This is a genomic window from Microcystis sp. LE19-84.1B (assembly GCF_027531875.1).
GTDB classification, from domain to species: domain Bacteria; phylum Cyanobacteriota; class Cyanobacteriia; order Cyanobacteriales; family Microcystaceae; genus Microcystis; species Microcystis panniformis.
The window spans coordinates 1-44,658 of sequence record NZ_JAPZSR010000317.1 but is presented as its reverse complement, the minus strand read 5'-3'; the positions used below and the strand labels follow the sequence as shown (position 1 = coordinate 44,658).

38 protein-coding genes, 1 tRNA gene and 2 pseudogenes are annotated in these 44,658 nt (G+C 44.5%); 26 read left to right on the top strand and 15 right to left on the bottom strand.

Features of this window, described 5'->3' with window-relative positions; genetic code table 11:
• Positions 1-864: RNA-guided endonuclease InsQ/TnpB family protein (locus O9324_RS18175; RefSeq protein ID WP_288140921.1), on the bottom strand; the 864-nt coding region annotated here is incomplete at its 3' end.
• A gap of 547 nt (positions 865-1,411) precedes the next feature.
• Between O9324_RS18175 and O9324_RS18170 the strand changes: the two genes are divergently transcribed.
• The 5 genes from O9324_RS18170 to O9324_RS18150 all read left to right on the top strand — a co-directional run bounded on the left by O9324_RS18170 (position 1,412) and on the right by O9324_RS18150 (position 5,549).
• Positions 1,412-1,669, top strand: a complete 258-nt coding sequence (locus tag O9324_RS18170) for a hypothetical protein (RefSeq protein WP_288140920.1) — start codon at positions 1,412-1,414, stop codon at positions 1,667-1,669.
• 211 nt (positions 1,670-1,880) lie between these two features.
• Positions 1,881-2,195, top strand: a complete 315-nt coding sequence (locus O9324_RS18165) for a DUF5132 domain-containing protein (RefSeq protein ID WP_002756751.1) — start codon at positions 1,881-1,883, stop codon at positions 2,193-2,195.
• Between the two features lie 42 nt (positions 2,196-2,237).
• Positions 2,238-3,287, top strand: a complete 1,050-nt coding sequence (locus O9324_RS18160; RefSeq protein ID WP_287628628.1) for a cell envelope biogenesis protein OmpA — start codon at positions 2,238-2,240, stop codon at positions 3,285-3,287.
• Entirely contained in the window at positions 3,277-4,386 is a 1,110-nt protein-coding gene (cax, locus tag O9324_RS18155) for a calcium/proton exchanger (RefSeq protein WP_002767886.1), read from the top strand. The genes O9324_RS18160 and cax overlap by 11 nt, the downstream gene beginning before the upstream one ends.
• 14 nt (positions 4,387-4,400) lie before the next feature.
• Positions 4,401-5,549 (top strand): transporter substrate-binding domain-containing protein, encoded by a 1,149-nt coding sequence (locus O9324_RS18150; protein ID WP_288140919.1) that lies wholly within the window; start codon positions 4,401-4,403, stop codon positions 5,547-5,549.
• 22 nt (positions 5,550-5,571) lie between these two features.
• On the opposite strand, the gene O9324_RS18145 is transcribed toward O9324_RS18150, so the two are convergent.
• Positions 5,572-7,731, bottom strand: coding sequence for an FUSC family protein (locus tag O9324_RS18145; protein WP_288140918.1), 2,160 nt, complete (start codon positions 7,729-7,731; stop codon positions 5,572-5,574).
• A gap of 581 nt (positions 7,732-8,312) precedes the next feature.
• Positions 8,313-8,714, bottom strand: coding sequence for a fasciclin domain-containing protein (locus O9324_RS18140; RefSeq protein WP_002762406.1), 402 nt, complete (start codon positions 8,712-8,714; stop codon positions 8,313-8,315).
• A gap of 86 nt (positions 8,715-8,800) precedes the next feature.
• Here O9324_RS18140 and O9324_RS18135 point away from each other — a divergent pair, with 86 nt between their 5' ends.
• The 5 genes from O9324_RS18135 to O9324_RS18115 all read left to right on the top strand — a co-directional run bounded on the left by O9324_RS18135 (position 8,801) and on the right by O9324_RS18115 (position 15,533).
• Positions 8,801-8,926, top strand: a complete 126-nt coding sequence (locus O9324_RS18135; RefSeq protein WP_288140917.1) for a hypothetical protein — start codon at positions 8,801-8,803, stop codon at positions 8,924-8,926.
• A gap of 560 nt (positions 8,927-9,486) precedes the next feature.
• Positions 9,487-10,443 carry a ribonuclease Z gene (locus tag O9324_RS18130; protein ID WP_288140916.1) on the top strand — a complete coding sequence of 319 codons (957 nt, stop codon included), beginning with the start codon at positions 9,487-9,489 and terminating at the stop codon, positions 10,441-10,443.
• A 2-nt stretch (positions 10,444-10,445) separates the two neighbouring features.
• Positions 10,446-13,682 (top strand): tubulin-like doman-containing protein, encoded by a 3,237-nt coding sequence (locus O9324_RS18125; RefSeq protein WP_288140915.1) that lies wholly within the window; start codon positions 10,446-10,448, stop codon positions 13,680-13,682.
• A gap of 366 nt (positions 13,683-14,048) precedes the next feature.
• Complete coding sequence (gene argF, locus O9324_RS18120) at positions 14,049-14,975, top strand: ornithine carbamoyltransferase (protein ID WP_288140914.1); 927 nt, start codon at positions 14,049-14,051, stop codon at positions 14,973-14,975.
• A 132-nt stretch (positions 14,976-15,107) separates the two neighbouring features.
• Positions 15,108-15,533 carry a hypothetical protein gene (locus O9324_RS18115; protein WP_288140913.1) on the top strand — a complete coding sequence of 142 codons (426 nt, stop codon included), beginning with the start codon at positions 15,108-15,110 and terminating at the stop codon, positions 15,531-15,533.
• Between the two features lie 50 nt (positions 15,534-15,583).
• Here the strand turns inward: O9324_RS18115 and malQ are convergent, their stop codons facing one another.
• Both malQ and O9324_RS18105 read right to left on the bottom strand, forming a co-directional pair.
• Positions 15,584-17,086 (bottom strand): 4-alpha-glucanotransferase, encoded by a 1,503-nt coding sequence (gene malQ, locus O9324_RS18110; protein ID WP_288140912.1) that lies wholly within the window; start codon positions 17,084-17,086, stop codon positions 15,584-15,586.
• A gap of 145 nt (positions 17,087-17,231) precedes the next feature.
• On the bottom strand, positions 17,232-17,429 hold the full coding sequence (locus O9324_RS18105; RefSeq protein ID WP_288140911.1) for a hypothetical protein: 198 nt from the start codon (positions 17,427-17,429) through the stop codon (positions 17,232-17,234).
• Between the two features lie 461 nt (positions 17,430-17,890).
• Between O9324_RS18105 and O9324_RS18100 the strand changes: the two genes are divergently transcribed.
• The 4 genes from O9324_RS18100 to O9324_RS18085 all read left to right on the top strand — a co-directional run bounded on the left by O9324_RS18100 (position 17,891) and on the right by O9324_RS18085 (position 20,985).
• Positions 17,891-18,781: a hypothetical protein gene (locus O9324_RS18100; RefSeq protein ID WP_287628796.1), complete on the top strand. Its 891-nt coding sequence runs from the start codon at positions 17,891-17,893 to the stop codon at positions 18,779-18,781.
• A gap of 576 nt (positions 18,782-19,357) precedes the next feature.
• A complete protein-coding gene (locus tag O9324_RS18095; protein ID WP_287628798.1) occupies positions 19,358-19,684 on the top strand; it encodes a DUF433 domain-containing protein in 327 nt (108 codons plus the stop codon).
• Entirely contained in the window at positions 19,681-20,040 is a 360-nt protein-coding gene (locus O9324_RS18090) for a DUF5615 family PIN-like protein (RefSeq protein ID WP_287628799.1), read from the top strand. Before O9324_RS18095 ends, O9324_RS18090 begins: the two co-directional genes overlap by 4 nt.
• Before the next feature lie 54 nt (positions 20,041-20,094).
• The gene (locus O9324_RS18085; RefSeq protein WP_288140910.1) at positions 20,095-20,985 is read left to right on the top strand and encodes a hypothetical protein; all 891 of its coding nucleotides are present in this window, start codon (positions 20,095-20,097) and stop codon (positions 20,983-20,985) included.
• A 29-nt stretch (positions 20,986-21,014) separates the two neighbouring features.
• Here the strand turns inward: O9324_RS18085 and O9324_RS18080 are convergent, their stop codons facing one another.
• On the bottom strand, positions 21,015-21,515 hold the full coding sequence (locus tag O9324_RS18080) for a sigma factor-like helix-turn-helix DNA-binding protein (protein WP_288140909.1): 501 nt from the start codon (positions 21,513-21,515) through the stop codon (positions 21,015-21,017).
• A gap of 184 nt (positions 21,516-21,699) precedes the next feature.
• Here O9324_RS18080 and O9324_RS18075 point away from each other — a divergent pair, with 184 nt between their 5' ends.
• Both O9324_RS18075 and O9324_RS18070 read left to right on the top strand, forming a co-directional pair.
• Complete coding sequence (locus O9324_RS18075) at positions 21,700-23,937, top strand: FdhF/YdeP family oxidoreductase (protein ID WP_288140908.1); 2,238 nt, start codon at positions 21,700-21,702, stop codon at positions 23,935-23,937.
• Between the two features lie 145 nt (positions 23,938-24,082).
• The gene (locus O9324_RS18070) at positions 24,083-24,508 is read left to right on the top strand and encodes a lysozyme inhibitor LprI family protein (protein WP_193960749.1); all 426 of its coding nucleotides are present in this window, start codon (positions 24,083-24,085) and stop codon (positions 24,506-24,508) included.
• Between the two features lie 59 nt (positions 24,509-24,567).
• On the opposite strand, the gene O9324_RS18065 is transcribed toward O9324_RS18070, so the two are convergent.
• The 3 genes from O9324_RS18065 to O9324_RS18055 form a co-directional block, all read right to left on the bottom strand.
• A tRNA-Gly gene (locus O9324_RS18065) sits at positions 24,568-24,638 on the bottom strand.
• A gap of 85 nt (positions 24,639-24,723) precedes the next feature.
• Positions 24,724-25,461 carry an HAD family hydrolase gene (locus O9324_RS18060; protein WP_193960750.1) on the bottom strand — a complete coding sequence of 246 codons (738 nt, stop codon included), beginning with the start codon at positions 25,459-25,461 and terminating at the stop codon, positions 24,724-24,726.
• 265 nt (positions 25,462-25,726) lie between these two features.
• Positions 25,727-27,811: a hypothetical protein gene (locus O9324_RS18055; protein ID WP_288140907.1), complete on the bottom strand. Its 2,085-nt coding sequence runs from the start codon at positions 27,809-27,811 to the stop codon at positions 25,727-25,729.
• A 361-nt stretch (positions 27,812-28,172) separates the two neighbouring features.
• Here O9324_RS18055 and O9324_RS27550 point away from each other — a divergent pair.
• A pseudogene (locus O9324_RS27550) lies at positions 28,173-28,404 on the top strand (hypothetical protein).
• On the opposite strand, the gene O9324_RS18050 reads toward O9324_RS27550, so the two are convergent.
• On the bottom strand, positions 28,319-28,570 hold the full coding sequence (locus O9324_RS18050; RefSeq protein WP_190356946.1) for a DUF4926 domain-containing protein: 252 nt from the start codon (positions 28,568-28,570) through the stop codon (positions 28,319-28,321). The pseudogene O9324_RS27550 and the gene O9324_RS18050 overlap by 86 nt on opposite strands.
• Positions 28,571-28,573: 3 nt before the next feature.
• A pseudogene (locus tag O9324_RS27545) lies at positions 28,574-28,714 on the bottom strand (DUF6883 domain-containing protein); the annotation flags it as partial.
• A gap of 656 nt (positions 28,715-29,370) precedes the next feature.
• Here O9324_RS27545 and O9324_RS18045 point away from each other — a divergent pair.
• From O9324_RS18045 to O9324_RS18025, 5 genes are read left to right on the top strand one after another with little or no spacing between them, the layout of a single operon-like run.
• Positions 29,371-30,918 (top strand): bifunctional pantoate--beta-alanine ligase/(d)CMP kinase, encoded by a 1,548-nt coding sequence (locus O9324_RS18045; RefSeq protein WP_288140906.1) that lies wholly within the window; start codon positions 29,371-29,373, stop codon positions 30,916-30,918.
• Positions 30,903-31,403, top strand: coding sequence for a type II toxin-antitoxin system VapC family toxin (locus O9324_RS18040; protein ID WP_002786961.1), 501 nt, complete (start codon positions 30,903-30,905; stop codon positions 31,401-31,403). The genes O9324_RS18045 and O9324_RS18040 overlap by 16 nt, the downstream gene beginning before the upstream one ends.
• Before the next feature lie 10 nt (positions 31,404-31,413).
• Complete coding sequence (locus O9324_RS18035) at positions 31,414-33,237, top strand: phosphodiester glycosidase family protein (protein ID WP_288140905.1); 1,824 nt, start codon at positions 31,414-31,416, stop codon at positions 33,235-33,237.
• A gap of 14 nt (positions 33,238-33,251) precedes the next feature.
• Positions 33,252-33,575, top strand: a complete 324-nt coding sequence (locus O9324_RS18030; RefSeq protein ID WP_002765298.1) for a phasin family protein — start codon at positions 33,252-33,254, stop codon at positions 33,573-33,575.
• Between the two features lie 6 nt (positions 33,576-33,581).
• Entirely contained in the window at positions 33,582-34,100 is a 519-nt protein-coding gene (locus O9324_RS18025; protein WP_002765299.1) for an FKBP-type peptidyl-prolyl cis-trans isomerase, read from the top strand.
• 87 nt (positions 34,101-34,187) lie between these two features.
• On the opposite strand, the gene psb28 is transcribed toward O9324_RS18025, so the two are convergent.
• Positions 34,188-34,526, bottom strand: a complete 339-nt coding sequence (gene psb28, locus O9324_RS18020; protein ID WP_002746239.1) for a photosystem II reaction center protein Psb28 — start codon at positions 34,524-34,526, stop codon at positions 34,188-34,190.
• Between the two features lie 1,300 nt (positions 34,527-35,826).
• Here psb28 and O9324_RS18015 point away from each other — a divergent pair.
• Together O9324_RS18015 and O9324_RS18010 are read left to right on the top strand one after the other, a co-directional pair.
• On the top strand, positions 35,827-36,870 hold the full coding sequence (locus O9324_RS18015; protein ID WP_288140904.1) for a PEP-CTERM sorting domain-containing protein: 1,044 nt from the start codon (positions 35,827-35,829) through the stop codon (positions 36,868-36,870).
• 223 nt (positions 36,871-37,093) lie between these two features.
• Positions 37,094-38,602, top strand: a complete 1,509-nt coding sequence (locus tag O9324_RS18010; RefSeq protein ID WP_288140903.1) for a helicase C-terminal domain-containing protein — start codon at positions 37,094-37,096, stop codon at positions 38,600-38,602.
• Between the two features lie 27 nt (positions 38,603-38,629).
• Here the strand turns inward: O9324_RS18010 and O9324_RS18005 are convergent, their stop codons facing one another.
• Both O9324_RS18005 and O9324_RS18000 read right to left on the bottom strand, forming a co-directional pair.
• Entirely contained in the window at positions 38,630-40,177 is a 1,548-nt protein-coding gene (locus O9324_RS18005) for an FAD-dependent oxidoreductase (RefSeq protein ID WP_288140902.1), read from the bottom strand.
• 129 nt (positions 40,178-40,306) lie between these two features.
• Complete coding sequence (locus tag O9324_RS18000; protein WP_288140901.1) at positions 40,307-40,642, bottom strand: hypothetical protein; 336 nt, start codon at positions 40,640-40,642, stop codon at positions 40,307-40,309.
• 175 nt (positions 40,643-40,817) lie between these two features.
• On the opposite strand from O9324_RS18000, the gene O9324_RS17995 reads away from it, so the two are divergent.
• Positions 40,818-42,419 carry a 2-isopropylmalate synthase gene (locus tag O9324_RS17995; protein ID WP_002765307.1) on the top strand — a complete coding sequence of 534 codons (1,602 nt, stop codon included), beginning with the start codon at positions 40,818-40,820 and terminating at the stop codon, positions 42,417-42,419.
• Positions 42,420-42,475: 56 nt separating this feature from the next.
• Here the strand turns inward: O9324_RS17995 and O9324_RS17990 are convergent, their stop codons facing one another.
• Complete coding sequence (locus O9324_RS17990; RefSeq protein WP_288140900.1) at positions 42,476-42,619, bottom strand: hypothetical protein; 144 nt, start codon at positions 42,617-42,619, stop codon at positions 42,476-42,478.
• Between the two features lie 594 nt (positions 42,620-43,213).
• Here O9324_RS17990 and rpoD point away from each other — a divergent pair.
• On the top strand, positions 43,214-44,464 hold the full coding sequence (gene rpoD / locus O9324_RS17985) for an RNA polymerase sigma factor RpoD (protein ID WP_002755984.1): 1,251 nt from the start codon (positions 43,214-43,216) through the stop codon (positions 44,462-44,464).
• The last annotated feature ends 194 nt before the right edge of the window (positions 44,465-44,658 follow it).

Here is a 44,658-nt window from a genome sequence, read left to right as displayed (position 1 = left end):
TATTGCCTGAGATAATTTCGGGTTTTTGACCATATTCTTAACGGCTAAATTCTCAACAACAATCGTTTGGTTTTCACGAACTAATTGAGTGGTTAGCTTATGTAAATGGTTTTTTCTGCTATCGGTGATTTGAGCGTGAATTCTGGCTACTTTGATTTTTGCCTTTTCTCGATTCTTTGAGCCTTTCTGTTTTCTATAAAGATTTTTTTGTGCCTTTCGCAGTCTCCGATAATGCTTTTTAAAATACTTGGGATTAGATACCTTGTCTCCATCGCTGGTAATCACAAGACTACTAATTCCTAAGTCAATTCCGATGGCTTTATCTGTTACTGGTAAAGGCTTAATCGTTGGGTCATCAAATCTTATTGAAATATGCCAGCGTCCTGAGGGATGTAATCTGACTGTTACTGTGCTTGGTTCACATCCGTCTGGTATTTGTCTTGACCACCGAATAGGTAAAGGTTCTGTGCATTTAGCTAAATAGATTTGTCTGTCTTTGAACTTAAAAGCAGATTTGGTAAATTCGGCACTTCCTCCTTGATGTTTTTTCTTAAAGTTAGGATACTTAGTACGACCAGCAAAGAAATTAGTGAAAGCTGTTTGTAAATGTCTTAACCCTTGTTGTAAGGGTACACAGCTAACTTCGTTTAAAAACTCTAATTCTTCTTGTTTTTTCCAATCGGTTAGCATTGAAGAAGTTTCAGTATATCCTACTCTTTCTTGTCTTTCGTACCATGCTTGTGTTCTGAGATGGAGAGCTTTGTTGTAAACCAATCTTACACAGCCCAAAGTGCGCCGCAATAGCGACTCTTGTTCGGGTGTTGGGTAAAATCGAAACGAATAAGCTTTTTCCCTGTCTCGCATTCTAGCATATATCGTGTAAATGCGCTAATATTTAACAGTAAAGCCAACCTAGAACGACGGGGTTTCAGACCGAAAATTTTCGATGATTAACGTTGAACAAGTGGGGGGGCAGTGCAACTCGCCCGTTCGAGATAACGCTCTCCAAATCGTCCATTCCACCCTGGGCCGCCTGCGGGTGCGCTTGGCTTGGCTGAGATGTTATCCCTCCTTGCACGAACGCCTGTCCACCTCGATTTTGTCCTTGGCCGCCGTCAGGGAAGTTCGCTTGACTCCGGCGATCAACTCGATCGTCGTCTGCTACGATCCCCAGGGCATAACCGAAAAAGCCTTTCAAGAAAAGTTCTGTCATCTCCTCCAACAACTCACTCCCGTCCACTGGCTGACTGCCGTGAGGCCGATAACTGATGACACGACTTCGCCCGGGGAAGGAATCTTCTCGGAAGCAGCGGTTACTGGAAAAATCCAGGAAGTTGGCGGCAAGCTCATCGGCTCCTCCGTCGGCCGGGTAATGGGATTCGGCGTGGGGGCGGTCGCTGGCGGGGTGCTGTTGGGTCCTCTGGGGTTAATTCCGGGTGCGGGGGTAGGCAGTGCCGTCGGGCGAACAGTTGGCAGTCAGCTAGGGGGCGAAACCGTGCGCTATCTGTCCGGCACAGGAGCGGCAGCGCAACGCTGGCCAGTGCCAGCAAAGAACCCCGCCGAGTCCCTGCAAGCCACTCTAGAGCGGGGTGCCACTGAATTGATTGGCGAAACCTTCAACAGGCATGGCCGGCTTTGTGGTGGGTGGCTCTCTGCAAGGGACCGCTAGGCTCTCTTTTTGGCGGAGTCATCGGCGGTGCTATCGGCGGACAAGTCGGAGAGGAATGGTGGTCTTGGCAGCGGGCAGACCTGGAAAAAATCACCCCCCAGGCAGGGGCGTAGTCAACTTGAACGAGTTTTGGACAATTAGTCAATAATGCAGGTTAAACTGTTAGTGAAAATAGCCGATCGAGCGGTATAGAGATAGTAAATTAGTGATTATGGATTTAGAAGCTTTGTTGTTAGGCATCGAGCCAGTGGCGGCACTGGGCGTTGGGGCAGCAGCTCTGGCTCTCGCCCCTCTCATTGGTGCTTTGGGTAATCCAGAGGTAGGAAAGTCTCTAGCAGACTCCGGCCGCGACCTCACCAAAAGTGGCATTAAATGGGGACTAGAAACGTTTGAGAAGGTGCAAGAGACTGTGGCTGAAGCCAGTGAGTCCTGGAATGATCTGGTAGCAGAAGCCGAGGCAGAAATTAGGACTGCCAAGAGTTCAGCCAAGCCCGAGGCACCCACAGAAGTGGAAATTGCCGAATAATCAACCGGGTAGCTCCGGGGTAATCTCAGGAAGACAGAGGTAATGGCCAATCCAGATTCATCAGCCTCAGCAGGGGAACAATTTACTCACAATCCCGCCAGTCTCTTGGCCGCTGCCAGCGAAGTGGCGAACCAGATAGCGAAGACGGCAAAAACCGCAGGGGAAGCAGCCGCCCAGCAATGGCAGACAGCAAGCGACTCCGTTCTCGAAGCCGCTAACCCCCTCCTCAAAGCCGCCCAAGATGCAGGCCAAGCTTTCGTGGAAACGGCAGGGTCGGCGGTCAAACCCTTGGCTGAACAAGCCAATCAAGTCGGACAGACCGCCCTGCAAACGGCAACGGCAACCGCAGAGTCCGTCGTCTCAGCTACCGGGCAAATCGCTGGCCAGATCAGCCAAGCAGTGCATCCGGCAGCCGTGGGTGGTGCTTTTCTAGGGATGTCGGCGGGACAAGTGGCCGGTGGAATGATCGGCGGGGCGATTGGTTCGGCACTCGGACCGGGCGGGGCGGTTTTAGGCGCCCAAGTGGGTGCTTTTGCCGGCAGCACCACCGGAGCAAAGTTAGGCTATGATGTCACCCACGAAATTTTCCGCCCCGAGCCGGACAAGGCTCAGGCGGGAGCAAATCCGATCGAGATCGCAGAACACCTCAGCAAGAAAAGCGGCGAGAAGCTCGGTGAAACCCTGGGGACTGCGGGGGGCGCAATTCTGGGTACGGTAATCGCTGGGCCTGCGGGCGGCATGGTAGGCGCTCTGGCTGGAGAGGTTTTGGGGGGACAGTTAGGGACAGATGCAGCAGTTGCCTTAAATCAACAAGTCGAGCGGCAAGGAAAGCCGTCTCAGGAAGCCTCGCCCGCACAGACAGACGTGAGAGATTGGACGATCAAGACAGGGAGTAGTTTTGTCGGGGAAACAGGAAGTGCTTTGGTCGGAGGGGCGATCGGCAAGTTAGTCGCCGGTGCAGCGGGGGCAGAGATCGGTCGGAGCTTAGGATCGCTCGCTGGCAAGAAAATCGACTGGACATCTCCGCCTCAACCGAGTTCGCCTCCTCAGCTACCCCAAGACGGTCAAGAGAACCCTCCCCATGTCAGCTAAAAACAAATTTTTGCTCTTGCTGCTGATCTTCGTACCGATCACTCTTGCTGCTGAGTGGCTGAAGTTATCACCCGTCCTCGTCTTTGTTCTCTCCGCTTTGGCGATCATTCCCCTAGCGGCCTTCATTGCTGAAGCAACAGAAGTCATTGCCGCCATTATTGGCCCGACCCTAGGCGGTCTGCTCAATGCCACCTTTGGCAATTTAACGGAAATGGTCGTCTCAGTAGTGGCGCTTAGGGCAGGATTAGTCGAGGTGGTCAAGGCGAGTATTTTAGGGGCGATTATTGCCAATTTACTCTTAGGATTGGGGTTGGCAATGTTGTTAGGAGGCTTGCGCTTCCAACAACAAAATTTTGCACCGGAAATTGCTCGCCTCAATGCCTCTTCCTTGCTGCTTTCTGTGTTAGTTTTGCTGACTCCCAGTGCCATTCACTTTACTTCCGACGGTTTGCCGAAAGCTGCCATCCAAAACTTTTCCTATGCGGCTGCCATTTTGTTGCTAATTTTTTATGGATTGAGCCTCATTTTCTCCCTTAAGTCTCAGCAAGATGTGGAAAGATTAAATACGCTAGAAGCGAGAGAAAATCAGTCTCAGCCAGTCAGCGGTCGCAACGCGCTCGCTACGCGAGACCGCCGAATGTCCAAATTTGGAAAACCCGTCACAATTCTGCTCATCTGCACCGTTGCTCTAGTGGTCATTTCAGAAATTCTGGTGGGGAGTCTAGAAGAGACGGTAAAAGTATTAGGCTGGACTGAGCTATTTACAGGTATTATTTTACTACCCCTATTTGGCGGAGTCGTGGAATACATTACTTGCGTGACAACCGCCCTCAAAAATAAGATGGATTTGACGGTGGCGGTATCTATTGGCTCGACTTTGCAGGTGGTTTTATTTGTGGCTCCACTTTTAGTTCTAGTGAGCCTATTCTTCCCGACTCCTCTCTCCCTAGAATTCAACGTTTTTGGTATGTTTGCGGCTACGGCGGCAGTTCTCATCACCAGTTCTATCAGTTCTGATGGCCAGTCTAATTGGCTAGAAGGAGTTTTATTGTTAATTTTATATGCCGTTTTAGGTACAGCTTTTTATTTGCATCCTTAGATTTCATCCCTGTTATGATTAATTCTTTAATTGGTTCGGTGATAGGGGGATTACTCTTGATTGCTCTTCCCGTTCAAGCCTCGCCTAAGTTAAGAGTCGGTGTCTATGTTTCACCGCCTTATGTCATAGAAAGTCAAGTGTTAACTATCAATGATATTTACTCCCCAAAGAAACCTTCGCCTTCTCCAAAATCTTCGGCCCACCAACCGAAAAGCACAACTAAGTTTGATGGGATTAGTATTGAGATTTGGCAGAGAATAGCCACTTCAGAAAATTTAGAATACGAGTATTATATAGTTAAGGAAGTTGATACAGGTATTAATCAAGTTGCTAATGGCACCCTCGATTTGCTCGTCGGACCGATCTCAATTACGCCAGAACGCCTGAAAAAAGTTGCTTTTACTCAGCCTTACTATAGCTCCTATCTTGCTCTACTCGTTCCCAGCCATTCCCCTAACCTCTGGCAGTTGATTCATCCCTTCTTGCAACGAGCGGCGCTTCTAACGGTGCTAGGACTCGTACTGCTGTTGTTTTTAGTATCTAATATCATCTGGTTTGTTGAACATAAGCGCAATCCCGAACAGTTTCCCAAAAATTATTTTAAGGGGGTGCGAGAAGCCTTCTGGTTTGTGTCAGTTACCACAACAACAGTCGGCTATGGTGATAAAGTTCCAGTGACTGCAACTGGCAGGTTTATTACTTATTTATGGATGTGGATTTCCCTAGCGATTACCTCTTCAATTACGGCAGGTTTGGTGACAACCTTTACCCTAGCATTGACCCAGCAACCTGCTAAAGAGTTGAGCAATCTTCAAGATTTACAAAATAAAAAAGTTGCCCTATTGGCAGGAAGTTCTTATTTTATGAATCTCACCTCTGAATATAAAATTACTCCTGTTTTGGCCAACAGCCTATACCAAGCTATTAATTTAATGTATAGCGGTCAGGTAGAGGCGGTTCTTGATTCCTATCGAGTCTTAAAATATTATCTCGATGAAAATCCGAGGGTAGCTTTGACAATTCTGCCTATTTATTCATCTTTCTTGACCTATGGCTTTGTCTTACCTCAAAATAGCCCCCTCCTCAATAAACTCAACATTGATATACTTCAGATGCAGCAGGATAAGACAATTTCAAACATTATTGATAAGTGGATTGAGTGACAGTCTTTTTCCTTTCCTTACTCTAAGCGATCGCTGCGAACATTCCCTTTAATTTCTCTGTAAGTTGATGTAATTCTGCAATGATAAAAGTCAAAGATATTACTTCTTCAGTTTGATCTTCTGGAATGGTTTCTAAATAGTCAGTTAACCTATGTAAACTTTGGTTAAAATTGGGCATAGATAAAGAGTTAATCCCTGTTTGTTGGATTTGTTGCAAATTCTCAAATGTTTTCGTTACTTGTTCAATAAACTCATCTAATCCGGGCAGTGTTTGGGAAGGCTGAAACTGCTGAAGATGTTGTCTGAGGGTAGTCACTCCATTAATAAAACTAACCCCATTGAGAATCAACTCTGTTGTTCCTACCACATTACCCTGAAATCGCTTTGGTTCTTGTCTCATGCGCTGGACGGTAGCTAAAGCATTATCACTGGCTAATTCAGCTTGACGGCGGCTTAAATCTAAGATCTTGGCACTTTGAGCTTGTCCTTGATAAGCGGCGGCCACAGTTTGAAAATAACTGATACTCTTTTCTAGTAAAATGCCAATTCTTCGAGGTAGGGAACGTTTCTGCCAAATTGGCCAAAGATAGTAACTGATGACTGCCAAAGCTCCCCCCAATACAGTATGAAAAACTCTTGTCTCGGCTAACTGCCAATCTTTGGGTACGTCTAGATCTAGAATCAGCACAATTAGCATGGTCAGAAAGAGCATAAAGAAAGCATAATTGACAAAACGGAAGGCAGCAGTTAGGGCAGCTAAGATAATTAGAATTATTATTAGTAGGTTTAGATCTTGAATCTGCAAAACTATGGGAGTTGCTAAGATTACCCCTAAAATAGTGCCACCAATGCGCTGTATAGCCTTTTGGATTGTGCCACCATAATCTGGCTGGAGAACAAACAGCACCGTTAAAGCCATCCAATAACCGTGATGCCAATGGAGTAGAATGGATACCCACATGGCAAAAGTAGTGACAGTGGCCAGACGCATGGCCGCAGTAAAATTAATCGACTCAAAAGTCCAGTTATTTTTTAATATTTCCCAAAAAGGGGTGACAGGAGTTAAGGGAACTGATTGGAGTGCAATCTTGACTTGCTTTTGGTGATCGAGGAGTAGGGTAATAGTAGCATCAATTTGTTCGGCCAGATTGTTCAGAATTAGGATGAGTTTATGGAGATTAGGTGTGATGGTTTTCTGGGAATTACTGCCAATACGGAACTTTTTCTTTAAGTCTTGCACTTGCTGCTGTAAAGTTGTGAGCATCGCCAAGGTTTCTTGAGCAATTTCTTGGCGATCGCTTGTATTCCTCAATTTAACTATATCATCCAGGGTTTTCATTACCTCGATCAAGGATTGGCAGGCTTGCTTAAGCTCTGGTCCCATCTCAGCCAATTCTCTCTTGTTTTGTCCTACAACCACTTCTGTCAGAGCAATTACTTCCCGATAAATATCAGTTAGCTTCTCAATCAGAAAAATCAAGCGCTGGCCTTCAATATGAGTGCCGGGTTGACTACTATAAACCTCGTGCCAGAGGCTACGAGCTTGGGCGATCATTGTTCCAGTTTGATGTTGCGCTTGGGATGTTTCTACATCCCAGAGTTCGTCCTTATCGGCAATCTCAACTCGGGCAACAGTTTCGAGAAAATGGGTCAAGCTTTGGTAACTGGCAATGATGGCTTGTTTAACTGGCCTGTAGGGATCGTTGAGCCATATTACCAAGGGTCGAACCATTACCCAAATACCGGCCAATAAGAGTAACCAAAATCTTTCTAGGGCCAGATCCAGATTGCCGGGTAGGTGAGTAGAGATCAACCAAAACACTGCCACTACCTGTCCGATGGCCGTGGCTGTACTTCCCAGCACACCGATAAAGTTGAGGAGCAGCAACAAGGGAAAAGTGAAGATAACCAGCAACCAAGGCATCTGGCCACTCACCGTTCCCAGACTCATGACCCCGGCACAGCCTAAAGTAGCGATCGCCAATCCTAGTAATTTATCTCGGTAACTCACAGACAGGCTACCCAGGAATAAATTAATCAAAAATGCAGCCAGAGCAGGTAAAGTAATCAGCTTGAGATTACCCATCAAGAGGCCGATGAGCAAGGGTAGGGCTATGGCGATCGCTGATTGGATGCCATAGAATAACCTTAGTTTACTCAACTCAGGGTGAATTTTCTTCATGACTGTAAATGGGATTAGAGATTGCATTGACAACCAAACCGATAAGGGACTTGCGCTTTGATAATGTGCCATAGGGCGAACGCAGTTCGCCCCTACATTGTGGACAAAATCCGTTACTGTAGGGGCGCAAGGAACCTGCGCCCTGATCGATCGATCAGGTTTGCTGATCACCCTAACTAGGGGGAGAGCCTTCGAGCGCCTCCGCAGCTAAGGGACTTGCCCTTTGATAATATGCCATCTGGCCGGTCTGATTCTTCTACAGAGCGATTTTCTGGCTGGGATATTATTCCCACCCAAGTCCCTAACATCTGATAACTGATAACTGAGCTGCCATTACTGTCGAGATGGCTAATACTAAATCCGTTGAGTAACACACAGAAAACGGGTTTCTCGGAGAAACCCGTTTTCTACACTTGCAATAGGCAAACGTATCAATAGATAATCAGTCTTTAATAACAGGATTTAGTCTGAACAGGTAGTCGAGCATCGTAACCATAAACAAGCAAAAGTATCTGTATATTTAGTGACTAAATTAAGACAGATTTGCCCTAGATGCAGACCGGGCAAAAGACGGTCAAAAACTAACCCATCAGGATCACCGTATCGATGACGTGGATCACACCATTATCTGCCTCGATATTACCCGCGACCACCGTGGCATTTTTCACCTCAAAACCTTCGCTACAATCGACGGGAATCGGTGAACCCTCTAGAGAAGTCACTACGGCCAATTTTGCCAAATCTTCCTGCATATATTTGCCCGCAACGACGTGATAGGTGAGAATTCGGGTTAATTGGGGGATATTCTGCACTAGGGTTGTAATCGTCCCAGGGGGCAATTTGGCAAAAGCTTCGTCGGTGGGGGCAAAAACCGTGAAGGGGCCAGGACTTTTTAGGGCATCCACAAGATTAGCGGCTTGTACCGCCGTTACTAGAGTTTTAAAATTATCGGCACTGACCGCAATATCGACAATATCTGCCATAAACTTGACTCGATCCCTTAAAAAAATTATCTATTTCAGATTTTAAACTTAATCTTGTCCCAAAGATTGTTCTAGGGAAGTGGGAAGTGGGAAGTGGGGAAGTGGGAAGTGGGGAAGTGGGGAAGTGGGGAAGTGGGGAAGTGGGGAAGTGGGGAAGTGGGGAAGTGGGAAGTGGGAAGTGGGAAGTGGGGGAATTTCAACTAAAACCCTAACACCCCAACACCCCAAAACCCTATCACCCTATCACCCGACTCCTGACTTCTAACCCAATTTTGGACAAAGATAAGCAAAAATTATTTATTGACTCCAAAAGCTTGAGAATATTTAAATTAACATTCCGCAATATTTACAAATTCTTAAGAATTAATTGAGAAAGATTTTTATTTAACAACGATGTTATGAAGGTAACAGCGATTTGATAAAATTTCATAATGGGTTATTCTGTGCTTTTTTGGGCAGCAATGGTTGAAACCCTTGCCACATCTACAAGGTAATCCTAATTAAGACGGGTAAATTAGTCAATTTCACGCACAACGATGATCTTTTTTTTGTGTAGTTTTATTGCAAAAAAAAAGTTTTTTTGACAAAAAGCACAAAGTATGATACTGAAGCTGGCGTATTTCTGACTGGGAGTAATTATTGCAGAGTCAGGTCAAAATCAGGGGATTTTCTGTTTTCAAGTGATGAAATACAGAAAAGCAGCAATTCGATCGAGAAATCGATAAAAACAGCCTAGACTAGAAAAAGAATCCTCTATCCTGACAGCTATCCTGTGGAGATTACTTTTTTAGGAACCAGTTCCGGGGTTCCCACTCGTTCCCGTAATGTCTCTAGTATCGCCCTTCGGTTGCCGCAACGGGCGGAAATATGGCTGTTTGACTGTGGAGAAGGAACTCAACACCAGTTACTGCGTAGCGACCTGAAAAGTTCCCAAATCCGACGCATTTTTATCACCCACATGCACGGGGATCATATCTTTGGTTTAATGGGACTGTTAGCCAGTATTGGATTAGCCGGTTCTGCTCAGGATATTGATATCTACGGACCTCCCGGACTAGGGGACTATCTGCGTGCTTGTGCTAAGTATTCCTATACTAATTTAGCCAATCGGGTGCGTGTCCATCCCGTTTCCCCCGGCATACTCTACGAAGATGAAGAATTTACCGTCTCCTGTCAGCTATTAAAACATCGTATTCCTGCCCATGGTTATCGCATCGCCGAAAAAGACCGTCCTGGACGTTTTGATGTGGAAAAAGCCAACGCTTTAGGTATTCCCCCCGGACCAATTTACGGCAAGCTGAAAAAAGGGGAAACTGTCACCCTTCCCGATGGCAGCAAAATTCGCGGTCAGTCCCTCTGCGGAGAAACGGAAATCGGCCGTAAAATAGCCTATTGTACCGATACTATTTTCTGTGAAGGATCGATCGAATTGGCACGGGATGCAGATGTGCTAATTCATGAGGCGACTTTTGCACACCAAGATGCCGGGTTAGCTTTTGAAAGTGTTCACTCCACTTCGACGATGGCAGCCCAGGTGGCCTTGGCAGCCCAGGTAAAATTGTTATTAATGACCCATTTTAGTCCCCGTTATCTACCGGGGAATTCTCTGGATATTTCCAATCTGTTAGAGGAAGCGCGGGCAATTTTTCCTAACACTAAATTAGCCTACGATTTTCTCACCTACGAAGTCCCCCGCAACCGTCAAGAAATGGTCTTAGGAGTTAAGTAATTATGCCAGCAGCAGTGGAAGAAAAAAGCATGGTTCCCACGGTTTTAGTGGGTATTGGTGGCACGGGTAACGAAATTTTATCGCGATTGCGTCGTTTAATCGAGGAAAGTTATGGCAGTTTGAGCAATTTTCCGATTGTCAGTTTTTTGGTGGTTGACACGGATAAGGATTATAAAATCAGTAATCCTGAAGCTGCCGGCAGTGCTTTTAAAGATAACGAAAAACACTGGGCCCGGGTGAGTGGAAAACAGGTACAGGAGATGGTATCTGACATGGATAGATATCCCTGGATTAATAGTTGGTTTCCCCCGGAATTAGAGAGAAATATTACTTCCCTGGAAGCGGGAGCGGGACAAATTCGCGCCTGTGGTCGTTTTGCTTTATTTTGTAATTATCATGAGATCCAAAGAAAATTTCTAGACGCGGTGAGACGGGTAAAGGGACAAGAAAACTTTATGCTCGATCGCTATGGAATTAAAGTTAGTAATAGTGCTATTAATGTCTTTACCACGGGGTCTTTAAACGGTGGTACGGGTAGCGGAATGTTAATCGATATAGGTTACTGTATTCGTAATTGGTTACGAGGGGAAAGTAGTCCTTTGAGTACGGCAATTGTTCCCACTCCTGAAGCATTTGCGGGGATTAGTGTCGGCGATCGAGTTTTGGCTAATGGTTACGCTGCCTTGATGGAATTAAATTACTTTTCTGACTACAGAACCGAATATCATCAACAGTTTAGCAGCGGTTTAGTCGATGAAGTAGTTAGTAAATTACCCCCCTTTGATTTTACCTATTTAGTGGGGACAAAAAACGGCGAAGGTGATTTTAAACTCGGTCAAATTCGGGAAATGATTGCCCAAAATATCTTCCTAGATCTGACCTCTGATTTTGCCCCCCATAAGCGTTCCATTAGAGATAATATTAAGGGTTCTTGGGCGCAATCTGACCCGGGGGGGCGCGGTTATCCTAAGCAATTTATGAGTTTTGGGCTATCAACTATTGAAATTCCTATTGCCCAAATTCGTGCCTCCTTATCGGAACGTTTAGCCAAAGATTTAATTAATTGGTGGCTGAATGATTCCGTGATTTTACCCGCTCAAATGTTGGAGTTAGTAAGAGGTGATATCCTCAAAAAAATGCGCTTGAGCGAAGGGGAATTAATTATGGATTTATGTGCCGACAAGGATCGCTCTTTAATTGCCATAATCTCCCAATGGATTAACGAAACTCGTCAGGAAATCAATCAAGATAATTGGCTCTCTTGTACCAAACAGGGTGTTAATATTTTAGGCAACGAACAGGGAAAAATTCTGCAATTTATTAATGATTATTTAACGCCAAGAGTCGAGGAATTTAAACGCAATCATTTACTAGAATTGAGTCCCGATGAACGGCGGCACGGCGATTACCTGAAAAAGATTTATAGTAACCGGGATGAAATTATTCAACGGGGTAAAAAGTCCCTAGAAATGGAGTTTTATAATATCCTTGAAGATCGAAACCGTGGGGTAAAATTTGCCGAGAGTTTTATTGTTTCAGTACGACAAATCTTCACCGACATAGCGGAAAAATTCCGTCGCGATCAAGAACAGGTTTGGAGTCAAAACGAAAGTAAACGTCAACGGGAATACGACACAGCCTTGGCAGAAATTAATGATCTGAAAGATAAAATTCATATCTCGAAAAAAGATAAGATGGAACAATATTGTGAACAAGCTTTAACGGGATTGGAAGGCTATTTAATGGCCAATATTCAACGAAAAACCAGAGGTGCAGGAGTAGAGGTTATTAATCGTTTACTGGAACATCTTAATCAATTAGAAAGCCGTTTTAATCGCTTTCGTCAGAAATTAATTCAAAGTCGCGATCTATTTAATCTCCAGTCTAATCAACAGATCGATAGCGCCGATGCTTTGTTAATTAATGGGATTAAATTATTTGACAGACAAGAATTAAACAGTCTTTATCAAGACTTTATCGAACAATTTGCTTCGGGGATTGCTGGTAACAAAAATGCCTACGATACGGGTATGGATAACCTTTGTTTACCCCTCTCAGAAGAAATTTTAAAGCAATCTAGCCCCCTCTGGAAAGAAACGCGCCGCACCGATGAAAATATGCGTTTATTTGACATCACCGAGATTGCCGATATTCGTCAAGGTGATTTTCAAAAAGTTATCCTAAACCAAGCTAATCAACTCCTACAAAATGCTCCCGCTAGTAGTCGCATTCAGCAGGAATTAGCCGCTTGCGATCGCTTGTTAAAAATTTATAACAACGATACCGATATTATCAATAATATTCGCATTGCCTACCAAAAATCGCGACCCCTAATTATGCTTAATCCTGCGGTTTTGCGGGGAAAAGATGCGGGTTTTACACCCCAATTAAATCAAAATGTTGCCCTGATTGGAGGAAGAAATACCAGTAACCCGGCAGCCCAAAAAATTATCCCGAAACTGCGGGAATTTATTGCCAACGAAGACGATATTAAACCCTTGGGAGAAGTGGAAAAATATCGTCTTGTCTTCGTGCAGGAAATTGGCGGTTTTTCCCTACGCTGTCTGGAGGGAATGCGAGAGTTGCGGCAATCCTATCAGGACTGGAAAGGAGAATTTATTCTCGCTAAACGCGCCCAACAGATGGGGGAAAATCGCGATTTACCCATCCCCGTGCATATCCAAAAGGAACCGCCTTTCTGGGATGTTTTTCCCGAAGATCCGAGTATTTATCAATTGGTGGTGACAGCCCGAGCTTTAAAAGTGCTTTTTCCAGAAGTCAATCGAGTCACTAATGAGAAAACAATTCGCTATGAAATTAAAACCGCAACGGGATTAAAAAAAGTCGATATCGCCACCAGTTGGGAAGATGCGGTACAGGTGTTAGAAGTAAAAGCTTGTCGCGAAGATAAGGAAAAAATTCAAAGTCAGGTGACAGCTAAGTTACAGGCTGCAACCACTCCAGAGAAAAAACAAGCTTTGTATCGGACTTTTATTGAATATTTACAACAACGGTCCGAGGAGTTAACAGGAGGAAAAGATAATACAGAATATAAACGGGAAGATGCAATTATTTTGCAGTTAATCCATAACTATAAGTTGGATAGCGGTGGAGAAATTCCTCTTTCTCCGGTGACAGAAGTGGCTAACCCAGCTTTAATTATCTGCGGTATTTGTGGACACAAAAACCCGCCCTCGTCTAATTTTTGTTCTAAGTGTGGGGCAAAATTAGTTAAGTAGAAATTAGATTTTGGGTTTGATCCCCCCTGCCCCCCTTGATAAGGGGGGTGCCGATCCCCCCTTAGTCCCCCCTTGATAAGGGGGGTGCCGATAGGCGGGGGGAGCCGCCTTGATAAGGGGGGTGCCGATAGGCGGGGGAATCCCCCTTGATAAGGGGGGAATCTGACAATTTTTAACACCTACCTAGTTTAACAGCAAAAGTGGGGGTGTTAGCTGGACTAAAATCCCCCACAATGAAGATTTTCGGGAAAAATTGCCTAATAGCGAAAAAACTGGATTATAATAAGGTCTTTACTCAAGATTTTTGCAGCCTCGCTAACTGCCATAAAAGCCAATCAAAACCCCTGTTTATCGAGAGAAAAACCAATGGTAGCCACTTTAAAAGGACGAGATGTTTTAAGAATAACCGACATGAGTAGCCAAGAAATCAGCGCCCTACTCAATCTATCGGCACAGCTTAAAGCTGGTAATCTTAACCCTAGCTGCAAAAAAGTCTTAGGATTGCTATTTTATAAAGCTTCCACCCGGACGCGGGTTTCTTTTACCGTCGCGATGTACCAGTTAGGGGGACAGGTGATCGATCTCAATCCTAGTGTAACCCAAGTGGGGCGCGGGGAACCCTTAGCCGATACGGCCCGGGTACTCGATCGCTATCTCGATATTCTCGCGGTTCGCACCTTTAAACAAGAGGATTTAGAAGCTTTTGCTAATTATTCCCGCATCCCGATTATCAACGCTTTAACGGATTTAGAACATCCCTGTCAGATATTAGCCGATTTACAGACTATCCAAGAGACTTTTCAGACTTTACGGGGAATTAACCTCACCTATGTCGGGGATGGTAATAATGTCGCTAATTCTCTCCTCTTAGGTGGCGCTTTGATGGGGTTAAATGTGCGGGTTGCTTCCCCCGCAAACTATCAACCGGATGGGGAAATTGTCGCCAGCGCCCAAGCTATTGGCGAGAAAACCGGTAGTAAAATCTTAATTACCGACGATCCCGTTACGGCAGTAAAAGACTCTCAGGTGGTCTATACTGATGTCTGGGCAAGTATGGGACAGGAAAGCCTCGCTGATGCCCGAATTCCAATTTTTCAGCCCTACCAAGTCAATGAACAGCTAATGAGTCACGCTGACAAAGACGCGATTATTCTCCATTGTTTACCTGCTCACCGGGGGGAAGAAATTACCGACGGGGCGATCGAGGGTGTACAATCAAAAGTCTGGGAGCAAGCGGAAAATCGGATGCACGCCCAAAAAGCTTTAATGGTGAGTTTATTGGGATTAATCTAGCTCCCGATGCTCAGTTACCTAAAATAATCATTAAACTCGATCATCAATCATCCTAAGACCTGTCCGACACCAGAAGTTAACGCTAGGATTGATGGTAAGAGCAATCATCAGGGCAGCCTCCACACAAACTATATGTCAGACACCTCCGCAGTTAAACAGTATCTCGCCCATTGGTTTCAATTGGGAAAAAAAGTTATTTGTCCCAAAAACCAAGCTATGCTATTTCCGCTGCCTATCTTCAATGGCGATCGCTATTCGTCGGAGTTTGAAGATTGTTGGCAAAAAATTCTCGATCCTGAAAGTGGCGATTGTTACCTAGAAGGCACTCAACAAACTATCCAAGACTTACTTTCCCCTCAATGGGAATTTCACCCCTGCGCTCGTTGTACTATACCCGTACCAATTGAAGTGCTGGGGCAATCGGGTTTATCCTGTCCCTGCCATGATTTGAGTAATTGGCCCAATTTAGAATTACCCCTACCCCATTTACCCGTCAATAGTCGAGAAAATCTCGATCGCATCCGGCAAAGATTACTAAAAAATTCTCACCCACATTAACCAGACAAAAAGAGACGTTAGGAGTAACGTCTCGAAAAAAGGATTGATATTTAACGATTTCTGCCAAAAAAATTGACTAAATCTCGCAATCTCTCGCTATATTCTCCGGTTAAAGCTTCCTGACGATAGCGCCATGACCAATTCCCTTCTGCGACACTGGGTGTATTCATACGCGCATCCGATCCTAAACCTAACACATCCTGTAACGGTACGATCGCCTGATTAGCCACGGAACTATAGGCCAGTCGAATCAGATCCCAAGCCACTCCCTGACCACTGGGAGCGCCAAGATATTGATATAGTCGCGCTTTTTCGTAGTCATTGGCGTTATCCTGAAACCAACCCACAGTAGTATTATTATCGTGAGTGCCGGTATAAATCACACAGTTGCGTTCGACGTTAAAAGGAAGATAGGGATTACCCGCATCACCCCCAAAAGCAAAGTGGAGAATCTTCATCCCGGGGAAGGCAAAGTGATCGCGAAAATCTAGAACTGCTTGGTCAATATCGCCCAAATCTTCGGCAATAATCGGCAATTTACCCAAACGAGCGCCAATAGTATTAAAGAGATCATAACCTGGGGCCTTCAGCCAATGACCATTAATAGCGTTTTCCTGGCCAAAAGCCACGGCCCAATAGGCCTCTAATCCGCGAAAATGATCGATACGGATAATATCGACTAGGGAAAGAACCGCTTTTAAACGGCGTACCCACCAGTCAAAGCCCGTATTTTTGAGATAATCCCAGTTATAGAGAGGATTTCCCCATAATTGCCCCGTTTCTGAGAAATAATCCGGGGGAACCCCTGCCACTTCCAAGGGATTACCGGTTTGGGGATCTAGTCGGAAAACCTGCGGATTTGCCCAAACATCGGCGCTATTATGGGAGACATAAATGGGGATATCACCGATAATCTCGATACCGAGGGAGTTAGCATAGCGTTTTAAGGCTAACCACTGCTCAAAAAACTCAAATTGCAGGAATTTGTGCAGAAAAATCTCCTCTTGTAACTCCTGTTTCGGTGTTTCCAACGCACCCCAATGACGTTCACGAATTTCTGTCGGCCATTCCATCCATGCTTTACCCTGATAAGCGTGGGATAAAGCCATAAATAGGGCGTAATCCTCTAACCAATCAGCATTGCCACCACAAAAGCCGGCAAACTGTTTGTAAAGAATTGTGTCAGAACCCTTGACAAAATTGCTCGCCGCCTTTCTAAGTAGGGGAATTTTCCAAGCGATCAATCGCTCAAAATCCACTTGATCGAGGGGAAAATCGGGAATATCCTCGAAATCTGCCTGACTAAGCAGGTTTTTTTCCCGAAGAATATCGAGACTAATCAGGAGATGATTGCCAGCAATGGCACTAAAACTCATGTAGGGAGAGTTACCGTACCCTGTGGGGCCTAAAGGGAGAATTTGCCAGAGTTTTTGACCACTTTGAGCCAAAAAATCGATAAATTGATAGGCTTCCCTACCTAGTTCTCCAATCCCGTAACGGCCGGGATGACTGGTGGGATGAAGCAAAATACCGCTAGAACGGCTAAAAGCCATGAAAAAACCCCCTTATCAGTGATTCGGTTAGCAGTTATTAAGTGTTTAAAGCTGAATGCTCACTGCTATCTCCAAGCTAACCCGATCTCGATCGATAAGGGCAATACTTAACAACTTTATTAGACCTATAGGACAAAATCAGGCATTACAGCCGTACATTAACAGATCGTTTTTCCAGTGAAAAAGATTCCTTCGGATCACGTTCCACCTTACCCGGGTAGGTGAAACTGGCACTCGTTGCCGTCGGTTTGACGCAGCCTGATAGTTGGCAGAGGGCAGCCCTTTCCTCTTGGGTGAGGGGGCGATCGATAGCTTGGAATTCGTAATATTGGTATTCGCTCATGGTGTGCAACCTATCTCAAGGTTTATGATCGATATGCTGATAATTGTACGGGGATAGTTAGGGTTTAAAGATAAATTCGACAGGACGGGCGCTCTCGGATGTATTAGGAATAGCAAGAATATGCAAATCGCCCGATCTTTACCGATAAGGAAAAAGTTCGGGTGATTCGGTAATTTCCCCGCATCGGTCTTTTCAAGAAATCTAATCTATTCCTTTGGATAGTGGCACGGTCAAAATCGATAAGATTATAATTTCTTTTGTTAAGCACTTTAGCGATCGCTGGATATTTCTGCCATCGGCTATCGCAATTCACTATCAGCTAATTATTAAAATTTATGAAAACAGCCTCATTCGTTGAGATTATCGGAGATAGAGTAGGGATAGGTGAATAAGAGGGAAATAATTAGAGCCTTTTGGCATTGTTCAGCCTAGAGCGTAGAGTAGAAAGGAGGTGTCTTAAGATGACTAACGAAGACGATGATCAACACTTGCCTCTTGCGTGGGAAAAGGGGAAGGTTGTCGCACAATTTTTGGGAGTTATTGCTAACACAGCTATAGCTTTGGTTATTTTCTGGGTTGGCAGTGCTTATAATGCACAAATTGAAAATCAAAAGCTGACACAAGATTTAAGGATCAAATACATTGATTTAGCTCTGGAGATCATCAAAAGCTCTGGAAGTAGTGATGAAATTCGCACTTGGGCGGCTGACGTAATACAGAATAGTTCAAAGTATGTTACTGAAATTCAAATGGGTAAAGAGACCAAGGAAAAACTTAAAGTGTGGGGGTTAGAAGAAAAACAAGCTCAATCAAAAGAAACAAATGTTGGCACACAACAAACCACAACCAATAGTATTACTTTAGATCAAGCTTTACAGGAAGCCTTGACTAGGAATCCTCCTTACACAAGACAGGGTGATACTTCCAAATATACTGACTTTAACCTTTTCATCTGCAATGAAAATAGTTCCGTAGCCACTCCATTAGCCAACTTAATTGCATATAAGCTTGACCAACAAAATCATGGCGAAATTCAGGTAAAGGTTCTTAGTGAGGGGGAAGAGAAAAGTGAGTTTACAACCTTATTACCCAGAGGAGCTATCACTGTAATTACCGATGAAGGTCATCCTGAAAATGGTGAATGGGGTCGTATTAGCGATCTCCTGCAAAAAGCCATAGGAAGCGTTACTGAACCAAGCAATCCTCTATATAAGCAACTGGTTAGCTCACCTGACGACAAAATAAAAATACTTACAACAATTCAGAAGCCTGACATCAAGCAGCAATTCAATGCTGGCAAATACTCTCCTTGGCGCATTAGCATATTCATCTGTCCTAAGCCCTCCGATTGATCGGGCGATACTAATAATTAACCCCTCCCGGTGTGCGTCTATACCCCGAACTTGTCCAACCTTCTCCCACGAGGACTCGCCCTCCCCAACCTGAAAGTATATTACTCTTTACTTCTTTTCTGGGAGAGGGATTGGGGTTGAGGGCAATTAACCATCTCTGCCATTACTTTTGAAAAATGGCATTAGAGAGCGTTAGGCAGGGACAGTGACCGCCGAAATCAGCAAAGACCGTTCAATTCCCCCAAAACAGCCTGATGTTTCTGCCGCGCTGACCTTTCCTCGGTCGATGTGCGCTGGTTGCCGATAGTCGATAGGTGGATTTCGATAATCTCGTCAATTCTTTCGCTCGATGGCATCGAGTTCCCGACATATTTCGGCGGCCAGCCGATAATCCACACTTCCCGTTAAAGTAGCTCCGTCAAAGTGGCTGCCAGCATAGCAGCCGGGGTTATGGCCGCGGGGCAGTTTATCCCGGTTAAAGGTTTGAAAACAAGGGAAGCATCAGGCAGACTAATTATGATAACATATTAATAAATAAGCGGTAAAAATAAAATAAAATTAAGGGGAAAATTAATCATGCAACTAGAAGATTATTTCTTATTCCTCTCCGAAGATGATATTAGAATCAAAGGTCATCGCCTCGGAATTGACAACGTACTCTTTTATTTCTTGGAAGGCTATACTCCAGAAGAAATAAATGCTATCTATCCCGATCTAAGTTTAGAGAAAATCTACGCTACTATTACTTATTATTTACAGAATCGGCAAAAAATTGATGCCTATTTATTGCGCCTCCAGAATTGGCGAGAGACTCGCTATCAAGAATCCTTAAAACATCCTTCACCTCAACGAGAAAAGATGAGAAGAATTAAACAGCAAAGGCAAGATTCTGTCAGGGTATGAAAATCAAGTTTTTACTGGATGAAAACTTATCCCCCCGCTTGAAAGTCGCTGTCTTAAGGTTAAATCCAGAGATAGATATTTTACGCGTTGGAGAGCCGAATACACCACTGTTAGGAACTCTTGACCCTGATGTTTTACAGTATTTAGGATTATCTCAACGACTCTTGGTGACAGATAATCGTACCAGTATGCCTGAACATTTAGAAGAATATTGGCAAAAAAATCAACAAATCTGGGGACTGTTTTGGATACGTCCCACAACAACAATGGGAAAACTAGCCGAAGAATTAATTATGATTTGGGAAACTACCGAAGCGGAAGAATGGATCGATATTGTCGATTGGATTCCTTTTTAATTAATGATATAATAAGATTATTACCGTCCTTTTTATGCTTTATTATTAACTTGAATGACTCGCCAAATTCATGACCAATTTGCTAAGGAATATTTAGAGGAATTACTAACACCTCTAGGGACGATTAGAAAAAGTAAGAAAGTAAAAAGTGAGGTTCAAGAAATTGATGTCTGGTTTGAACCATTTAGCTCACCTCCTCCCACTGAGTTACCTTTAGGGTTACTCGGAAAAATGGCGGCTACTTCCTGTTTGTTTGAACCCTTCCGCAATCCCCCGACCGAGGTAGAGATTCGCAGTTGTTTGTCAAAGTTATACACGGTTCATGGGGATGTCTTGAGAAAAGCGAAACGGTCAAACAAAACTCTGACGGTCGCAGAATTGCCTTTCTTATGGATTCTAACGCCCACCTTTTCAGCTAGAATGATTGAAGATTTCGGGACTCACAGCGATGAGAGTAATTGGTTAACAGGGGTTTACTTTTTAGCGAAGTCTCTCAAAGCGGGCATCATTGTCATTCATCAATTACCAGTAAATGAAGACACCTTATGGTTGAGAGTATTAGGTAAAGGAGGAACTCAAAAACGAGCCGTAGAAGAGTTAGTTGAACTGCCAGAACGCAATCCTTTTCGAGAGAATTTATTAGAAATTCTGGCCAACTGGCGCAAAAACTTAGAATTGAGAGATAATTTAAGTACCGAAGAACAGGAGGACATCATGAATCTATCACCAGCTTATCTAAAGCAACGAGAAGAGTGGAAGCAAGAAGGCACTTTAGAGGGACAACTTTCCCTGATAACCAGTCTTCTGGAAGGACGCTTTGGCAGCCTAGATTCGGAATTATCTGGTCTAGTAGAAAAGATTGCCCAACTTCCCATCTCAGAACGCACCGGTTTACTTCTTTCTTTGGCGAATTTATCCCGCGAGGAATTGTTAAAAAGATTGTAAATTTCGTTTCTCGCTTTTCTTACAGTCGTTCAACGATAATTGTTTTTCTTTTGTTTTTGTTGATAAGCTTCAAATTCGGGGTTACTGGCAAGAATTTGACGGACGCGCTCGCGACTTATGCCGTATTTATCTCCTATTTGCTGATAGCTCAATCCTTGCCTATGGAGTTCTAAAAAATCGTAGCTTTTTTGCAGTTTTTCCTTTCTCTGTGCATCCCGTCTTGGGGTTGGACTCTTATTACTAAGGTGTCCTACTATTTCCCTTCCCAACTCGGTCAAAGAATATTGAGAATCGTGGAAACTAACCAATCCTTGTTTTTCCAATTCTTTCAGTATTTTATGTAATCTGGTTAAATTATTAGCAGTTGTTGCCAATTGGCGAGATGGCTCCGAAAGTATCCGAATTGCCGAATCGATCTCAATCGGATAATCTAACATCCCCTTCAGAATCTGTTTTTGTTTTGCTTGGAGATTAGCGATCATCTCTTCTAAATGTTGAAATTCTTCATTTTTATTTATTGGAATTATCATTGTAATAGACCTCTCCTTAGTCCGATCAAATCACAATCAGGAGATATTGTCAACAACTAACCGTAGCTTACCCAGTCGTTTATGCGTTGCTGATGCACTTTTTAAAAAATGGTGATAAACTCAACTGTACTGGGTACACTCTCCCTATCGGAGGGATTTGAGAAAAAATCGAGAGAAAAAAACGATGAACGAACGAGAAACATCCAACAAAATTGAGGCGGGCGGGGGTTTTCCTATATTACAATATTGGGCAGAAAAAACCCTCTCTCCTCAAGGGGTTAAACTCTGGCAAACCTTAAATCATAAAAGTGCCTGTTTAGCTTGCGCTTGGGGAACGGGAGGACAAAAGGGCGGTTTTGTCAACGAAGCGGGGGAAAGTCTGCAACGTTGTCTCAAAAGTGTCGAGGCAGTTACTTCCGAATTAATGCCAGGTATTAAAACTGATTTTTTTCAGACCTATCATCTCGCTCAATTACAGTCCTTAACCTCCCTAGAATGCGATCGCTTGGGTCGTTTCAGTTATCCCGTCCTCTTAAAAGCAGGAGAAAGTCACTATCAACGTATTAGTTGGGAAGAAGTGTATCGATTAGCCGAACAAGCTTTTCATCAACCGTCCGAGACTCTAGCCTCCTATAGTTCGGGACGTTCTTCTAATGAAGCCGCCTATCTCTTACAATTGTTTTTCCGGGCATTAGGAAGTAATAATTTAGCCGATTGTTCCGATCTCTGTCATGCCGCCTCGACCGTAGGCTTAAAACAGGTTTTCGGCTCTGGAACTTCGATGGTCAGTCTGGAAAGTTTAAAACAAGCCGATTGTGTGGTATTGATCGGTTCTAACGCCCCGGCTAATCATCCTCGCCTGATGAATGAATTAATTCAAATTCGTGATCGCGGCGGTAAAATTATTATTATTAACCCGCAAATTGAAGTCGGATTGGTCAAATTCTCCTCGCCCGCTTTTCCGATTAAATCTTTATTGCGGGGCGGTTCCGATATTTCGACTCTCTACCTACAGCCGATACCGGGTAGCGATACTGTTCTATTCGTCGGATTACAAAAATCTTTAATTGAACAAAATTTAGTGCGGTGGGATTATCTCAAATCCCATACAGAAAATTGGCAATCTGTTATAGATTATGCCCGACAAACACCCTGGGAAACCATTACTAAAACCTGCGGTTTGTCCCGAGAAGAAATTGAAGCAACCGCCGCCCTTTTCGGCAATTTAGAGCGTGTGGTTTTCGCTTGGGCGATGGGGGTTACACAACAGGAAAACGGGGTAGATAATATTATCAGCATTGCCAATACCGCTTTAATGACGGGAAATGCTGGCAAAATCGGAGCCGGAACCATGCCAATCAGAGGTCATTCTAATGTACAGGGCTTCGGTTCTATGGGCGTTACGGTGAGATTACGTCAGGAAATCGCCGAGGCACTTGCTCAACTTTTAGGAAAGCCATTAAATATAACCGGCGGTTATGATACCAGGGCATTAATTGAAGCTGCCGAACGGGGAAAAATCAACACCCTTTTCTGTTTGGGAGGTAATCTTTATGGCGCAAATCCAGATTTAAATCAAGCCAAAAAAGCCTTAGCTCAAATTGATACGATTTTTTATGTAGCTACTAAGCCAAATTTAGGACATTTTCAGGGATTAGCCCGACAAAATACGTTAATTTTACCTGTCTTCGCTCGCTTTGAAAATCCTCACCCGACAACCACCGAATCGGGCAATAATTTTGTCCGTTTTAACGAGCGGGGAAGCAGTCATCTACAGGGTTCCGATATGGATATCATCTCGGAAGTAGAACTATTAACAAATATTGCCGTCAAGGTTTTAGGCACAAACCCAATTGATTGGTCGAGATTACACGATACCGCCTATATTCGTCAGTTAATCGCCAAAACGATTCCGGGTTATCAAAAGATCGGGCAATTAGATCAAACCCAAACAGAATTTACCATTAGCGGACGGATTTTTACCGAACCCCATTTTCCAACATCGACCGGAAAAGCGCAAATGTCTGTCACCCCTTTACCCACTTTAAAAGCACCACAAAAGCAAGATTTCAACCAACCAGAAAATGCCCCCGGAATTACCCTGATTCTCGGAACAGGACGCAGTTATGGACAACATAACACCGTTGTTTATCAAATGGGCGATAAATATCGGGGAATGCCTCACCGTCATTGTTTATTGATCAACGCCGAAGATGCCAAAAAAGCGGGCTTTCAAGAACATCAACGAGTCACCGTTCAAGGAGATGCCGGCAAATTAGAGAATATTGAAATTATTTTCGGTCCGATTCGCGAAGGTGTTGGCTTTATGTTCTATCCCGAAGCTAATGTTTTATTCAAAGCTAAAATTGACCCTCGCTGTGGGACTCCTGCTTATAAACGAGTTCCCGTCTGGGTTTTTTAGTTATCAACTCCTCTAATTTTCTTTTTTGGAAATAATGAAATATAGTTAACCAAGCCAACCAACGAATCGAGCAGAATGAAAAAGCTATGGCCGATTCGATCGCATTTCTGTTATCCTATTCTTACCATTATTAAAATAAGTGGCCATGGGAGAGTTTTTGCTAACCGTATTAAGCATAGCCAGTTTATTTGCCGTCGAGATGGCTACCCCTAGCATTGCAAGTCCCACATCTGGAGCGACGGAGTTGCAACTAGCTCAAAATCCTAACTGTAACAATCCCCAGACTCAAAGCCAAATGAACATTTGTGCCAGCATCGCTTATCAAAACGCCGATCGCAAGTTAAATCAAGTTTATCGACAACTACTGCCAAAACTGTCAGCTGCTCGCAAACAAAAATTAATTGCTGCCCAACAAGCTTGGATTAAGTTTAGAGACAGCAGTTGCGAATTTGAAAGAAGTGCGTTTGAGGGAGGCTCTATAGCTCCCATGATTTACGGTTTTTGTTTGGCAAATGTCACCGAGCAGCGCACCAAAGATTTACGGAGATATTTAGAAGACAGCGATCTCTAAGTCAGAATCGCCGTTGATATTACCGATAATTCCTTAGACGTTTACTGCACAACAGCCTAAGCGGGTGAGGGGAATCGAACCCCTATCATTAGCTTGGAAGGCTAGGGTTTTACCACTAAACTACACCCGCATTTTCTTAGCACTTTCGTTAGTATAACACGAATTGCCGATTTTTGCAAGTAGGGATTTTCAGCTTGTTAATCGCCTCTAGATGGTCATAGATTGCCTAAAAATCCCGATCGCTCGGTTATTTCCCCGATTTGGCTAAAAGTTTTCTCCACGCGATCGAGATCTAGTTGGGAGAAATTATCGATCGCCCAGTTAGACACTCTCTGCATAAAATGGAAGGGATAGGTATGAGCGATTCCCACCACCTGCATTCCCGCTCTTTTTGCCGCTTCGCAACCAGCAAAAGTATCTTCAATCACCAGACATTCCCAGGGTTGCAATTGCAGATTAAAATTCCAACGATTGAATCTTTCTACGGCCAGTAAATAACCATCCGGTTGGGGTTTGCTGGTGCTAATCTCATCCCCGGTGACAATGACACTAAAGTAATCCCCAAGGCCCGTCTGTTGCAAGATTGATTCCACTTCCGAGCGTATTGCTCCCGTCACCAAACCGATTTGTAGATCCCTGGCCTTAACCCGTTTTAAAAAAGAGTATATCTCCTCATAAATAGGAAGTTTCTCTAATTTTTCTAATCTTTGTCGGTATAAACTGGTTTTTTTGTTAATTAACTTGGTCAGATACTCCTCGGTTACTTGACGACCGCGACGGGTGAGAACATTACGCAAACAGACGCGATCGCTTCTTCCCAGACATAACTCCGCAAATTCCGACCCTAGGGGCAGTAAATTTTCTCCGAGCAAGATTTCATTGATTAACTCTTGATGGATTGGTTCATCATTGATGATCACCCCATTAAAATCGAACAGAACAGCCTTTAACATCAATCTTAGACAGAAAAGCTAATAAATACTAAATATTCTTGATTATACTCAAGTTTTTCGTCGGGGCCAGGTGTGGGGAAGCTAAGACCCATTTTCCCCCAATCCCCAACTCCCCACCCCCCCGACATCGGGGGGGTCGGGGGGGTGGGTAGGGTTGATTCATGAATCAACCCTACCTTGAATCAACCCTACTATGAATCAACCCTAGGGGCAGGGGAGGGAGATTCGGCTAATCTAAGAAAAAGCGGTTTAAATGCGTCTTAGCTTACAAGCTAGAAGAACAGCAAGTTTTCCATTTTTGGGCGATAGAAAGGATTAATGCTTTTTCTGCTAGGGGTAAATTGGCTGCCTGTTGGTCGATTATATCGCTTAATTCCCCGATAATCCGATCTTTAGTCTCTTGGGAGTAACTTCTCTGTGCTAAAGCTATTTCTGCGATAACTCGATTTAAACTGCTGATAGCTTGCCAAGTTTGCGGACGTAATGACGGTTCTGCGGCAATGGGGGCAACCTCCAGGGAAGCGATACTATCGGGAGTTGCTGCCTGACTAAACCGGTGTAAAGTCTGGGCGAGACTATACATTTCTTCCCCGTAGGCGAGGGAACGTACCACAGCAAAGGCTTTTTCGGCTTTTTCGGTGTCCTGTTGGTGAAGATACCAAAAACCAGCGGCGGCGGCGCGAGCAGGAGTATCTAGACGGATTTGGCTGTCAGACCAAGAAAACAGTTTCGCCGACGCGGACGCATATTTTAACAATTGCCAATCGGAGGGATTTTCTGCCAGACGGGAGACCCGATAGATAATTTCTGCCTCTGGGAATTGCGATAAAACGCGGTTAACGGCGGCAAGGACAGGAATAAACTGGCGGCTGTACCGAAGGTATTGATTGAGGTTATTAATAGCCGTTTCCCAGTCTTGCTGTAACCATTGTTGTAGAGTCGAGGTTAACCCCGGCAGCGGTAGAGGGGTAATACGGGGAAAAAGTCGTCCTTGTGGACCAGCCAAAAGCCCGATTAGCCAATTATCAGGACGGAAAAAGGCGAATATAAACACCACGCCGAACACCCCGCCCGACACCCCGCCCGACACCCCGCCCGACACCACGCCCCACAGCCAGGCCCCGCCCATCAATAGGCCGAACACCCCGCCCAACACCCCGCCCAACACCCCGCCGAACGCCACGCCCGACACCACTCCCGACACCACGCCGAACGCCCCGCCCGACACCCCGCCCAACACCCCGCCCAACATCCCGATCGACACCCCATGCAACACCCCGCCCCACATCACGCCATCCAGCCCGCCCCACGACCCGTTCCACAGCACCTTGCCCCACGGCGCGCCATCCAGCCCGCCCAACTCCGAGCTCCTCATCGCGCCCGACACCTCGACCGACACCACGCCCAACACCACGACCGACACCACGCCCAACACCACGCCCCACACCACGCCCCACACCACGCCCCACACCACGCTTAACACCCCGCCCGACACCCCGCCCGACACCCCGCCCAACACCACGCCCCACACCCCGCCCAACACCCCGCCCCACACCCCGGCCAACACCACGCCCGACAGCCCGCCCGACACCCCGCCCCACACCCCGCCCAACACCACGCCCAACAGCCCGCCCAACACCACGCCCCACACCACGCCCGACGCCACGCTCCTCATCCCGCCGAACTCCACGCCCAACGCCACGCCCCACACCCCGCCGAACACCCCGCCCAACGCCACGCCCAACAGCCCGCCCAACACCTCGCCCATCAATAGGCCCAACAACACCATGCCCAACACCATGCCCAACGCCATGCCCAACACCCCGCCCAACACCATGCCCAACACCCCGCCCAACACCACGCCCCACACCCCGCTTAACACCACGCTTAACACCACGCTTAACACCACGCTTAACACCACGCTTAACACCACGACCCTCCACACCACGCCCGACCCCACGCCCAACGCCACGCCGAACACCACGCCGAACACCACGCCCAACACCACGCCCAACGCCACGCCCAACGCCACGCTCCTCATCCCGCCGAACGCCACGCCCAACGCCACGCCCCACACCACGCCCACCCAATTAACAGAAAGTCCTAAATTTGCTGCTATGCTACAGATAATCAGAGGGGTAATTACAGTTAAGAGAAGACCCTGAATCCCTAGACGCAATTGTACGGGATGGTTATCGCCGCCGCCTCTCGTTTCCACATACCAGCGCACTGCTTGGGGAAAATAAAACACCCAGTACAACAGCAAAAGATAATCAAAGGGATTCCATAAAGATAAATCGCGTCTGAGTTTAGGGGCGAGATTAATGGTGGGGACGGTGCTTTCCTTCATAATTTTTATCTCTGGCTATTTACCCGGTGATGGTTTATTAAGTAGGTAGGTGTTAACTGTCAAACACCCCCCTTATCAAGGGGGGATTAAGGGGGGATCAAACCCCCTCAAGGTAGAGTTGATTCATGAATCAACCCTACTATGAATCAACCCTAGGGGAGCAGGGGGGATCAAAGACAAAATCTATCTTCTATTTAATCAGAACCACTTAATTATCGGAACTAAAAAGGCTTATATATATTTCGACACGGATTCCCATTATACTAAAAAGTATAGGTCAAATTGAGGGATTTTGTCAAGTCTTTTTTGCCATTAATCTATATAATTGTCGGGTTGCTTACCAGTCATTGTCCTGAAAAAAATTAGGTTCTTCTATTCGTGTTATGCAAGGGAGGGGGTTATAAGGAATGAAACCCCGATAGAGACAGACATTGCTGCGATTTTTGTCAATTGTTTTCGCTCTAGAACGAACTAATCAATTAAGTCTCTTGCCAGATAAGGATTTAGTCAATTTATGCCCCCATATCGAACCATACCAAGTAACGAAGAACCTTCTTTTTCCTCTTCTTCAATCGCCGATTTCGGGACAATGACGACGTTAACCGATTCTTCTACTTCGTTGAATAGTTCTAAAACATATCCTTCCTCACCCCCCTTCGGATGGGCAACTATATCGACAAGAATCGCCGAATCACCCTGCTTAAGATTGTATTCGGGAACGTCGCGGGCTAGGGTCACTTCTTCGTATAGTTGCGCCATGGTTTATTTTTCCTTTCGGGGTTTGAGGGTGATAAATTGAAATTGATGATCTAGGTTTCGTTTTAGCCAAATCGTGACAACGGATAGGGGAACTTGATTACTGCTGATTAATTCCCCCTCGACTCTATAGAAGGTTCCGTATTCGATTAACTGATCAAGTGTATTAATTGATATTGTTTCAAGTTTTTTTTGGGTTTGTAATTGCAGAAACTATTTAAAAATAGGCGTTGGGTTTCATGCTTCAACCCAACCTACGTTCATCTTATATTTAATTCTACCCACTAAAAAAGGCTTATATATATTTTGGCACGGATTCCCATTATACTAAAAAGTATAAGTCAAATCGAGGGATTTTGTCAAGTCTTTTTTGCCATTAATCTATAGAATTTTCGGGTTGCTCACCAGTCAATGTCCTGAAAAAAAATTATGCCCCGATTTGTCAAACAAGCATATATGCAGGGGTTAACCGAGACAGCACAGGAGCCTCTCTTATTCTTTGTGTGATCTCGCGTAGCGAGCGCGTTGCGACCAGTTTAACTTATATAGAACCGATCAATCTTTGTGTCCTTTGTGTCTTTGTGGTTCGTTCCAGTCGCTCGCTGGCGGGAATATATCTTATAAAATACATTTTACCCACCAAACCCAAGAGAGCCGACAGGAGACAAAAACGAGTTATTGGACAGAAAGAGGCGATGGGATGTTATTATTTAAAGCCGATTCCCCGGAAGCAGCCGAATCGATCATCGGGCAGCATCCCCTGGCGAATAGTAGTGGAATAGGCTATTAAAGGAGTGAACCCTGTGCAAATATTCACAACAATCCCCGGTTTACGCACTTTTTTGGCTGATTATCGCCATGATCACAGTATTGCCCTTGTACCAACCATGGGCGCTCTCCATAAAGGTCATGCTAGTCTAATTCGACGCGCAGTGACGGAAGCGGAGGTAACTGTGGTTAGTATTTTTGTTAATCCTCTACAATTTGCCCCCACAGAGGATTTTTCTTGCTATCCCCGCAGCCTTGACAGCGATCGCCAGTTGTGTGAATCCTTGGGAGTTGCTGCTATTTTTGCTCCTAGCGTGGAAACTTTAGGAATTGGTGATTCTGACAGCATAACCGCAGTTTTTCCCCCGATTTCTCTGACTAGCGGGTTATGTAGTGCTTTTCGTCCGGGGCATTTTCAGGGAGTAGCCACAATTGTCACGCGGTTGTTTAATATTATTGCACCGACGATCGCCTATTTTGGCGAAAAGGATGCCCAACAGTTAGCGATTATCCGGCAATTAGTCAGGGATTTAAATTTAGCGATCGAGATTCGCGCTTGTGCTACAGTGCGAGAAACATCGGGATTAGCAGTTAGTTCTCGCAATCAGTATCTATCAGCCATAGAAAGGGAAAAAGCGACAATTATCCCCCAAAGTTTGCAATTAGCTCTCGAAAGTTTTCGTTTAGGGGAAAGACAAAGGGAAAAACTGCTGGCTATTGTCCAAAAAAATCTCGACAAAGTACCAGAATTTCGCTGTCAGTATCTGGATTTAGTCCATCCCCAGAGTTTACAACCGATTGAGCAGATCGAGACAAGGGGCTTATTAGCGATCGCTGGATTGATCGGTCAAACCCGTTTAATTGATAATATTATCTTGTGTCAACGTCGGCCAGTTATCGCTATTGATGGGCCTGCTGGAGCAGGAAAATCCACAGTCACGCGCTTAGTAGCGGAAAAATTGGGGTTAACCTATCTCGATACCGGTGCGATGTATCGCGCGGTGACATGGTTAGTGGTGAATTCTGGTCTGGATTTGTCCGCAGAAGCGGCCATTGCCGAGTTATTATCTTTAGCAAAGATAGAAATAATTCCGGCCGATAGTCCCGAAAATGTGACTATAGTGAAGATTAATGGGCAGGATGTGACTTTAGAGATTCGCTCTCCCGCAATTACCTCGCAAGTGTCCAGAATTGCCGCTCAAAAAGCGGTGCGACAGCAGTTAGTCACCCTGCAAAGACAACTGGGAATGTCGGGGGGAATAGTTGTGGAAGGTCGAGATATTGGTACTAATGTTTTCCCAGAAGCGGAGTTAAAGATTTTCTTGACAGCAACACCCGAAGAAAGAGCGAGAAGGAGATTAAAAGACTTAGAAGCGCAGGGAAATGGGGGTATTAGTCTCGCAGAATTAACCCAAGAGATTGAAAAAAGGGATTATTTGGATAGTAATCGCTCCCTAGCACCCCTGCGAAAAGCCACAGATGCGATCAAAGTTAACACCGATCATCTCACTATTACAGAAGTCACGGAAAAAATCATTGCTCTTTATCATCAAGGAGAAGAAAATCAATGGAGAAGCCTCTAGTTTTTTTAGATACTGATGTTTTGATTTCTTATCTACGAGGAGATCTTGCCAGTGTACATTTATTTGATCGAGAAATACTCGATCGCGTTTGTCTTGCTATTAATGCGATCGTTTTACAAGAGTTATTATTTTTGGCAGAAGTTCGTAATCATCCTGAAATAGTCGATCGGATTCAAGAAAAGGTGACTATCTTGGATTTTGATTTAGTAAAACTTGATCAATATTGGCAAAATGCTAGAGATATTCGCAATATTTTGGTACACTCGAATGATGTTTTAATTTTAAGTAGTGCCGCTAATTGTGATTATTTAGTTACCTATGATCAAAAACTTAAAAAAGCCTCTAGTTATCTATATAACTCTAAACCGATGGTAGTAACACCTGAAGAATTATTAGAGGTTATCTATCAAGAAAATATCCTCCCTTCTAACCTCTCTTGCCAAGGATATAAATCGTCAAATTTCCCCTTAACTCAGGTGATTTAGGGGGATAATTATGAAGTTAAATTACCTGACTTTCTCATCTATCTGTTTAACGGTAACTTCCTTGATAATTCTTGGCAGTCCAGCTATATCTTTAGCCGATCATAGATCACCAATAACTTTAGCTTCTCGGGATTTATCAAACCAGCAACAGGGAAAAAAAATTATTCTTAATGGTCGTTCTTTGCCCGTTTCTTGGCAACAGTGGACAGCAGCAAATAGTACCCGGATCGCCATGGGTGACACGGGAGCAAGACAATTATTTGGCATGGATTTTCTTAGCACAAATGATCCCAAAAAGCAACCGATCAACTGGTTTAATTTACAAACTTTATCAGCTAATTTGATCAATTCCGATCGCTGGTTAGACGTTACGGATATTTTACTAAAAATGGGGGCAACAACCACTATTAATGGCGATAGTTTAACTATTAACTTTCCTGCTCCCCAGATTGAAGATATTCAGCTAGAAAATTATGGGGCAGTACAAAGGATTATTATTCAACTCGATCGCCCGACCTTTTGGCAAGTTAGTCAGGCAAAAAATCAAGCAGTGATTACCCTAGAAGGAAATGCCCAGCAATCGCTTATCTCTAGGTTTCAACCCAAAACTATCAGTAACAGTAATCAAAATAACGATGAAGATGATCTAGGCAACTCTAATAATAACTTAGCCACTCAGATCACTTCCTTAGAAAATAATGGGGTGATCAGTCGTTTAAAAATTAACCTTCCCACTGCCTACGGATTACAGATCAGCAGTGTGGATAATCCTCCCCGAATTATCATTGATTCTCGTCCCGATGCTATGGATGAAAAGCGCATTGTTTGGCAACCAGGGTTAATCTGGAATCAAAAATATATCCAGTTAGATCAAGATTGGTTTCCCGTGACTTGGTTAGAAATCGATCCCAGAAATCCCCAGATAACTATTAAACCAATCACAGCTAATTCCACCTCAATGCGCGGCACTAATCCCCTGATCACGATTAATAGCGAAAGTAATGCGGTAGCGATGATTAATGGTGGCTTTTTTAATCGTAATAATCAGTTACCTTTGGGGGCAATTCGCGTGGATGGCAAATGGTTATCCGGACCAATTTTAAACCGAGGAGCGATCGCATGGGATAATCGTGGTAAAATCAGGATTGATCGCCTGAGTTTAGAGGAAACCCTGATTACTGCCACCGGACAACGTTTTCCCCTAACCCAGTTAAATAGTGCCTTTGTAGCAGCCGGCTGCAGTCGTTATACTCGCGATTGGGGAAGTAATTATCATCCCCTCACCGAGCGCGAAACCGGGTTAGTCGTGCAAGGCGATCGCATAACGGAGAAATTAAATAATCTTTTGCCACAGGATAGTATAGACATACCAGAAAATGGCTATTTAGTCATCTGCCGAAAGACAGATATTAATTTAAAGATTGGTGAGACAGTCAACCTCGATAGCGTCACCCTACCGAGAGATTTTGCTAATTATCCCCAGATTTTAGGTGCTGGCCCCCTATTATTGCAGAATGGACGTATAGTTTTAGATGGAAATGCCGAAAAATTTAGTCCGGCATTCCAAAATCAACAAGCTTCCCGCAGTGCGATCGCAGTTAGCCAAGAAGGAAAAATTTTGCTAGTTGCTATCCATAATCGCGTCGGGGGAAGGGGGGCAACTTTAGGCGAATTAGCCCGAATTTTGCTGTTAATGGCGGCAAAAGACGGTTTAAACCTAGATGGGGGTAGTTCCACCGGGATAGCCTTGGCGGGTTATCTGCTCGATCGCTCTGCCGTTACCGCCGCAAAAGTCCATAATGGAATAGGAATATTTTTATCACCGTCTCCTTGAAGGGGGTGAAAACAATGGATAATAGCGACTGGATTAAACAATTGCTGCTGATGGGTATTGGCACTACTTCCATGGTGGCAGAAAAGATCAAAGAAGTGAGCGATGAATTAGTCAAAGACGGTAAAATCAATTCCGATCAGGCTAAAAACTTTGTTGATGATCTGATGACACAGATGAAGTCTGAACAGGGAAACTTCGAGAATAACTTAGAACGCTATATTCGCCATATTTTGCAGGATTTAGGGGTTCCCCGACAATCGGAAATGGACGAACTGCGGGGAAGGATTGATAGATTAGAACGACAGGTGAGAGACTTAGAGAATAAACTCTGGCGTTAGGGAACTATGAAATCAATGCGCGAAATCTTGCTCAGTTTTGCTATTATTGCGGTTTGTGGCTTATTTTTAATCGCTGCTTCCCTCTTTGGTGGGGGGGAAAAAACCAATGCGATCGCCGCAGAAACCGCTCCACCCCCTATCACTCAAACTATTAATAAGGAAATCATCTCCATGGATTTAGATCAAGCAGTCACCACCGATTCGGGACTAAAATACATCGATATCGTGGAAGGAACCGGAGAAAGTCCCCAAAAAGGTCAAAAAGTGACTGTTCACTACACGGGGACCCTCACAGACGGCAAAAAATTCGATAGTTCTAAGGATCGCAATCAACCTTTTACCTTTACCATTGGAGTTGGTCAAGTGATCAAAGGATGGGATGAGGGAGTCGCATCGATGAAAGTCGGTGGGCAGCGTACCTTAATTATCCCCCCAGAATTGGGTTATGGTGCGCGGGGTGCTGGTGGGGTGATTCCTCCCAACGCGACTTTACTTTTCGATGTGGAATTGTTGGGAGTTAAATAAATAGGTTTTTCCTCTGATTTTTCACCTCTACCCGCATCGATCCCGAATGCGGGTTTTTTGGCAGATTGCCAGAAGCTAAGGGCAAAATCAGGAGGATTTAGTAAATTCTAGACCGTTTTCGCTGCCGTAACGCTCCATAAAACGCATAAAACGATCCCACTCTGCGGGAGAATTAAAAATAACCGTAGCTTCGATCGCCATGGGTTTACCGTTGATAAATTTGCCTTTTACTTCCCTGGTGACGATTTCCCCCTCCTCATCAATGAGATACATCCCCGTGATTTCCTCGGTTTGTTGATCTCCGAGGATAGTCGGTTGATCAAAATAAAATTTTGCCGATCCCTTTTCTCCCGTTTTAGTGCGACTTAAGCGGATATCGGGAACAACTGGTTCTTTTAACCCCCTGGAAAACTGAATTTCTGCCATTACTTTTCTTTATCCTTCTCATAGAACACGCCTTTCTACATCATCTCACACCAAGTCGCAAGTAAAAAGCAGATGGGACAGCATAAGCTCAAAATATCAACACCAATACCATTTTTCCTTATTCGTAGCAGGCCTATCCATTAGTCATACTAAATCCTATTTAAAAGGGATAGGAGACTGAGGAGCAGGGAGCAGGAAAAAAAAATCCATAACTTGGGAGTTAATCACACTATTAAAAACGGATTCGGTGTCACATCTTTCTTAACATGAAATTTGACAAAAAGACAAAAGTGTGCAATGTGGCTCAAGTTGGTTTTCTGGGGTAACTAATTTGATGGCATAGTTCCGGGGTTGTAGTCGGTCGTTAATTTCCATGCCCTCTATAGTACATCCCCTGTCGGGGTTCTGTCCCTTCTTATACTAAATCCGGTTATTAAAAACTGATTATTTATTCTCCGTTTTGCCTCTTGCATGAGTGCCTCTCCTGATATAAGTAGTCGTGCAAAATTAATTTCCTAGTTGAGACTCCGAGACTCCGAGACTCCGAGACTCCGAGACGGGATACAGCTATTAGGGATCGGATTTGAGTTTTCAGTTCTCTGTTTGCTCACATCAGCAGAAGTCTGACGGAGTAGTGGCTTAGATGTGTAATTAATTGTGCTTAGATACTTACCAGATGAAAATGGGTAAAACCCTACACCCCACACCCCACACCCTGTCCCCACGAAAAACTTTTTCAGCAGACCCTAATTACGCGTGTTTTAGCTTACTTGTGTCCTTAAATACTTCTTTTACTGCGTCAAATCACACAAGTCTTTATATGAAGGCTGTACGATCGTATTTAGGGTAAATTACATTGTTGCCATTGCTTCCCGCTTCTGATCTAGACTGTGTTGAGATTTGTCAAAGCTAATTGCAAAAGTAATCTTTTACATCCAATGGTTTTTAAGTCTGTTAGCACACTATGTCTATCGTAAGTAAACAAGAACCTAAGCTGGAAAAGCTCACCCTATTTCAAAAACGCCCAAAAACGGCGTTCTGGGAGAAATTTTGGGGTGTGAGCATAATTAACCATCTCTGCCATTACTTTTGAAAAATTTGACTTGGGCAAATTATCAATAGATATGCAGTCTATTAGTAGTTATCTTAACGGTGAGATACGAAGTTTCTGGTTTTAGAGAACGACGCAACGGCGGAACGTCGGAATATTATCTGATCGTCCAGAGATGATGACAAATACCGCCATACTGCATCCTCATGATAAACGCTATAATCTGAAAGTTGTTGCCAGTTGCTCATCATGAAAAAACTGACTTATTCATTGCTCCCCCTGGGGATTACTGTTGGACTTTGCCTAAACATTGCCCCTGCTTCCGCTGGTATGATAGTACGAAATGTCATTCCCAACGCCGCCCTTTCTATTGACGGCTTTGGAAGTACATCTAATAGTGGATTTATTCAAGCCAATATACCCACAGGTTCTACTATTCAGAGGGCTTATCTCTATGCCGCCTCCATCTGGAATATGAGTCAAGTTTACGGAGTAATTTTTCATGGGACGACACTTCCCGTGAGTCCAGAAACTATTCTAACTCCTGCTGATAACAACCTAGCCACCACCGCCCGTTGGGATGTCACCAGTATCATCAAAGACTCTTCATCCTCTACAGGAATATTTCCAACAAACTTTAGTATCGTTGAGGATGGCGATAACGATGGTGAAGTTCTCGTCGTTGCTTATAGCAATCCTTCTACCCAAGGTCTTACCTCGGTTATTTTGGACGGGGAACTGAATCCCAAGGGAGACACGGTTAAGTTCGATTTTCCCGCTCCTTACGCTGGGGGAGCTTTTCTGGTTTCCCTCGCCTCTAGTTATAGCCGTCAACCGAGTGGGCAAGCCACTGAGATTGACGTAACCACTAATTCGACCAATATTTATCGACGATTAACCAGTAGCGCAGGAGGACAGGATGATGGCGAAGGAGCCAACGGAGCGTTAATAACTGTTGGGGGGATAGGTGACAGTCCTGATAACCCCGATCCCTGCGCTTCTCCTTCGGACGGACCGCGAATCGATGATGAATACTATAACCTCGCTCTCGGCAATAGTAGTAGTTCCTCTTCGTGCAGTGCTGCTAGCACCACTCCCTTTATCTTACCTGGAAATACTTTCGTTGAATTCAAAACAGTGAACCCCAGTGAAGATGATAACGTTTTCGGAATGTTTATCACCAGTAAATTTGGGACCAGTCCTAGTCCTGTCCCCGAACCATCGATGACACTAGGTATTTTCGGTATCGGTGGCATCGGTATCTTACTATCTCGCCTTGGTAAAAAATCCTAAGCTGCCCGCGAATTTAAATTGCTTGTGGAGATGAGGCAAGAGTGCCTCTTGCCTCCTACTCCCCTCTCCCAGAAAGGGAGAGGGGTTGGGGGTGAGGGCAATTAACCATCTCTGCTATTACTTTTGAAAAATGGTATAAATCACCCCTTCAGGACTCTCGGAGTGCAATCAGTGGCAAAATCAAGGCTATGATCGATCACTGATAACCAATAACTGAGATGAGATGGTTTTATTAGAAGCAGCGGTTCATTCTTCCCTACGCGCTTTTTTACGGGAACAAGGGCGCTTTTATTGGTCTCATCATCTCACTATGGGGCGACTGGTGGCTAGAGCTTTACGCCTAAAACGTTCCTCTCTCATACAAACTGGAACTACTCTCACCCGTTATTGTCTCAGTTATCTCACCCCGGCTCTTTTAGGTGATACACCAGTTCTGATTGTTGCCCCCGAGTCAGAACTAAACCTACTGTTAGAAGTGGAAATCCCCCGTCTGCAAACATGGTTACAAACTCAGCGAGATATCCTCAAAAGCGATCGCTTTCCCGCTAATTTTACCGGTTTACTCCTCACCACACCCCAACAATGGTTAGAGGATAAATTAGGCAGTCTCGGCCATTTTCCCCAGAATATCCCCACCATAATCGATCGAGCCGAAGATTTAGAAACTTGTCTAGTAGATTATCTCACCGTCACCATTACTCCCGAACAATGGTCTGTTTTAGGGTCAGCATATCCCCAGCATAGAGAGTTTATAGACTTAATTAAAGCACAACTTAGCCAAAGTATTCTTGGTCATCCAATTAATCCCTATAATTGCTATCTTATCGATGCCAAGGAAAAAGAATATATAATTGCGCTCCTGCAACGCTTGCATCAAGACTTAACCACTGATTCTGCTTGGCAACTTTTAGCGGCAAAAATCCCCGAGCTTAATTATCTCCTCTGGACATCAGTAGATCGAGATCGAGAAGAATTTACCCTAAAAATCAGTCCTTTGGAGGTGGCTAGTTTTTTCAAACCGATTTGGCAGCAGCAACCCTTTGTTTTAATCGGCAGTTTTTTAGATAGCGAAAAATCCGCTAATTTATACCGTCAAAATCAGGGTATCGGAGATATTTTAACTCTAAAGTTTGCAGCCGATCGCGAAAGTGAATATATTCATTTATATCTACCCGATCGCATCAGCGCCCCCAACACCCCCGAATTTCAACCGATGTTATTAAAGCAAGTGCGGGAATTAGTTAGTGCTAATCATACCAGTGAACAACCGATCGTGATCCTGATTGAAGATGTTCCCCTCAAGGCACAAATTGCCACCCAAATCGCAGCCGATTACGGTTCGCGAGTGCAAGTGGAAAAAACTGAAATTAATAGTAATACTATTCTCGTTTGTGGTTGGCAATTCTGGCAAACTCATCAAGAAAAATTTCTCACTCCCAGTTTATTAATTATCGCTACTTTACCCTTACCTTCCCCCGAAAATCCTCTCGTTGCTGGCAAAATTGCCTACTATAAACGACAACACCTCGACTGGTTTCGTGCCTATCTTTTACCCACAGCAGTGAGGGAAATTCAGCAATCTGTTCAGTCTCTCCGGGAGTGTCAAGGTTGTGTGGCTGTTCTTGATAATCGTGTCAATGCTCGCAGTTATGGCCGACAAATTCTCTCCGCTTTAGAACCCTATGCTAAAGTTAATTATCTCGATCAACAATTTTTTCAAGATAAAGATTAAATCGGTTATCAGTTATCAGTTATCAGTTTACTGTTTACTGATAAAATCTCCCCCGGAGCCATATTTCCAACTATCCAAATAACGATGATAAAGATATTTTTGCTTGTCAGGTAACTTTTCTAAAACAGGTTTTAAGCTAGTTGCTAAGGGATATAAACCACTATACAAAGCTAAATTAAAATAATGTCCCGTCCAATCGATAAAAGGACTGATACCCACTTGTGGAATCATCGGTAAAACTAATTGAGGATTAACCAAAGGCAAAGTTTTCGAGAGGGAAGAAAACTGCACCACATCCTGTAAAAACGGTTTTAATACCTCATCTCCCAACTTATCCATTACCCGAAAAACTCCACTCATTAAGTCATTAATTTGATTGGGATTAGGGTTAGCAGACATCGGGACACTCATGGTTTTTTGAAATAGCCACGTTACCGATATATTTGGTTGATAGGGTTGTAAAAGTGCTAAATATTCTCGGTTTAAAGCATCGATTTGTAAAGCTTCCTCGATGGCGAAAGTTAGCCTTTTTAAATGCCTAACCATTGCCCCAAAACCGCCAAAACTTACTGGAGATTGACTACCGCTACTATCTCCCACTGCCAGAATTCTTGACCAAGGCATTTTTAAAGGACTTTGACGATAGGCAGGGAAAAAACCCGCTAGAAAACGCTGAAATTTTACCGCTTCTAAATCTACCTTTTGATACTCCGGCAGTAATCTTAAATACTCCTCCATCAAAAATTCTAAACTAAAGCGATCGGGATGGGTATCAAGATAGGTAAATAAATAAGTTGTCCGACCATCCCTAGCGGGAAATGCTTCCCAAAAGTATTGACATTGGTGCAAGATTGGGGTAAAAGAATAAATCAAATCACCAGTTTCATTACTGGGAAAACCCTGACCGCAACTACCCACCACTAAACAAACTCCATCGGGTTTTTCTCCTTTTCTTGCCTGTTTTGCAATTGGCGAAAAATGACCCATGGCATCGATTAATAAACGGGTTTTTAAAGTCATTTCTCCCGTTTTAACCATTACCCCATCGGGATGAATAATTGCCCCGCTAAACCCCGAATTTTCTAATAACTTTCCTCCCGCTTGCAAAAACTTATTTTTTAAAGTCTCTAGCAAATAAACCGGATCAACACCGATATTTAAAATATCTCTAACCCAAAGCTCATAACCTTGATAAAATCCCACCCTAGCAGGATTATATTCCGTCGCTATTGCTTGATTTAATTCCGCTTCTGTCAATAAATCTAACTCTAAAAAACTGCTTAGTTCTAAACGGGAAATATTCCACTCCTGCTCACGACCGCGCAGAATACCTCTTTCTAATAATGCCACACGCCAGCCCCTAGTTTGCAAAGCAGCCCCGATAAAAATTCCTAGGGTTCCCCCCGCAATAACTAGATCAAAATCCGTCTCTCCTAAAGATTCTTGACTTTGATTAATTACCGTAGGAATAAGCGGATTTTCTAAACGCAAAGCTTGCCAAGTTTGATCGCTGGCTCGCAATTGTTGTAAACTCTGAGGAGATACTCGATCGAGTAAAGATGCAACTAAAGACATAATCTTATATCAGTTATCAGTTATCAGTTATCAGTTATCAGTTATCAGTTATCAGTTATCAGTTATCAGTTATCAGTTATCAGTTATCAGTTATCAGTTATCAGTTATCACCATGTCCAGAGGAGAAAACTATTTAGATTGGAAAAACTTTTTCCCTTCTTCAAAGATTTTAGTAATATCCTTGAGAGAAACACCAAAAATTGCTAAAACTCCCGTAAAGACTAACAAAAAACCGATAAAACTATTCCGATCATAGAGAAATAAACCCACCAAAACGATAAAATAGGGAGAGAGAATTTTACTAATATTTTCAACTACAGTAACTACCTCTGGAGTGGGAGGATCAACAAGATTAATATCAGCTTTATCCTGATCCGGTTCGAGATTTTGTTTAATTGAAAACATCACCTCCTGTAAGTCCTTTACCTCCGGTGGGTTCGGTTCCTTCCCTGGTTTGCCAAACATTGTTAACTCCCTCGCCAATTTATCTATATCCTCTATGGTAGCCAAAAAGAGGGCAAGCCGGAAAAGCGCGAGCAAGTCGAGAAATTCTCAGGGCAATTTTCCTTATAACCCCCTCGGCCTCGGCTGCTATAATCAGAGGAACAACTCCCAAGTTCGTTAACGGTACAAAAAAACTATGAATACCAGTCCAGACCGTGTGATTATCTTCGATACCACCCTTCGAGATGGGGAACAGTCCCCGGGTGCCGCTTTAAATGTGGATGAGAAGCTAACCATAGCACGCGCACTGGCACGACTGGGAGTTGATGTCATTGAAGCAGGTTTTCCCCACGCTAGTCCGGGGGACTTTGAAGCTGTGCAGAAAATTGCCGCCAGCGTCGGCAGCGAAGCTGATAGCCCAATTATTTGCGGATTAGCCCGCACTACCCAAAAAGATATCAAATCTGCCGCCGATGCGCTCAGACCCGCCGCCAAGCCCAGAATTCACACCTTCCTAGCCACATCTGATATCCACCTCCAATACAAACTTAAGAAGACTCGTCAGGAAGTTCTTGACATTGTGCCGGAAATGGTGGCCTATGCTAAATCCTTCCTTAATGATGTGGAATTTTCCCCCGAAGATGCCGGCCGCAGCGATCCCGAATTCCTCTATCAAGTCCTCGAAAGAGCGATCGCCGCAGGAGCCACCACCGTTAATATTCCCGATACCGTCGGTTATACCACCCCCAGCGAATTTGGGGCTTTAATCCGTGGTATTAAGGAAAATGTCCCCAATATCGACCAAGCGATTATCTCCGTGCATGGTCACGATGATCTAGGGTTAGCGGTGGCTAATTTCCTCGAAGCAGTTAAAAATGGCGCTCGACAGTTGGAATGTACCATTAACGGTATCGGTGAGCGTGCCGGTAATGCTTCCCTAGAAGAATTGGTGATGGCCCTTCATGTCCGGCGCTCCTATTTTAATCCTTTCCTCGGTCGTCCCCCAGAGTCCACGGAACCTTTAACCAAGATCAACACCAAGGAAATCTATCGCACTTCTCGCCTAGTTTCTAATCTTACCGGCATGATCGTGCAACCGAATAAGGCGATCGTCGGTGCTAACGCTTTCGCACACGAGTCGGGAATCCATCAGGACGGGGTGTTAAAACATAAACTCACCTATGAGATTATGGATGCAGAATCGATCGGTTTGACTAATAATCAGATCGTCCTCGGTAAACTCTCCGGCCGCAACGCTTTTCGCTCTCGGTTACAGGAATTGGGTTTTGAGCTTTCGGAAACGGAACTTAATAACGCTTTTATCCAGTTTAAAGAAATGGCTGATCGCAAAAAGGAAATCACCGATCGCGATCTAGAAGCTATTGTTAACGATGAAATCGATACGGTTCCCGATCACTTCCGCCTTGAATTAGTACAAGTATCCTGTGGCAATAACGCCAGACCCACGGCCACGGTAACGATTCGCACTCCCGACGGTAGCGAGTTATCCGATGCAGCCATTGGTACAGGGCCCGTAGATGCTCTCTGCAAAGCGATCGATCGAGTGGTGCAGATTCCTAACGAATTAATCTCTTTCTCGGTGCGAGAAGTTACCGAGGGAATCGATGCTTTAGGAGAAGTGACCATCCGTCTCCGTTACGCAGGACGCACCTATTCTGCTCGCGCAGCCGATACCGATATTATTGTCGCCTCCGCTCGTGCCTACGTCAGCGCCTTAAACCGTCTCCACGTCGCACTGCAGCAGAAGGAAAAAACCCCCGAAATGCTACAAGTCTAGATAGGGTGTTAGGGTGTTAGGGTTTTAGGGTGTTAGGGTTTTAGGGTTTTAGGGTTTTAGTTGAAATTCCCCCACTTCCCCACCACCCCACTTCCCCACTTCCCCACTTCCCCACTTCCCCACTTCCCCACACCCCACTTCCCCACACCCCACTTCCCCACACCCCACTTCCCCACTTCCCCACACCCCACACCCCACACCCTACTTCCCCATCACCCCACACCCCAGGGTGCTGTTGGAGAAAATCTTAAATTTGTCTCGCAAATTTCTAAAATGTTGCTAAGTTAATATTATGAGCTTGCGCTCTAACAATTTTAATACAAGTGTATTAAAATTGGATTCGCGTAAAAGCAATGAGGGATGAAATTTATCCGCAAGAATCCGATCAAATTAAATACAATAGCTAAAGACTATAAGGAATCGGCCAAGGCAAATAGGGATTATTTTCCCCTTGCCAATGGGAACAGTTGACCCGTCCAATAATTCCTTTGATTGTTAGCTATCTGGTCAACACCGCAGACAAACCGGCGATCGGATTTCAGTCCTCCAGCCATTTATCCAATTTTTGCAGGAGCCAGATTATGAGTTGACCGAGCTAAAACAGCATTCCGTGTCGCTAAAATCGTATCGACACAAGGAAATTTAAGCAAAAATCTTCTCCCATTTGTTGTAATTAAAGCTACAATCGGAAAAGTCTTTCCCCGTCTCGGATTTGAGACACAAATTTGTTCAGTATCACCTAGATTGAGATTCGATCTTCTAGTTTTGCACAGAAGGAGCAAGAGGAAAACGGCATGATGCAGGCCCACGATGTACTAACCCTTACCGAGCCGCCATTGGATTTAGATTTGATTGACCTAGACGAAGACTTCGATGATGAGGATATCGAGTTAGAGCTAGAAGAAACCAGCGATAGCAACGATGGCAAAAAAACCCGCCGCCTTGCCAGCGCTCGTCGTCGCGACGCCGCTAGAAAAAAACCCTATACAGAAGATTCGATTCGGATTTATCTGCAAGAAATCGGCAGGATTCGGTTATTGAGAGCGGAGGAGGAGATCGAATTAGCGAGAAAAATCGCCGATCTCCTGAAATTAGAACGCATTCGCGAAGATTTTTGCCTCTATAGCGATGCTGAATGGGGAAAACAGGTTTTCTTGTTCGAGCGCATCGAGAAAATTATCGTTGAAAAATCGGAAAAAGAACCGAAACTATCGGATATTAAGGCTTATTTAGGTAAGACGGAGCTAACGGCTCCCCTGCTGGAAGAATGGCTGGCCAAATCAAAGGAATACTTATCGGCCTTTAAGCGTCGTTTGTACCATGGTCGTCGCGCTAAGGAAAAAATGGTACAATCGAACCTGCGTTTAGTGGTTTCGATCGCCAAGAAATACATGAATCGCGGTCTTTCCTTCCAAGATTTAATTCAAGAAGGTTCCCTCGGTTTGATCCGCGCCGCCGAAAAATTCGACCACGAAAAGGGTTATAAATTCTCCACCTATGCCACTTGGTGGATTCGTCAAGCCATCACCCGGGCGATCGCGGATCAATCCCGCACCATTCGTCTTCCCGTCCACCTCTACGAAACCATCTCCCGGATCAAAAAAACCACCAAGATTCTTTCTCAGGAAATGCGCCGCAAACCCACCGAGGAAGAAATCGCCACTAAGATGGAGATGACCATCGAAAAACTGCGTTTTATTGCCAAATCTGCCCAATTACCGATTTCTCTAGAGACTCCCATCGGTAAAGAAGAAGACTCCCGTTTAGGAGACTTTATCGAAGCGGATGGGGAAACCCCAGAAGATGAAGTTTCTAAAAATTTATTACGCGAGGATTTAGAAAATGTCCTCGATACCCTTAGTCCTCGCGAACGGGATGTGCTGCGTCTGCGCTACGGTTTAGATGACGGCAGGATGAAAACACTCGAAGAAATCGGCCAGATTTTCAACGTCACTCGCGAGCGCATTCGTCAAATAGAAGCCAAGGCCCTGCGGAAACTGCGTCACCCTAACCGCAATAGTATCCTCAAAGAGTACATTCGTTAACTTCCCGCTCTTAAAAAACTAGAAACTGAGTCTCCTTGAGGCTCAGTTTTGCAGTCATCGGAAATTTTGGGTCTGAAACCCCGCCGTTCTAGGTTGGCTTTACGTTAGAATTAAAAGGCCAGTCTCGAAAACCAAGTGGACGGCGCAGCACCTGGAAAACTCGGCTTAGGGGGTTCCGACCAGAAAAGCTTGGC

Excerpts from the sequence above, each read along its gene's own strand:
- O9324_RS18010 (WP_288140903.1), top strand. The coding sequence starts at position 37,094 with ATGGTTTTATTAGAAGCAGCGGTTCATTCTTCCCTACGCGCTTTTTTA.
- O9324_RS18040 (WP_002786961.1), top strand. The coding sequence starts at position 30,903 with ATGGAGAAGCCTCTAGTTTTTTTAGATACTGATGTTTTGATTTCTTAT.
- rpoD (WP_002755984.1), top strand. The coding sequence starts at position 43,214 with ATGATGCAGGCCCACGATGTACTAACCCTTACCGAGCCGCCATTGGAT.
- O9324_RS18115 (WP_288140913.1), top strand. The coding sequence starts at position 15,108 with ATGTCAGACACCTCCGCAGTTAAACAGTATCTCGCCCATTGGTTTCAA.
- O9324_RS18080 (WP_288140909.1), bottom strand. The coding sequence starts at position 21,515 with ATGATAATTCCAATAAATAAAAATGAAGAATTTCAACATTTAGAAGAG.
- O9324_RS18105 (WP_288140911.1), bottom strand. The coding sequence starts at position 17,429 with ATGAGCGAATACCAATATTACGAATTCCAAGCTATCGATCGCCCCCTC.
- malQ (WP_288140912.1), bottom strand. The coding sequence starts at position 17,086 with ATGGCTTTTAGCCGTTCTAGCGGTATTTTGCTTCATCCCACCAGTCAT.
- O9324_RS18160 (WP_287628628.1), top strand. The coding sequence starts at position 2,238 with ATGGCCAATCCAGATTCATCAGCCTCAGCAGGGGAACAATTTACTCAC.
- psb28 (WP_002746239.1), bottom strand. The coding sequence starts at position 34,526 with ATGGCAGAAATTCAGTTTTCCAGGGGGTTAAAAGAACCAGTTGTTCCC.
- O9324_RS18015 (WP_288140904.1), top strand. The coding sequence starts at position 35,827 with ATGAAAAAACTGACTTATTCATTGCTCCCCCTGGGGATTACTGTTGGA.
- O9324_RS18125 (WP_288140915.1), top strand. The coding sequence starts at position 10,446 with ATGCCAGCAGCAGTGGAAGAAAAAAGCATGGTTCCCACGGTTTTAGTG.
- O9324_RS17995 (WP_002765307.1), top strand. The coding sequence starts at position 40,818 with ATGAATACCAGTCCAGACCGTGTGATTATCTTCGATACCACCCTTCGA.
- O9324_RS18000 (WP_288140901.1), bottom strand. The coding sequence starts at position 40,642 with ATGTTTGGCAAACCAGGGAAGGAACCGAACCCACCGGAGGTAAAGGAC.
- O9324_RS18025 (WP_002765299.1), top strand. The coding sequence starts at position 33,582 with ATGAAATCAATGCGCGAAATCTTGCTCAGTTTTGCTATTATTGCGGTT.
- O9324_RS18090 (WP_287628799.1), top strand. The coding sequence starts at position 19,681 with ATGAAAATCAAGTTTTTACTGGATGAAAACTTATCCCCCCGCTTGAAA.
- O9324_RS18055 (WP_288140907.1), bottom strand. The coding sequence starts at position 27,811 with ATGAAGGAAAGCACCGTCCCCACCATTAATCTCGCCCCTAAACTCAGA.
- O9324_RS18165 (WP_002756751.1), top strand. The coding sequence starts at position 1,881 with ATGGATTTAGAAGCTTTGTTGTTAGGCATCGAGCCAGTGGCGGCACTG.
- O9324_RS18085 (WP_288140910.1), top strand. The coding sequence starts at position 20,095 with ATGACTCGCCAAATTCATGACCAATTTGCTAAGGAATATTTAGAGGAA.
- O9324_RS18095 (WP_287628798.1), top strand. The coding sequence starts at position 19,358 with ATGCAACTAGAAGATTATTTCTTATTCCTCTCCGAAGATGATATTAGA.
- O9324_RS18070 (WP_193960749.1), top strand. The coding sequence starts at position 24,083 with ATGGGAGAGTTTTTGCTAACCGTATTAAGCATAGCCAGTTTATTTGCC.
- cax (WP_002767886.1), top strand. The coding sequence starts at position 3,277 with ATGTCAGCTAAAAACAAATTTTTGCTCTTGCTGCTGATCTTCGTACCG.
- O9324_RS18060 (WP_193960750.1), bottom strand. The coding sequence starts at position 25,461 with ATGTTAAAGGCTGTTCTGTTCGATTTTAATGGGGTGATCATCAATGAT.
- O9324_RS18035 (WP_288140905.1), top strand. The coding sequence starts at position 31,414 with ATGAAGTTAAATTACCTGACTTTCTCATCTATCTGTTTAACGGTAACT.
- O9324_RS18150 (WP_288140919.1), top strand. The coding sequence starts at position 4,401 with ATGATTAATTCTTTAATTGGTTCGGTGATAGGGGGATTACTCTTGATT.
- O9324_RS18145 (WP_288140918.1), bottom strand. The coding sequence starts at position 7,731 with ATGAAGAAAATTCACCCTGAGTTGAGTAAACTAAGGTTATTCTATGGC.
- O9324_RS18050 (WP_190356946.1), bottom strand. The coding sequence starts at position 28,570 with ATGGCGCAACTATACGAAGAAGTGACCCTAGCCCGCGACGTTCCCGAA.
- O9324_RS18075 (WP_288140908.1), top strand. The coding sequence starts at position 21,700 with ATGAACGAACGAGAAACATCCAACAAAATTGAGGCGGGCGGGGGTTTT.
- O9324_RS18030 (WP_002765298.1), top strand. The coding sequence starts at position 33,252 with ATGGATAATAGCGACTGGATTAAACAATTGCTGCTGATGGGTATTGGC.
- O9324_RS18100 (WP_287628796.1), top strand. The coding sequence starts at position 17,891 with ATGACTAACGAAGACGATGATCAACACTTGCCTCTTGCGTGGGAAAAG.
- O9324_RS18005 (WP_288140902.1), bottom strand. The coding sequence starts at position 40,177 with ATGTCTTTAGTTGCATCTTTACTCGATCGAGTATCTCCTCAGAGTTTA.
- argF (WP_288140914.1), top strand. The coding sequence starts at position 14,049 with ATGGTAGCCACTTTAAAAGGACGAGATGTTTTAAGAATAACCGACATG.
- O9324_RS18140 (WP_002762406.1), bottom strand. The coding sequence starts at position 8,714 with ATGGCAGATATTGTCGATATTGCGGTCAGTGCCGATAATTTTAAAACT.